The following is a 57671-nucleotide window of genomic DNA, read 5'->3' as shown; positions in this document are numbered from 1 at the left end:
AGTTTCGGTGAGTTATTGGGTTTGAACGGCATTACCTTACAACTGCTGTTCGGTTATCTATTTTCACCACTGGCTTGGTTGATTGGTGTACCAAGCCATGAAGTCTTGATGGCGGGCTCTTACATTGGGCAAAAAGTGGTGATGAACGAATTTGTGGCTTTCATTGATTTTGTTGACCACAAAGCGCTGTTGTCGGAACACACCCAAGTTATCATTACTTTTGCTCTGTGCGGCTTTGCCAATATTGGTTCTATCGCGATCCAATTAGGCTCTATCGGGGTTATCGCTCCTGAACGCCGTGCAGAAGTCGCGAATTTAGGTATTAAAGCGGTGATTGCAGGTACGCTAGCTAACTTAATGAGTGCATGTCTAGCGGGCATTTTCATTCTGCTTTAAACGCCCTGTTTGCTTCTCTCAATGCTCACTGCGGTGGGCATTTTTGATCCCTTTTTTGAATGATTGACACCTCAGTAATTGCTGAAAAGCTGATTTATAGCAAATTCCGTTTCTGATGAGCGCGTAGTATAGCTTGCAATTAACTGCGTATCCCAACATAGGCGATACGCTGACATGCTAACTTATTGAGTGCTTGCTATGGAAAATCTTGTTGAACGCTTTTTGCGTTATGTCTCTTTTGATACTCAATCTCACCCTGCCAGCCGCCGTTGCCCGAGTTCAGTAGGGCAAATGACGTTTGCCCATACACTACATGAAGAATTAATCGTATTAGGCTTAACCGATGCTACGGTTGATGAACACGGCTATGTTATGGCGAAGTTGCAATCGAATGTTGATTACCCTGTTCCTGCGATTGGTTTTATTGCACATATGGATACCGCGCCAGACGCGTCAGGCAAACACGTCAAGCCGCAAATTGTGGAGAATTATCAAGGTGGGGACATTGCTTTAGGTAAAGGAGATGAGGTGCTGTCACCTATTCAATACCCGGATTTGCATCAACTGCATGGTTACAATCTGATCACGACTGACGGCACCACACTGCTTGGTGCCGATAATAAGGCAGGCATCGCTGAAATTATGACGGCCATTGAGAGGTTAATTGCCGACCCAAGCATCGCACATGGTGATATTTGTATCGGTTTCACTCCCGATGAAGAGATCGGCCGGGGCGCGGACTTATTTGATGTAGAGAAGTTTGGCGCACAGTGGGCTTATACCATTGATGGTGGCCCGGTGGGTGAGTTGGAGTATGAGAATTTCAATGCGGCGAGCGCCGATGTTATTTGCTATGGCGTGAATGTTCACCCTGGGACCGCGAAAGATAAAATGGTGAATGCCATCAACATCGCCGCACAATTTCAGCTTATGATGCCAGCCGATCAAACCCCAGAGACCACGCAGGGCTATCAAGGCTTTTACCATTTAAAATCCGCAGAGATGAGTGTGGCTCGCTCAACCTTGGGTTACATTATTAGAGACTTTGAACGAGAAGGCTTGGAAGCTCGTAAAGCGTTTATGCAGCAGCAAGTGGACCAGTTAAATGCCCGTCTTGAGAAAGGACGAGTTGAGTTGGTTGTGACGGACAGCTATTTCAATATGAAAGAGATGGTCGAGCCTCATCCACAAGTCATTGAACTGGCTAAACAAGCCATGATTGCTTGTGATGTTGAACCGCTGATCAAACCTATTCGAGGTGGTACGGATGGTGCGAGGCTCTCATTCATGGGCCTGCCATGCCCTAATATTTTCACTGGCGGTTATAATTTTCATGGTATTCATGAGTTCATTACCATTGAAGGGATGGAACAAGCGGTAAACGTGATTGTAAAACTGGCTGAAAAGACAGCGTTGGCGAATCAACACTGATAATAAACCTTTCCTTTTGCCAATCTGAAGGGGAGTTTCTCTTCCAAAGCTATGACAGGGCGCATAATAATTGCGCCTTATGCCGACGTTAACTATTCACTCAGTTACAATACCTTTCTAAAATTTCTAACACGATCTCAATCTGCTGCTCTCTAGTGGCTTAGATGTGTTGCTGCTCATTATGCATAAAAATAAAAGAAGGGGATTGATATGGAGAAAGTGGTCGCGGTGTGGGACTTTCTTATCACTCATAAATTGGTGTTTAGTATTTTAATCATGACGTTGATTATTTTGACGCGGCGAGTTGTGCTTTCTCAAATTCGTGGCGATGTCGCACTGATTACCGAAAAGCAGCGTAAATGGATGTCACGCACCAAGAATGGCACCTTTGCGTTTACTTTGGTCATCCTCTTCGTATTGTGGCAATCAGAGATCAGCGAATTTGCACTGTCAGTGACTGCGATAGCAGTCGCCATCGTAGTTGCATCAAAAGAGATCATCTTGTGTTTTACGGGTTCAATTCAGCGAGCGAGCTCTCGCTCATTTCGTATCGGGGATTGGATTGAAGTCGGAAAACTGAGCGGTGAAGTGATCGAACACAACTTGATGGCAACCGTGATCCAAGAAATCGACTTGAATCATGGTCAATACCACTACACTGGAAAAACCGCGACCTTGCCAAACAGTATGTTCTTCTCGTTTCCGGTAAAAAACCTTAATTTTATGAAGCGTTATGTGTTTCATAACTTTTCGATAGTAGTGCCTGAATTTGTAAATTTGTATCCTTTATTACCGATTATGCATGAAAAGATTGAGAGCCACTTTGCCCACTTTATTGATGTTGCAAGGCGCTATAACAGCATGATTGAAAAACATGCGGGTGTAGATTTGCCCAGTGCTGAGCCGCACATTCAGATCAGCAGCGCAGCCGCAGGAGAACAGATCGTGCATTTCATGATTTTTTGCCCAACAGAGCGGGCCAACCATTTAGAGCAACTGATCCGCCAAGACTTTATGCAAGCATATGAAAACGCATTTCCACGTGCTTTAGTTGCAACAGAAGTGTTGCCGAGTGAAGTGGGTAGCTAACTGCCGAATAATGAGCGCTCACACAGTATGGTGAGCGTCTTACCTGCAATTACTGTTTGGGTGAGAAAAGATATATTAGTGATGAAAGTGAGATTAACGCTCAATTGCGTGTGTTTTTTTCACCGAAATCCCCAAGCGTTTTGAAAGCCGAGTGAGATTCGCGCGATCCACTTGCAATAATCTTCCCGCTTTTGCCCAATTAAAATCGGATTGGGTCAATGCTTCACTGATCAATTTACGCTGATATTCATCCGTTGCTTCTCGCAGTCCACGTTGCCACACCTTCGCTGTGACCTCTTTGTCGCTCAACGTACTTTGCGTGTTAACCAGAGGTAGGCTGAAATCTAACTCACCTATGTCGTAGCTGTTGACTGTGATCAACGCTTGTAAGCCTTGTCTGGCTCGTGCTTTCAGCGCTGCGCGGTTGATCACGTGTTCTAATTCGCGAACATTACCGGGCCATGAGTAGTTGAGTAACCCAGCCAGTGCGTTGGGATCGATTTTGAGCTGTGTGATGCCGAGCTTGCGACGTGCTTGCTCTAAAAAATAACCTGCCAACAAGGTAACGTCACCATTTCGCTCTCTTAGCGGAGGGATATGAACAGGGTATACGCTGAGTCGATGGTAAAGATCGGCTCGGAATCTTCCCGCTTCCACCTCTTGCTTTAAATCTCGATTTGTCGCTGCCAATATTCGTACATCAATAGTTTGGACATGATCTTGTCCTACGGGCTGAATTTCATTGTTCTGCAATGCACGTAAAATCTTGCTTTGGGCAGCCAGTGGCAGTTCACCGATTTCATCGAGAAATAAGGTTCCACCGTCGGCTAATGCAAACTTGCCTAAGCGATGCCGTTCTGCTCCAGTAAAGGCTCCTTTGACATGGCCAAATAGCTCACTTTCGACCAAGTTTTCTGGAATTGCGGCGCAGTTGACATAAATAAGTGGTTGGCGTTTACGCGCTGATAGTTGGTGCAGTGTTCGTGCGACCAGCTCTTTACCGACACCCGTTTCACCATGGATTAAAATGTTGAAATTAGAAGGGGCGACCACTTCCAAATCGGCTTTCATGGCCAGCATCGACGCACTTGAACCGATGATCTCTCCACCTTCTCTGTCCCATGCTTCTTCATTCAGCTCTTCTAAGCGTTGCTGGGATTGTTTGGCCTGTGCTTCAAGTTGAGAAAAGGTCAGTGCCATTTTCAAGGTAGAGGCCGCGATTGCCGACAACGCTTCTAGGCTGCGTTTGGGAATATGCTCAAACATGTTGGGATTAAGGCTATCAAGCGTCAATATACCGAGCAGTTTATCACCAAATAAAAGGGGTAGGCCCATGCAAGAGTGCATGGGAAGGTCGCCATCATGATCCATTAATAAACCATCGAAAGGATCGGGTAGTGATGAATTCGCATCGAAAATAACCGGCCCATCAGCGTGGCAAATCTCACGAAAGCGGGGATGTTCATCAATTAAAAAACGTCGGCCTAAGGTATCGCGAGTCAAGCCTTGCATCGCAAGGGGGATTAACAAATCACCTTGGCGTGAAAGCAGCATCACACAGTCGCATTGAATGGTTTTACGAATCGCATCAAGCAGGCGATTGAACCTATCTTGATCATTCAAACCACTTGCGAGTCCTATGGTCATTTCAATCAAGGTAGAGATGGAAAAATCTTGCATGGTAAGCACTCTGGTGATGTTTTTGGATATTGTAGTGTCATAATGACATTTTTTGAAGTGTTATTTTGACCTGATTATTTAATGGTTTTTTATTTTTTATTTAAAAATCAATAGATTAATGTTGGTATGCTTTGTGCTATACAAGCTTCAGTATCAGAGCGAATCTAATTCGCCATTTATAAAATCTGAGGAGAAAGCTTAATATGCTCAATAATCAACACATCGCCATTGTCAAAAGTACCATTCCTTTGCTTGAATCTGCTGGACCAGCGCTTACGGCTCATTTCTATCAGAGAATGTTTACCCACAATCCTGAGCTAAAAGATATTTTTAATATGACCCATCAACATACTGGCCGCCAGGGCGTTGCACTGTTTGAGGCGATTGCCGCGTATGCGAAAAATATTGAAAATCTCGCCGCATTAACCAGTGCAGTGGAACGTATTGCCCAAAAGCACACCAGCTTTAACATTCAGCCAGAGCACTATCAAATCGTCGGTCATCACCTTATTGAAACGTTGCGAGAGCTTGCTGCCGATGCCTTTACTCCTGACGTTGAAGCAGCATGGACGGCGGCTTATCTCTTTTTAGCGCAAGTCTTTATTGATAGAGAAGGGGAGTTGTATTTACAGCGTAAGCAGGCGATCGGTGGTTGGGAGAATGCGCGTGAGTTTGTGTTGCAAGATAAAGTGAAAGAGTCTGAATTCGTCACTAGCTTTATCTTTGAGCCTGCTGATGGCAAAGCAGTATTAGATTATCAGGTTGGTCAGTATATTGGGATTGAACTTAAGCCGGAAGGTGCGTCATACAGTGAAATTCGTCAATATTCCTTGTCACAAAAACCCAATGGAAAAAACTACCGCATTTCTGTGAAGCGTGAAGGCGTGGATACTGGACATCCTGGGACAGTCTCTAACTATTTACATGATTACGTTGAAAAAGGCAGTCGAGTGAAACTTTATGCGCCAGCGGGTGATTTTTTCTATGTTGAGAAGCTCGCTCCCGTTGTACTTATCTCTGCAGGTGTCGGGGCAACACCGATGCAAGCCATACTTCAACAGCTTGCGTCAGTAGGAAAAAAAGAGGTGACGTATCTGCATGCTTGCAACAATTTATCACAACACTCCTTTATTGATGAAACCGCGACATTAATGGCGGTGCATCCATCATGGCAGCAAGTGGTCTGGTATCTGGAAAGTGAGCAAACACCAGCCAAGCAAGGTTCTATGATCTTGCATGAAGTTTGTGAGCAACTGCCGCTAACACAGGGGGATTTTTATATCTGTGGCCCCGTTGGTTTTATGCAGTTCATTGTTGAACAGCTTGAATTGCTTGGCGTAGCAAGAGAGCGTATCCATTACGAAGTCTTTGGTCCACACGCCTATTTATAAAGTATAAAGCTCTATCTAAATCTAGGCTCTTTTAAGGGCCTATACCCTTCCCATTTAAAGCTGCAGCGGTGTTGGTTACGTTCGCTTACCCCAATCACATAGTTTATCTATGCTCATGGGGATGAGCTCACTTGCCGTCTACCTGCAACTTCAAGTTGTTTGGGTATAGATACTGAAAAGTGGGCTGGGAATTAATGCTCACTTTTTATTTGTAGTGCTTGCCAAGTAATTTCATCGGAATGGCTATCGCTATCAATAAAAATAGAAGAGCCACTAATCATCACTGAAATATCCATACCTCGGTTCAAGGAAGTAGAGAGTTTTTCAATCGCTGCAGCATCAAAGCGAAATAGATCGACATTGAGGTGAGAGAACTTTCCCTTATTTTGTTCCCACCAAACCTGTGATTTCGTGTTAAAGCTGTAGACTTTCACCTGTTTTGCAAGCCGTGTGGCTTTTTTAATGCGATCAGCATCGGGTTCGCCGACTTCAATCCAGAGCTGAATTTGGTCATCTAATGATTTTAGCCAGAGATCAGGTTCTTCAATGGAAGAAAGTCCTCTAGTAAATGTTAGCTCGGGTGAAGCATTAAGACAAAACGCCAAAATGCGCGCCATCATTCGTTCGTTGCTTTCTGAAGGATGCTGAGCAATGGTGAGATTTAAAGAGTCATAATGATCGCGATTAGTATCCGTCAGCGCAATACGGAACTTATAGATTGTCGGTTTAAGAGCCATTGGAAGAATGCCAAGAGGTAAAAACGAAAATAGCCAGCAAATTGCTGGCTATTAGAATACTTAGTAAAAAATTATACTAGGCGGATGTTTTCAGCTTGAGGGCCTTTTTGACCTTGAGCTACTTCAAACTCTACCTTTTGACCTTCAGCAAGAGTGCGGAAACCGTCACCTTTAATTTGGCTGAAGTGTGCGAATACGTCTGGACCGTTTTCTTGTTGAATGAAACCGAAACCTTTAGTTTCGTTGAACCATTTTACTGTACCAGTAACTGTGTTAGCCATTTTTATACCCAAAATCAAAAAAAATTTTACAGCCGAATACGGCGCGGATAGCGTGGAAAAGTAGATTGCTATTGCGTACGACACGACGGGGGAGTTACAAGTAATCCAACGAGACGTATGTGTATACAAAGAACTGCTTTCTAGCTAGTGCAAAGTCTAGTTCAAACTTTTATCTTGTCAATCATAACTCGATAAAACTCGAAAAACTTTCTTAAAATTGTTAGGTTTTATGCTCTATGTTGCATTTTCTTATGATGAGGCTTGAAATTAACATTACTATTCTATTACCCATTGACATAGTTGAAGTTTTAGCCAGATTTAGTGGTCAGATGAGTTCGATGGTTGAAGCCGTTTATTACTGGCTAACGTTCATTGAGTGAGGAGAAGGGTTAGGTTTACTTTCCTATTTAATGGCTCTCTTTTTTGGCTGAATGATTCTCCTCAAAACTGAGGCAATTTTCCCCTATCAAATAGCATCTTTAAGTTGTTTTGGCGACAACTCGGAACGTTGCGCTGTACACATCACAAATTTGTACTTTCAATGAAATATTTACTCGGTTAAATAATTGTTACAATTAGTTCCATTTTGAAGTGTTTTTTTGGGTAATGCTATGTCCCATCTAATTTTTGGGTTTTCTGTTGTTAACCACTGATTAACAATTGTTTTATTCTAAGCCAATAAGGAAAAATTGCTTATTTTTTGAACTTGAAATTCTTATTTAATGGAGGAAAATGTATGTAAACTGAGTTTTCGAAAATGAATGGATACTTTCTCATAAAAAGAGAGGTTTACAACATGAAACTAATACTGATTTTAATGGCGTCTGTCTCGGCGGGTGTGGCCTCTGCTGATCACTTTCATTCATTTTTGTTTGGGCTTTACATCGCGTCACTCGCAGTAGGCAGCTGTTACTGGTTTGCGTTTCGAAGTACTAAAGTGCCGGAGTTTGCCCTTTTTCTTCTCATCTGTGGGCTTCTTGCTAAATTGACAGTGACCATTATCGGTGTTGCGTGGGGAATATCGGCGCAATTGATCACATCGCCTTTTATCTTTGCTTTGTCGTATCTCTTCTTCTCTATTGTCGTGACATACCTCTGGTTCAGTTATCGAGATAAATTAACCTCTGCAATCTCTAAAACAACGGCGCATCACGCGTAGCGCACTTAATGCATAGCGTCTTTATGCGTAACTTACGCGCAAGATGATTAATGTGATAGTGAACTCAATTATTTCTGTTAATGCAAAAGGGCTTCCTCACTGGGCCCTTTTGGTGCTTTTGCACTTTAGACTTTTGTCCAAGAGTGGCGCTCATCTTTTCGATATACACTGTTGGCTATGATTATTTATCTCCTGAACAAGGAAGTACTATGGGCATTGGATTATTTTGGGCAGAGAAAGTTATCTTAATACTGGGCATCATTTTTATTCTGACGAGTATTGTGCGGTATGGTAAACGTAGCCATGACTGGAAAGGTGTCATCACGATGTTTTATCGTCGCATTCCCATGTCAATTGAGGAATATAAGTGGTACCGCTTGGGAGTGGTATTCATTGTTACCGCTATTGTGTTGCGGATTGCTGTACTGACCTTCTGGCCCTCACTATGAGGTTGAAATGAGCGAGCATTGTTGTTTGCTAACCGATGTTTCGCTTGAGTGTGTAGCCTTTTATAACCCCTAAAACTTTTTAATTAATTTTTTGCGCAACTCGCATCTACGCGAGGTTTAGGTATACACTCTATTTATCGAATTAATAAATAGAAGGTGATTACATGTCTTTCCCCGTACTCATCTGTGATGACTCTGCACTGGCTCGGAAGCAGATGGCTCGTTCACTTCCCGCCTCTCTAAACGCCGATATTACTTTCGCAGTCCATGGTTTAGATGGCATCAAAAATCTTGAAGAGCATGATTTTAAATTAATGTTCCTCGATTTAACTATGCCTGAACTGGACGGCTACGGAACGCTAGAAGAGATGCAACGCAGAGGGATGACAACGCCTGTTGTTGTTGTTTCTGGTGATATACAGCCGAAAGCGAAAGACCGAGTATTGGCGTTAGGGGCGCGTGCTTTTATTCAAAAGCCGATTGATAAGGACGTGTTAAATAGCGTACTACGAGAGTTAGTCGAACCGCCAACACAGCCTCGTATCGTTACGCCTATCTCTGTTGAACTACCTATCTTGAAACGTCGTGACATCTATATGGAAGTTGCGAACGTTTCGATTGGTCGAGCAGCTGATGCTCTGGCGCGACACTTTGATGTATTTGTTCATTTACCGCTACCAAACGTCAATATTTTTGAAGTGAGTGAGCTACATATGGCACTTCGTGACTTGGCGGAAAATGATCAAGTTTCTGGTGTATGTCAAGGCTTTAGCGGTGAAGGCATTGCAGGTGAAGCACTGGTGCTCTTGAGTGATTCCAGTGTTTCTGATCTGAAAAAATTAATGAAAGTGCCAGCAGACAGTGAAGAGCTTGAAGAATTAGAACTGTTAATGGATGTATCAAACATATTAGTTGGTTCTTTTCTGAATGGATTAGGCGAGCAATCGGAGGTGCGTTTTTTTCAAAGCTCTCCAGTATTGCTTGGGCAACACATCTCCATTGACTCTGTGATCAATTCAACCGCTGGATCATTTAAAAAAACGATGACGTTTGAAGTGAGCTACAACATTGATCAAACGACGATCCGCTGTGACTTGCTCTTTATGTTTGTCGATGAGTCTCTTCCGTTGCTAGACAGTAAATTAGCGTACTTGATGGAGGATTTTTAACGATGAATCTCCCTGCAGAATTTGAACAGTTCCACTGGATGGTGGATATGGTGCAGAATGTCGATATGGGGCTGATCGTGATTAATCGTGATTACGAAGTGCAAGTGTGGAATGGATTCATGACACATCACAGTGGTATTCAAGGGCACGATGCGATTGGTAAAACCATTTTTGAACTGTTTCCTGAGATCCCCCAAGAGTGGTTTAAGCTCAAAACTAAACCTGTGTATGACTTAGGTTGTCGTAGTTTTATTACTTGGCAGCAGCGCCCATATCTCTTCAAATGTCGTAATGTTCGCCCTGTCACTCAGCAAGCTGATTATATGTACCAAAGCATTACTTTAAACCCGATGCGAACCACGACGGGTAAAATTAATTCATTGTTTTTATCAATACAGGATGCTACATCTGAAGCGTTAGCCTCTTTACAAATACGTTCATAGAATCAGGGTGTTAATGATTTCGAAGCCTCCTTTTGGTGTTTCATCAAGGAGGCTTCATATTAGTGATGGGTTTAATTAATCAAGCGTTATAAGCTCATTTCCGCAACGTTGATTGTTTGCAAAGGAACGAATGTTATCCAAAGTTGTCTGAGCGATATTGTGTAGTGCATCTTCAGTCAAAAAGGCTTGATGTCCCGTAAATAGTACATTGTGGCAAGCCGATAGGCGTCTGAATACATCATCGACAATCACATCATTCGACTTATCTTGAAAGAAAAGATCCTTTTCATTGTCGTAAACATCTAAACCAAGAGCGCCGATACGACCTTGTTTCAGTGCTTCAATTGCTGCAACTGAATCGAGTAATTCACCTCGGCTGGTGTTTACAATCATCACGCCATCTTTCATTTGGGAAAATGCGTGGCTGTTGAGTAAATGGTAGTTCTCTGGAGACATTGGGCAGTGAAGCGTAATCACATCACTTTGTTGGTAGATTTCCTCAAGGCTGCAGTAAGTTGCACCGAGTTCAATCGCCAGAGAGTTCTGATAAGGGTCGAAGCACAGTACCTTCATTCCCAACCCTTTCAAAATGCGCATTGTGGCAATACCAATTTTTCCTGTGCCAACAACTCCCGCGGTTTTACCGAAGAAGTTAAACCCGACCAACCCCTCTAATGAGAAGTTAGCGTCTCGGGTACGTTGGTACGCCTTGTGAAAGCGGCGATTCAAACACATCATCATTCCTACCGTGTGCTCTGCCACCGATTCTGGTGAATATGCGGGCACTCGCACCACTTGAATACCCAGCTCTTTTGCGGCATCGAGATCGACTTTATCAAATCCAGCACAGCGCATTGCGATAAGCCTCGTCCCATTTTCATACAATTGGCTCAATACTGGGCGACTTAAGTCGTCATTCACAAAGGCACACACCACAGTGCATCCTTGGGCCATTTTAGCTGTGGCTGGGGTGAGTCGAAAATCGTGAAAGTGCAGCGAGAAGATCTTTGTATCACTGACCTCTGAGAAAGAACTCGCGTCATAAGATTTTGCGCTGAAAAATGCAATGTTGATCATGTTCTCTTCCTAATTAGACTTATAATTTTCACTATAAATACGCCTAATATCACAGAAAATAAACCACAAAATAACTATGTCTTTGGGATGGTAGGAGTTGCGGGGGGATGTCACTAAAATCGAAAACGGACGGATTAATGATAAAAATTCACCACAATCTGTAAAAATCGCCGATAGAAATGTCTGAGTCACATCTTCTGTGAGTGTGATTTTTATCACATTTTCGGCGCAATGCTGAACAAGGTAACGTTTGCTTATTGTATGAAAGCTTTCGCTAAAATGATGCGTTCTTTAATAACGTATTGAAAAATAAAAATTTATACGATGAGTATTTGAGAGAGATGAACTTGAGAAGTGTCGGATATGAAAGTTTCGAGATAGTACCACAAAAAAAATGCAAATATCAGACTTGCCGATAAGAAATCCGGGCCTATAATGCTGAAAACCGGAGCGTCTGCCAACGCTCCGGTTTTTTTGTGTCCAAAATGTACTGACGTCTGCCAACGAAGGTACTACGCACTCTGCAAAAGAGACACAAATGGTCAATTAATCAAGGAATTACATAATGCGTATCGAACAAGAACTTAAGTTAGGTTTTAAAGATGTCCTGTTTCGCCCTAAGCGTTCAACACTAAAAAGCCGTTCTCAAGTAAATTTAACCCGCGATTTTACATTCAAGCATAGTGGGCGTCAATGGTCCGGCGTGCCTGTTATTGCGGCGAATATGGACTCGGTAGGCAGTTTTGCTATGGCGAAGTCACTTGCTGAACATGATGTAATGACAGCGGTTCATAAACATTACTCAGTAGCTGATTGGGCTGAGTTTGTTAAAAACGCCGATACATCAACACTTAAGCATGTGATGGTTTCTACTGGTACATCTGATGCTGATTTTCAAAAAACCAAAGACATCATGGCGCTTAGTGACGATCTGATTTTCATCTGTGTTGATATTGCTAACGGCTACTCTGAGCACTTGGTCGATTACGTACAACGCGTGCGTGCACAATTTCCAGATAAAGTGATCTCGGCAGGTAACGTTGTCACCGGTGACATGTGTGAAGAGCTCATCCTTGCGGGTGCGGATATCGTAAAAGTTGGTATCGGCCCAGGTTCGGTTTGCACCACGCGCGTGAAAACAGGTGTTGGTTATCCTCAGCTTTCAGCCATTATTGAATGTGCCGATGCGGCGCACGGATTAGGCGGGTGTATCATTGGTGATGGTGGCTGCACATGCGCAGGTGACGTTTCTAAAGCCTTTGGTGGTGGCGCTGATTTTGTCATGCTTGGTGGCATGCTTGCAGGCCATGAAGAATCTGGCGGCGAAGTGTTTGAAAAAGATGGCGTGAGCTACATGAAGTTCTACGGCATGTCGTCACAGTCTGCAATGGCGAAGCACTCTGGCGGCGTTGCAAAATACCGCGCAGCGGAAGGCAAAACCGTATTGCTACCTTTCCGTGGCAGCGTTCACGACACCATCTCTGACATTCTTGGTGGTGTGCGTTCAACTTGTACTTATGTCGGTGCAGCTAAGTTAAAAGAGCTAACTAAGCGCACTACATTTATCCGCGTACAAGAGCAAGAAAATAACGTGTTTGGCCGCGAGTAAATCAATAGTTTTAACAACCATTGTTGAAACAACCATAAAGTGATATTTACAACCATAATTTGATATTGCCTCTTCATAGTCTAGACTTAGGTAAGTTTACGACAAAATCGTGAAGAGGCAATATTATGTCTGCTCTACCTTCCCCTTCTATTGCCACCCTGATTGCACTTGAAAGTGCATTTGTTACTCCTGCTCGAAACTTAACTAAGCCACGTGGGAAAAACATACACCGTTACGTCAGCGCTAAGATGCGAAAAAGAGTTACAGTAGAATCTTTTTTAGAATGTGCTGCTTGTTATCATTTTGATTTTGAGCCTAGTATCGTACGCTTTTGTTCCCAGCCGATAAGATTTTCATACTGTCTCAATGGTAAGACCCATACCTATGTTCCAGACTTTCTAGTTCAATTTGATACCGGTGAATTTAAGTTGTACGAAGTAAAGTCCGATATGGAAAGCTCAAAAGAGGAATTTCAATGTGAATGGGAAGCAAAAGTTAAAGGTGCGTTTGAGTTAGGTTTGGAGTTAGAGTTGGTTACAGAGGAAGAAATACTGGATGAGGTCATATTTAGCAACCTTAAGCTTTTGCATCGATATGCTTCAAGAGATAACTTGAATCACTTTCATCAAACTCTCCTTGCCACCTTCAAATTGAATGGTACCCAAACCGCAAAAAGTTTAGGACACCATCTTGGCCTAAATGGAAGAAAAATATTACCGTTCCTGTGTGATTTGCTCTCACGAAACTTACTCCAAACAAGCTTAGAGACGCCTCTGTCACTCGAGTCTGAATTTGAATTGGGTTGTTATGCCTAATAAATCATTTTCGAGTTTTCATCGGAAGTCAGCATTTCAGCAAGAAAAACTTGAGCCGAATGATAGGGTTGTTGATGACAACGATGTCGGATAGGCGACACCTGTTACCAAGTGCAGCCCTCCTAAGAATCTAGCCCAGATATAATCTGACAGGCACCGAGTCGAAAAGTGGGTAACTGTCAGATCAGGTCTGAATTAGTACAATTTCAATTTGAGTAAAACCTTTTTATTTAGGACACTATTCTTTAATAGTACTAATTAGGCAACAAAGCATACAAAACTAGCAATTTACAATTTAAAGAAAGCAAGTTGTGCTTTTTGCTTCTCAGCGAGTTGCGAAAGTTCAGCACTCGCGCTGGCACTCTGGCTAATACCAGTTACATTCTGATGCACAAGCTCAGAAATGTTAACTACGTTACGATTAATATCTTGTGTCACTTGTGACTGCTGCTCTGCAGCAGTAGCAACCTGAGTATTAGAATCATTAATATCCGAAACTGATTCTGAGATACCAACCAATGCATCACTCACACGCTGGGACAGTTCACTATTATGAGCCAATATCTCAATCGTAGTTTGCATACTGTCATTTGCTAGAACGGATTGGTTTTGTAAATCCTCAATAATCAAACCAATTTCCTTAGTTGAACTTTCTGTGCGTCCAGCGAGCATTCGTACTTCATCGGCTACCACGGCAAAGCCACGACCCGTTTCACCGGCGCGAGCGGCTTCAATCGCTGCATTCAACGCTAATAAATTGGTTTGTTCAGAGACATTACGAATCACTTCAACAACATCATTAATTTTCTCTGATTGCTCTTTCAAACGCTGTACTAAATTTGCCGCATGATTTAATGCCTCCGACATTTTTACACTCGCTTGAACACTCTCTTGAGAGATCGCCAAACCAGATTTGGCTAGTTCATCAGCCATACGAGCCGTCGAATCAGCAACGGAGGCATTAGCACTAACATTATCTGCCGCACTCGACAACTCATTCACTGCAGAAGCCACTTGTTCAACTTCAGACAGTTCTTGCTGCGCATTTGATTCCGCTTGAGCCATCACCGCTGCCAATTCCGTTGACGCTGATGCAACTTCTTCACTGATTCGATTCAAATGATCAACCATGGTATGTAGCTGGGAAGCCGTTGTATTAACATCCTGACTGAGAATTGAAATTTCGTTTTTCCCCTCAACCATTGCCCGGACTGTTAAATTCCCCTGTGCCAACTCACGCATCACCCCTTGAATATGCTGAATGGGGGCAACAATCATTTTTGAAAGCACCCAAGCAATCATCAACGATATTCCAAGCACAGATAAGACAATAGTCATAGCGACATTCATTTCGTAGCGTTCGTACGCCTTAATCTCAGCATAGGCTCTTGCTTCACGCTCCTTTGCTCTATTACTGACATTGACAACTGTCGCGAGTAAATCTATTGCCTGAGCTCGAAACGAAGTATTCTTCGCAACAAATTCACTCTCAGAAACGGTTCCTTCCTCATACTGTCCTAAAAATGTGAGCATTTGTTTTGAACGATTTAAAAACTCATCAACAAGATTAAGAATATGAGGTACATCGCTTTGGTAATAATCATCTTGCTGTAATATGTTTAAATGAGTACTGATGTCTTTTTGCCTTTGCATTAATTTAGCCATGAGATCTTTTCGAATGGCTGGAGAGATTATAGAATCAGCAACATGAAGACGCATATCGTTAATGTCATCGACAATATTAACGGATAGCGCATCTGATTGATTTTGATATAAAATCCTCATGACTGAAGCGTTTTCTCGTACACTTTCCAGATCATTTTTTATGATCCACAAACTGACTGTTAAAGCTAATGTGGCTACTAAAACTGGAAGCATAATCTGCACCCGAATAGAAAAATTTTTTAATGAAAATTGCATACATGTTGCCCTATAAAATGGAGATGGTTTTCAAGTAAACTAAAGGGGTTTAAAAGGTGAATTAATGTAAATCTTACTATACAAATCCTTCAGGTAAAAAATCATAAAATCTTATGAAATATAAAATCATTTATATAACAAGGATTTTATGTTTATGATTTAAAGTTTTCACAATAAAATTAATAGCGATTACCTACCATTGGTTTTAAATGAACGCATGAAGAAATTATGAAATATTACTTGTTGTTTCGAATCTCGATTCTACATTTTTATGTAGGAGAAAAATGGCTTTGTATGATAAATTCATGAAATCTATTGATAACACCCAATTAAACGCTTCGATAATACGATACCCCTTTCACAATTAAGAGGTTAAGTTATTACCAATATTTTATAACAAACTCACGTGATCTGTTCTAGCCAGAATGGACAGACTTTCATTGCGTAATTCAGTTTAAAGATAGAGTGCGCCGTCTTGTATATTTCTTAGTCAATGCGACAAGTTTCAGCCATACCTAACCCAGTAAGCTTGTTTAACACCTTGATCATGGCGTAAGCCTCGCCAACTTGAGCGTTGTAGTCCCTCAGATTAAGTTTCCCATCTAGTCACTGCTGCACCCGATGCATACGTTTCTGAGAGAGGTAGCGCTTGTGATAGCTATACCGTTGTTTCCAATCTTTATTTGAGCCGAACAACTTCTTGCATGCCAACCCAACCCAATATTTCAGGGATGACCTCTCTCTAGAATGCCGCTCCGTCTTTTGGAGGAATACGGATAGCATCGTAACAATTTTTGATATCGTAAGCCCCTCGCTTATATCTCAACGACCCTTCTGAGGGTTTTCTTGAGCAAGGTTGGTAGTACTTTAGCATCAGTAACGCTCTGCCGCGATGATTTCGTGGATGTCTGTATTAGCGGTAATATGGAGTTTTCGCCCGACTTTACGTTTACCATACGTACCATGTTTTTTGACTTTCCATTCGCCTTCGCCGTAAACCTTGAGTCCCGTTGCATCAATGGTTATGTGTCTTATTACACCAAAAGTGTGAGATTTCAACCTGTTTAGCACGGCGACTGATACAGGTGTAAGACCTTGTTACGTAATAGTGATTTCACTAAGAATCGGCACCTAATTTTAGAATAAAGTTCTGACTCCATTTTGTTCATCGACGAAGCCATAAGGCTTCAGTGAGCATTTACAATGCTAACTAACCGACAATGAAAGTGGATAATTCTTTTACGCAACAAAGCCCAGGTGTAATGTGAACACTGCAACACTGCAACACTGCAACACTGCAACACTGCAACACTGCACGGGCAAGGATAAATATCGAGTTAATGAATCCTTGCAGAGTTCTTAACGGCATTGCGAATATACGTTTCATCATCAACGCGGTCTGTCACGCTGATTTTGTTTGCTTTGTCCCCAGTCTTTTATTGCTTCATCAACCCAGAAGGAGAGAGGGCCGCGGTTGATTAAGGCTTTATTGTACTGTTTCCAGTATATCTCTGAATTAAGCAACAAAGTAGCTTAGGTTTGTCTGTTTTTTCTTATGGGTTTGTAGGAAAATTCTTGTTTTATCTTAATGAATTAATTGTTTATTCTTTTTTTTAAGAAAAACAGCATTTAAGTATAAGTGACTGAGTCTATTGATAATTGATCGAAAATCGGCGTTTTCTCTTTGATTTCAATTGATAGTTATATTTTTATGAGTGTTATTTTTTTTGAATTAAATTAACGAATTAAATTGTTTTTGATTTATCGAAAAAAAATAAATGATGTATAAACTAAAACTTTAGTGTGGTATGTTTTTATTGAACTTTTAAGTTTAAATGGTTTTTTGGTATTAAAGTTATACAGAGTTGTATCTTATCATTATACAATATTTATAATGTTCAAATATCCGTAATGATGTTGCAGCTACCATTTTAAAGAAGATGCATATTATAGAGAGTAGAGAATTTACTATGAAAAAAATAATTAACACTATATTGATTAGTGCCTCATTGTTATCATTACCTTCATTTGCAGGCGTAAGTTTCTATGTGGCCTGTGGTAATATTAGTGGCAACGTGGCCGAACCATTAACTGTAGTTAGGATTAATAGCGTCGACACTTCTCTAGTGTCAAATTACAGCAAAACAGTTTTACTTAAATTTCCTAATACTATCTCGGAAAAATACCATTATTCTATTCATGATAGAAATCCTTTTGTTTATGATCTAGCTAAAACTGCATATTTGACAGGTGCAAAAGTAAAAGTATGTATTAAACCAGCTGGTCAAGGTGTTGATGAGTTGCTAGGTATTGAACTTTTCGTTGAATAAATATCGGTTGATTTATTATGAAGAAAATAACATATGGAACTATCATTAGTAATTTCTATATTTTTTTAATTTTTATGGTTTCATCTGTACACGCAATGCCTGTAAAGATAGTTTATAGAGCAGATTCTCGTCCTCCTCATATGATATTTGAAAAAGGATTTGTTGCGTGGGGAACGAATATAAACTTTAATGCTCATATTGATGGCACTTCAGGAAGGAGGGGGAGCAGAGACTCTGCTTTTATACCTACAACATCAAGATTAGATGCTGCGATGAACTTTGCAACAGATTTACTTAATGTTTCACCTGACAATATATCTTATATATATCAAATTAGAGCAACACATAATTTCTATTCCGCATTGGATACTATATATTACGTTTATGATGCTGCTCATGTGAGAGTCCCTGATACTCACAGAGCTCTGTTAGCAGAAGAACAGGAGTATTCAGCTTACATAAATATTCCTCCGGAGCTAATAGAGTCCGTAACTGTACAAGAAAGAATAAATGGAGAAATTATTACAACTGTAATACCAAATTATAACTATATCGCTGGTGATACTCATTCGAGCGAAGAGCCATTTACTTATTGGAGGCCTGAGAGAATAGATAGTAGGCCAATGTTATATATGGGTCCATCAATGACTAACATTAATAATGAACAACCTGAAGGTGCGGCCGCATTACCATCACCGTCTTTTAGTGCGGGAGGAGTGCTGGGGATTAGTCTATTTCTTCATAATGAGTTGTAATTGACGATTAAATAAAATATGCATGCTAATTAATAACGGTAATAAGAACTCATGAGGAAGATTTTTATGAACCAAAGAACATTGTTATTTTTATACCAATAATGTTTAGTGTGATGTTGTAAATAATATCTTTAATTTCCGTTGATTTTAGCAGAGCATAAATGATATGAACTATTTCTAATAATAGTAAGGAGAAAACTAAACATATACATCAATTACTCGTAACAAGTTCTAACTCCAGGCTTAATAATATGCATATCATTTTTATTTAATGAAATGTTGATAGCGTAATAGAGTTTGAGTTGGCTACTTATGGTGAATTATTTAATCTAATATTGGAGAACTATTATGTCATTCATACCAAAATCAGTTTTTTTAACATTAATCTCAACCAGTTTCTCTTCGATGATATTCGCTGCTGCTCCCCCAGGAGCAGGTATTAATTATTTAGAGGTTAGGACAGCAAATGACGGAGCTCAATCAGGTATTTACGCTAATGGTCAGATGCAGGCCGCACTCAAGATAACTTTCGAACTTGCTGAGGGTTATAATTTTCAAAGTGTGAAGTTAAGAACGCGGGATGATGAGTTAGGTAAACACTGGAAAGTAACGGAAAGTGAAAATGAATTTGAGCATAAAATTTTGAGTCGTGATATTGCTGACTTTAATTATTCAAATAATGATAGCGTTCTTAGTCTTATCGATGAGGATGTGCAACAAATAACCGATGAGGTTAAACTATTGCCATCACTTGAAAACAATCGACAGCGTGTATTCAGATATGTCACTGCATCAATGATGGATGAAGCAAGAGTATGTGTCGAATTGACTGCAAAAAATGCAAATAATGAACCCAGTATAAAGTCAACTTGTGTAGACAATACCACAGCTAGTGGAATGTATGTCCATGTTATTGCTCAACAAGAAAAGAAATACACCATTAATGATTTTAATGTTCATGAGTCAAAATTTGGCTGGCAATCAATATCAGCTGGAAAGGGTAGCTATAACTATGCAATGACCTACACTTATATCATACCTAAATATCAAGGTTTACAATTGCGAAAAATAACAGTAGACGACAAAATTCCTAATGAATACGGGTTCTCCACAACAATCGCGACTCAGACTCCACAATATTACAAAATGTCAGGACAAACCCAATCACAATACATAGATTCAAAGTTAGACTTAATTCCGATTAAACAAGGGAGTAAGAGAGAACATGGTTTTCACTATAAGTACTCTATAAATGAGCCAGTAGGCACCACAAGCGTTTATTCTAACTATGGTAACGATGATAACTTGATTACTTTGTTAACTTTATATGGTTCAAGCTGGGGAAGTAGGGGTGGATACGCCAAACTACCGGGACAAACTAGAATAGAGCCAAAGAGTGTCAAATTTTACGACATCTATGGAAATAATGGAGAGATTAAAGTTAGACGTGTTAGCGCTTGGGATGGATCTCCTAATGATAGAGGATATGAAGTATATTAACATTTGGCAATGTTATAACTGACGTGCCTTTTATCTCAGCGGCCTAAAAATAGTCTATTAGGCCGCAACACCAATACTGAAATTTTTCATTTAATCTGGTAGATATTTATGTATTCAATTGTTAGTAATGCATCTAATTTTATAGAAAATATATTTTCAGGAGTTGACCCTCGTACAGGGGATTACAGTTTATCGGTAAATATAGGAAATTTTTTATCTCACAAAACCTCAGGGTCAACATTGTCTCTGAGCTTGAGGTATAGCATCCACAATAAATTCGATATAGGTTTTGGCCAAGGATGGAGTATAGCGTTGAGCAGTTTCGATAAGGATCGAAATTACTTATATCTTTCAAGCGGGCAAAGTTTTGAAATAAAATTCAATACAGATAAAGGTGAATACGACATCCCCTATCGCAAACTAAAAGATTTACGTGTTTTTTATCTCAACTCAACGCAAGAAATAAAAGTCGTACATAAGGATGGTACACTAGAGTTCATTGATTACCAGAAGGGAACCCTGACACGAGTAGTGTCTAATCATGGTCTAGATATAAATTTTCAGTACGACTTCCCTCAGAATTATCCCGTTTTGAAACGAATTTTCGACAATACAGGGCGAGAGCTTCTGATAGATAGAAACGATAAATTGAAAACAAAAATAGCACATCAATTTAATGGCAACACTTATCAGAATATAGTTTTTGAAAAATATGGTCTTGGCGGAATTGAAAGGTTGTCACGCATTATCTTCCTTGACGATAATCAAGAAACTTCAATAGAGTATAATGTTGCTATTGGTGAGCACTATGATGTGATCGCTAGAGTAACTCATGCCTCTGGTATGATAGAAGAGATAACATATAATAATTATGGTCATCAACTTCCACTAGGCGCTCCAGTAGGGACTTGCCCCTATGTGGTCGAATATCGAATGATACCAGGTGATAACCAAGATGTTTTAACTATTCAGTATTCATTTTCTACTAAAAACTACCTTGGTTATGGTAGTGACCAGTCTTGGGTTGAGGGACAGGATACCTTATTCAAGGTACAAAATGATTACAAGTTCGTCAGTGCTGAGATCATCAATGGACAGCAGAAAATTGTTCGAACCTATAACAAATATCATTTATTGGAGAAGGCTGAGTATATCCAGAATGGCACCACCTATAAACTGGAAGAAAATAACTATTACGCAGAACTGGATAAGGGCATAGATCAGCAGCCAGCTCAATACAGTCTGCTCAAGGCCCAACATATTACCTATTACCATAATAGTGATAGCCGTCGTCAGAGTACCACCTATAGTTATGATGAGTATACGAATCCCTTATCCCAGATAGAGCCTGATGGTTCGCGAACAGTGTGGCAGTACTATCCAGCTAAAGGTGAAAATGATGCGTGTCCACCCGAGCCTAATGGTATGGTGTCTTTACTCAAAAGTGAGACTCATTATCCCAGCAACACAACCCATAGCGAGCAGCCTCGTCAAACCCTGCAGCGTTATATTAAACTATCAAAATTGAATCGTTCCAGCGCTTATGCTGAAGCCGATTATTTTGTGCTGCTTAGTGAACAGCAACTTCCAGATAAAAAAGTACATTTTAGCTACCATAATGACGTTAAAAAACCACTACACTATGGCCGCATCAAACAGGAACTGCAGGAAGTTAATGGCTACCAACGCTCTACTGAGCTGAGCTATGAATTTGGTGACACAACACTGATGACCTCGAGTACCTTAACCACCCATGATGGTTTGACACTCAGCGCCAGCGAGACGATTCGTTATCAGGATGGCCAAGTAATCGAAAAAATAAATGCCGAGGGCGTTGTATCCAGAGCTAATTACGATGAGTTAGGACGAGTCATTCAAGATATTTTTGCGCCTAATACTGAGTATGAAGCTATTACCCGATATAAGTATAGTGTTAATTCAGGTAATAATAGCATCACAACTATTGACCCTAAAGGAAATAAGCAGACCCAACATTTTAACAATGCCGGTAAATTGATCCGCCTCGAAATGAGTGATGTACAAAGTGCTCTCAGGATAGTCAAGCGCTGTGAGTATGATTCCTTTGGTCTACTAGTCACTCAACATGAAACGGATTATTTACACGATAGTGTCCCTTTAACTTTGACTACAAAGTTTGAATACGATATGCACGGTGAGGTCAGCAAGATTGTTCACCCCGATGGACGAATTGAGTTAATCGAGCAGGATCTAGTCAAGCTCATAACTTACTACCGCGTACCCGGACTGATGAGCACAGTTACCCGCTACAACCTTAGCGGCCAAGAGGTATACAAGGAAACTCAGGATGCTGATGACTATACACTGGCTCTGACAAAATACGCATATGACGGCTTCGGTAATCTGCTAAGCACCGAAGATACCAAAGGGCGTGTCACTCGCATGAGCTATGACAAGAGTGACCGTCTGTTAAGGATAGATAAAACCATCGCTGGTGAATTAGTATCCCAACAGATGTACTATGCCAACTTTACTACAGATACCTTAGTCACCAAGATGCAGGTAAATGGTATCGAGCTTGGCAGACGTGAGTATGATGGCCTAGCCCGCCTCACTCACGAACAATCTAGTGCTGCAGGGACGCAGCGTTTCAGTTATCCCCAGCATTCCCTCATGCCGACTCAAACAACAACCGCCTTGGGTAATAACATAACCATGGTGAATAATGCCTATCTACAGGTGATGACACAACGCGCAGGGCAGGAAGAGACCACTGGTAGCCATTACACCTATGATAAGCTCACGGGCCAACTATTAGAGGATGCTAATCAGTACACTCAACGGGCTTGCCAATATAATTGTCTGGGGCAATTGATTCTCGAGAGCGTGCAATATATCGATGGTACAAAGCAGAAAGCGAATTACAGCTATTCATTACAGGGTCAGCTCTTAAGTAAAACAGACTTTTTCGGTGTAGAAACAACTTATCATTATGATGAGTTTGGGCGGATACAACATGTGGTGACTGGGAGGAGCGAAACAGTTTTGAGTTATGACGCCTTTAGTCGTCCAATTAAGTTTGAGACTGGAGACGGAAGCAATAAGGTTGAAATTATGCTTACGCTCAATGCTCTGGGCTTGGAAGGATTTAGACGTGTACTGCTCAACGATACCGAGGCTTTTACCCTAGAGCAAGTGTTTAATCAAGACCTAAAAATAGTCGAAAAAATACACCAAGAGCAAGGACAAACTACTATAGAGACTATGACTTACGATGATCTGCATCGCTTGGTAGAATACCGCTGTGATGGGCCCAATCATCCTAATGATGAACTGGGACATAGCATATTGGCCCAGCACTTTAGCTATGATCTGTTTGGTAATATTACTGAAGTTAACAGCGAGTTAGTCGATAAGGAAGGAAATCCGGGTATTAATCGAGCACAACATATATACGATAAAAATAGTCCAGTTAGATTACTTACTATCACCAATACTCACCCTAATTATCCCCCAAAGCTGGTATTTAACTATGATACCGCTGGTAACCTATTGCTAGACGATCAAGGACGCGAATATCGCTACAATGAACTAGGACAAATAGCCCAAGTTGCAAAAGACGGCGAGATTATATCTGAGTACTACTATAACTCCATTGATGAGGTAGTTTGTCAACGCAATGAAACGGCACTAATTCATCTCTATTACCAAGGTGATGCCTTAGTTAATGAATTGTGCAATGGTATGAGCAGCCACTATCACAGTGTTGCTGGGGCGGCAACCTCTCGCACTGTGCACAATCAATATGAAGATATCCAGACGAAGCAAATGCTAATACACAATGCCCAAGGCAGTGTGCTTGCCAGCGTGACAGCAAATGCTGAAAGTACCAGCGACTATGCCACGCGCCAATATACCGCTTATGGACAAGGATAATTCGATGAAACCAGTCGTATTTAAATTACCCACAAAACTCTATCGCCCTACCATACTGGGCCAGCAACCCAATCTTTCCAGACGACAATTCGTACTGGGTTCCTCAGCCTTAGCTGTTAGTGTAGGTATGTCTCTGCCCCTGTTCTCGCCTCTGCTGCAAGCGGCGCAGGAGGGGAGAGCATCACATGGAGCCACCAACCCTTTATTAGCCAACTCCCTTGGTTTTAACGGTGAGCGAAAAGACCCACTTACCGGATTGTACCATCTGGGCAAAGGCTATCGAGCCTATAATCCAGTACTGATGAGGTTTCATGCCTGCGACAACATGAGTCCTTTTGGCAAAGGCGGTATCAATAGCTACGCCTATTGCTTAGGTGATCCAATCAATCTTAAGGACCCTAGCGGACACTTTGCTCTTATGTCACTGTTAATGGGAGCGATTGTCGGAGCTGCTGTAGGGGCCGCAATTTCGGCAACAGCAGAGGGCATCCGAGCAGGGGTGACCAATACCGGGTTTGATTGGAAACAGGTGGGTATTGGGGCTGCTCTGGGGGCGATTAGTGGTGGATTTGGCGCAGCTGCTCAGGGAATGAAGACGGGAATTCAGGCTGGTTTGGCCGTGGCAGACTCAATAGTGTCGGGTGCGGTTGACTTTGGTCTAAATATGGCTGCGGGAAGCAGTACCAAAGACGCGGGCATCAATGCAGGAATTGGGGCAGTGATAGGTTTAGTTACATTTGGTATAAGTCTGAGTTATACAAGTAAAGCAGCCACATATAGAAGTAGAAGTCTCTACGGCCGTGATAAAGTAAACACCAAAAAACTGCATAGTCGAGAATATCAGAGAAGAAGGTTGTACGGTGAACACTGGCATCAGGTAAATATAGATAACCGTAGGATTTTATGGGGGGCGGATACGGTGACTAGTCATGGCGATGTTACTCGGAATCCCATACAGCAAATTGCACGCCGTAATTCTAGATCAGATGTACATATTTACACTGGGGCACATGGTGTGGATGATGGTGAAAATTGGATGTGGCAGTTAAGGTGGCCAGATTTAGATGAGTTACATTTCTATATAGAGGATACAGTCTTCAAGTCGCGTTCTTCATCATACATGCCGCGTAGACGAGTGTATCTACATGATATGGCTGGCATCAATAAACATGAGTTTACTGCTCACTTATCTCGTCAAGGGCATCATGTTCAAGCTTATTGCTTCGGTCGTAACGATAGTTGTCTGCTTGAGTATTTTAATTTAGAACCTGTTACGAGTTTTATGCGCTCGTAGGGAGTGAATCTATGGTGACTTCGACCGGTTGAATACACAAATCCTGTTATCACCTGACATCGGCCTAAAGTCGGTGTCTTTTAGGTTGTATTATTAAAGTGATAAAGATATAACAAAAGGCTTTCTTGATAGATCAAGATCTAAATAGTTGATCCTAATTATACTTCACTTTCTGTACTCCGTGTCCACAGCTAGGAAAGGGTGAGACATTATCGGCTTTGTTACTTATGAGGTGATGATATCACCCCTAACTAAGTGACCAAATTCACTATCCCACTACAGTCTGTCGCGAAATATTGGTGTGGCATGTCAGAAGTTGTATGGCTCAAATCAACAGTGGAAACAGCGATATGGTTATCACTAGCGTTTTCTCTCAGAAACGGCTATGTATCTGGTAAAGTAGTTGCTAGGGGCGTTGTTGCCTAAATCAGTTGAACCTTTTCCAAGTCCTGCGATCTGATCCTTTGTGATGGTAAGAGCGGTGGTGACATGGGGAAAACGAAAAAGAAGATAACTAACTGGGTGGAGTACAATAAGGCTCTGTGCAAGCGTGGTTCGGTTACGTCCTGGATAGACGACTGCATGGCAATGCAAAACCCACCATGGTAAGCGTGGTAGAGGCTTCCAGTACTCAGATACAGCGATTGAAACTGCTTTGATGATTAAGGGCATCTTCTCTCTGCCATTACTTGCACTTCAAGGCTTTATCGATTCGATCTTTGAACTATTGGATGTACCGCTGACGTCCCCTGACTACACCTGTATCAGTAAAGAGGGGCTATTCGCCATATTGCCATTGACTCAACTGGCCTCAAAGTCTTTGGTAAGGGTGAATGGAAAGTGAAAAAGCATGGTGCAGATAAACGCAGAACATGGCGCAAACTACACTTAGCTGTTGATTAGATACTCACGAGGTGATTAGTGCGGAAGTCAGCCTCGTCAATGTTGGCGATAGTGAAGTGCTACCTACGTTGCTCAACCCACTACGCAGAAAGGTCACTGCTGCATCTGCCGATGGAGCATATGACACCAAAAATTGCCACGAGACTTTGAAAAAGAAAGGTTGTACCCCGTCGATAGCGCCTCGAAAGAATGCAGCACTTTGGGAAGATGGGCATCCCAGAAACGGAGCAGTAACCGCTCTGAAAAATGGAACAATAGCGGAGTGGAAAGCCCAATCTGGTTATCACTATCGCTGAATATCTGAGACTGCAATGTCCCGATATAAAGGACTAACAAGCGGTAGACTGAGCTTGAGATGTTACAACGCTCAAGTGGGCGAAATCATGGCGAATGTTAAAGCTATAAACAAAGTCATAGGACTAGGTATGCCCGTCAGAAGCTAACGGCTAGTCATATATAGTGTTATTGTTCTTCAAGCTGATTTGATCAACAACGCCACTCGGAATCATCAATGCAAAGAAATGTGGCAACTATTAAAACGGGTTCGAAATTTTATGGATAACGTTTCACCGTTTCCCGGCGGTGGTCATGGACTACAAAAAGTGAAGCATAATTAGGATCAGTTATTTAGGTCTTTTTACTTAACAGTAAAACATATGGAGAGGGGAGTACTTATCTGCAGAGTTTTTCTTCTTTTAATTCAGATGAATACCATTACTAGTACGTCATTCAATCGAAGTCTATGTCAGAAATAGATTACGATTATTGCCGAAGAGTTCTCATTTTTATCCTTGGTTAGTTTTGTTTTAATAATCACGTCCTCAAAGAGAGGAACCAAAACACTAATTATTAAGGTAACAAAAATGAACTTTAAAAAAGCAGCTATCATCGCAGCGTTTGCGATCTCATCTAACGCTATGGCAAATCCATCAGTAACAGCAATTTGGGCTGGTGTAGTTCCTGGCAGTTCTACAGGCGATGTAATCAAAATTACTGGTCTAAATGGTAGTGCTGTCGAGCAAGGTGAGTTATATGTCAATGCAGACGGTACTTTTGCTTCTAGCCAAGTTAGACTTGAGGCTCGTAAGATTGACACTAACGAGTTGCATGCCGCACAGTGGACAGTTACTAACACTACTGTTGCATATTCTACCTCAGGTGCGACTGGAGCAAATCTGGATATTTATTTAGATGGTACAAGCTGGATTGATGGCCCTGTGAATGCTGCATCGTTTGATCTCACTTTAGTTCAAACTAAGGCACTTGATGTTGTGCCTGGTGAAGCCGTTAATGCTCAAGTAACTCTTGTGGCTTCTGCTGTTCTATAATAAACGATGGTTTTTCTATAAGCAGCTCGTTTGAGCTGCTTTTATTGTTGGAAGCATTATGTTTCGTATGATTTTTTTAGCTAGAACATTACCTTTATTTGTCCTATGTATAACTTTTTTTTCTACTGTTAATGCAGCAGTGATAACTAAGCAACTGCACGTATCTACTGTAATAGACAAAAAAAAATTCCATTCACAAAATTTTACCAAATTGGAGTTTTTTCCGAATAATTTAACTGCTTTTTATAATAAAGGAATAGATACTTTCCATCCGTTACAGACGTCACTATATATAGAAACGGATATCCCTGATAACCAAGTCAATACTAGTTATCAGATCATTCTTACTGATAATCAGTCACAATGTCATACTGCGGCTGAGAGTGTTTTAGAGTTATCCGATAAGTTTGTTGATGTAGAGATTGATGGTAAAAATCTAGCTATTAATGAAGGTATTCAAGTTGGTGATTTTAAATCCAGCAAGAATGATTTTAAACACTCTATTCATGATTTTAAATTACTTTTCGCACCTTTGCCGGAAGTAACGCAGTTCGATGATTATTTATTACGTTGTAGTGGGAGCATTTCAGTTAGACTGGAATTTACAATATGAAAAAGAAACCATTAGCACTTATTATTTCAGCGCTTGTTGTATCTTCACTACCAGTGCAAGCGAATATTCCTGAATCTTTCAAAAGCTTATATTCTTTTAAAGACAAAAAAGTCCGATTTAGTACGCTTAATGATAGAGAAGATAGTTATATTCTACTTGCGACTAACTATGATTCAGTAAGATTACCTGATCAAAGTAAAGATGATGCTAAACATCAATTAAAGTTCTACTTAGAGGAAAGTAATATCAAACCAGAAGTAATTACCATGCTCATCAAAGATCTTGAGCAAGGTGTTAGTTCTGATAAATCTTGCCGCGGAAAACTCTCTGAGTGTGTTGTGGTGCCGGAAGTTTACTCTTTCGTGTATGACTATGATGAGAACTACCTGCGACTATTTGTTAATGCTAAACTTTTTAATAACAATAAGAATAATGTTGAAAAGGATTATGCGACTGCAAAAAATGAATCTAATGCACTGATTAACAGCAATGATATCTATTTTAGTCACTATAATGATCAAGATACTAACTACACGATCAATAACAGATCTTTATTAGGTTTGCCTTTAGGTCATGTAACGGCTGATCTTTCCTATTCGAATAGTCAGTCATCTAAAGGCATGGAAATCAAAGAGCTGTCATATGATGCGAGCATAGAAGATGTACGCTTATACTTGGGTAAATTTAAAAATGGTGTTAGGTTTAATGCGACTGACTTTTTGTCGACGAATACTCGTTATCAGCAGACATCGGCTAACTTTGGTAGTTCAAAAAACCTCTTGATTGGTGACCGTGGTGCTTATGAACAGTTGTTTTATTATGCGCCAGCAAGTGGTGAGTTAGTCATCTATCGTGATGATCGTATTATTAAGCAGCTTAATATTAGCGAAGGGCAAGGCTCTATCAGCTATAGTGATTTACCATCAGGGCGTTATCAAGTTCGTGTCGATGTTGTTGTTGCTGGGCAGGTGATTTCATCAGAAGTAGTGCAAATATACAATAGCTCTCGAGACACATTAGCGGTGGGTGATATTGATTACCTAATTAGTGCGGGCGTATTTGATGGTAACAGTTATGGCCAATCTAGTTATGCTGACCATTTTGAAAATAAAGGTTTTACTAAAGGTTTAGTTGCTGCTCGCTTACTCAATCCATTGGTGATCGGTGTAGGTGGTTTATACTCTGATAGTGAATGGGCGGCCACAGTCGGTACACAATTTTATCTACCGTATCAGTTTACTTTAGATATGAAACTAAATTATTTTAACCATGGAAGCCATCATTTTGACAGCAGCATTGGTAATGGTTTTCTGTCACTAAGACATGAAGATTTTTCTATTGGCAGTGATGAAGGCAAACTTGCTCAGTTTATTTATGCAGATGGTGAATACAGTCGTACTAGCTTAAGTGGCAACTACCGTTTTAGTAACGGCATTTATGCGTACTCGATCCTCTCAAAAGGTAAGCAGACGATGTTGGATAGCATTGGTATGAGCCAAGATAGCTACTCCTACTGGTCAGCAACATCAGGAGTGAGTATCCCACTGAAACATGGTCTAAACTTAAGTTTGTCAGTGAATTATCAAGACAGTAATAACAACTTTAACACCTCCATGAACTTATCTGTACCTCTTGGATCTGGTTATTCATCAAACAGTATGTTGGCACTCAATAATGATAATCTGAATCAGGTTAGAAATAGCTTGAATAAAACCGATGTTTTTAAGAGTAAAGAAATCAATTCTGACCTTTCTGTTTCACAAAACTATTACGCGAGAGAAAAAGATAAAAATACAATTGATGCCGCATTATCTGCAAACACTAAACAAGATCATTGGCAAGGTAGTGTTCACGCTTACGCAGATTCGACAGGACAAAGAAGAGGGGTATCAGGACGTTTATCCAGTAACCAAGTTTTCGATGGTAACTCAATAGCATTTACCTCGAATAAAGCGGATGCGTATGGTGCTATTGAACTTAATAGTTCCTTAGCCGAGCAAGATACTTATGGTTACGTTACTGTACGTAAAAATGGTAAGTTACAAAATAAATCGTTTATTTATGATGATAAAACCTTGTATCCACTCAATAGTTATAACGAATATGACATTAATATTGATACAGAAAGTGTCTCACTTATCAACCTTGGTGATAAAAGAATAAATGAATTTGTCAAACCAGGCAGTGTTGTAAAATTAAAACCTAACTTAAGAAACATATTTTCTTTTGTTAGCTCATTTGAAGATGTTATGGGTAACAAAGTTAAAGATCTCGTTTGCAAAGGCTCTGGCTGTCATCAAATACAAAAAATCACCGATGGTGTATTTCAAGTGTCTTTGATGGACGGTTTAGATTTTGAATTATATTCAGGAGATAACACCTGTATTATTCCAGAAAGTAAAGTCTCACATGATGTACTTAACTTTGGTCGAAATCATTGTGTACCAAATATAAAATCTATGGAATATATATTAGTTAATATTGATGATAAGGAAAAAGCATTATACTTTATTGGTTTATTCGATACTAAATTTAGTATCGATGAAATCTCTAGCGCAATGAAGAAAAATAGTATGACTTCGATTGTTAAAAATATTGGTAAATACAAAGCTGTTTACGTCCTTGCGGGAGAGTCTGGACTAGACTACGCTAAACTTGGTCTTGATAATGACGTGTTAGATATTGTAAACGTTAAAGATATCCAAGCACTATCAATTAGAGAACTTAGTCTATCTGCAATTAGGAGTAGTAACTAATGATGAAAAAAATAATCTTAGCCAGTGTTTTACTGTTTAGCTCATTGGCTAATGCTTTAACGATTGATACAATGTATTTAGTTTCTGATAGCCGTGGAAATGGTGTGATTTCATTAACTAACGACCTTGAACAAACTAACTTTGTTAATACTTATGTCTATGAGTTAATGACGGATGAACAAGGTAATATTGTTAGAACTCAGTATGCTGAAGAGAATATTGATGATTGGAAACTCATCACCACGGCACCAAAACTGATCATTGAGCCTGGGGTTAGTAAGGATATCGGTATCCGAGCGTTGTGTGACCCTGAAAGGTGTGCCCGTGATAAAGACCTTATGTTCTCTATTGCTTTTGAACCATCACCTTATTTTGAGGAGGGGGAATCACAGCAATCGTTCGTCACTATTAACTATGGTTATGCTTCGTTATTTGTTATCCCTACGACTCAACCTAAGATCAGTTACACATTAACTAATCAAGGTGATTACTTACTCGCTAAAAATACTGGGAATACGATATTAAATCTAGTGATTGATCAGTGCACTTCTACGGTAAAAAATAATTGTCGTATAACAGAGCGTCTAGTGGCTGGAAGAGAACGACAAATTAAATTGCCTGATCATTTTAAACGCAATGTTGTTGATGTTAATATTTATAACCATGATGAATCTTATAAAAATAAGCAATCATTGAGCTTAACTAAATAAATAAGTTAGTTTAGGAAATATTATGAAAATTTATCGGAACATCATTTTATTGTCGTTTATTTGTTTGCCTTTCTTTACTCAGGCGGCATCGATGAGAGGCACAATAACTGACAATAAACTGGATTGGATTGGTGCTATGAAAATATCCGGTGGCAACTTTTATACTCCAACCGATTGGGATATTATTCATAACCTTGAAGGTACCCAACGCTGGACACCTGCTACTCATGCTGCGGCTACACCCGGACAGTTGAACCTGTCCGGCCCCAGCGGTTCTGTATCTGCAGCCATAAAAGTAGTCGGTCTTGAATATAATATGGGTGATTTAAAGCCTAATCAAAGTGGTAATGTAGGCAGTTGTGAAGTTTTGAGTATGAGTAACTCAACGGTGGCATTATTGGGTGAAAACTGCCGTTCAAACCTCGATTTTACTTATCCATCGAGAGTAAATCCCTTCTATTTCACTCGTCCAATCGTTGAGGTTAATGAAGCTGAGCTACTGAGCGGATTTGAAGGAATGGAAATGGGAAAATATATCGGCAGCGTATCTTTGGTTGCTCGTTATGAGTACTATACCAGCTCCGGTGCATTAACTTACAGTAACGTTCCTTATACCTTTGAAGTAGAGTTAGACTATCACCCCAGTTATTTAACCGCTGTTACTGTTTTAGGTAATGGGATAATTGAACCAGTATATAATACTCAAAAGAATACGATCTCTGGCTCAACAAGCTTTAATATCAATGCTAGTGGTTATTTCAATAACGGTATAAAATTATATTTTATAAATCGCGATTATACTCTAAATGGGCCAAATAAAATACCCTATTCGATACAGTGTCAAGGTGCTTGCTCGGCGAGTGATATTGTTAAAGAGGGTGTTTTACTCCACGAGCTGATTATTGTTTCAGAAGGGCAACGCAATATGACTAATATTAATTTTCTTCTAGACGTTGGTTACGAAAATATCCATAAAGATCAAGTGGAAGCGGGCAGTTACAATGACACTATTAGCATTGTGTTTGAGGAGAATCTATGAAATTTAAGCATTTGTTGATGATTAATATAATCTCCCTCATTGTATTGACTTTAGCTGCCTTTCATTTAAGAGCCGAAAGCCAAAGCAATCATTTTTACGCTGGATCGTCGATTCATTATAATGTGAATGATAAAGACCATGATTTGACTGAGAAACTTGGGGCAAGTATAAGAGCGGGTTACTTATTTACCCCGAATTGGAGCATAGAAAGTAGCTATAGTAGCTATGGTCGAAATGTAGATGGTGACAATGTGTATGCTTATCAACTTAAAGGGCTTTATCTACATCAGCTTGATTCCGATTTTACCTTATATACAGGTATTGGCGGTTATGTCTATGATTCTAAAATCAATCCTAGCGCCGTGATTGGTGTTAAAAAACAATTAGACAAAAAACTTAGTGCTCAGTTTAGTTACGAATACCTGTATAAAGGCCATGGTGATGATGATATCTACTCATTATCAGTGGGCATGAATTTTTATTTTTAATATCAATAATATTGACGATTTTAAGGAAAATTATGTTAAAAAAATTTTGGCTTCCTATTCTTTTAGGAACAATGTCACCAAATGTTTTTGCTAGTGAAGCACCTCAACCTTCTGGTTATGCAAAAGGTTTTTGGTTAGGTATTGGTAGTGGTGTTGTGATTCGAGAAAACAGCCCAGAGCTAGCCAATGAAAATCATTATGGCCCAACAGGTAAAATAGAATTTGGTTACCAGTTCCATGATAATGCATCATTATATTCTAGCTATGATTATATGGATGTAGTAAGTGAAAACAAAATACACATCGGCGTATTAGGACTAAAAGCGAACTATTTTTTAACGGATAATCTATCCGCTTTCGCCAATGTCGGTATGAGTCATTATCTTGCCGATGATCATAATGAATTGCATGAATCTTATAGTTATGGTGGCGTGGTTGGTGCTGGCCTTGAATACACCATATCGAAACGCTTCGCGACCAAAGTGGGTTATAACTATTATGACAATATTAAACTTGCTTCAGGTAATGATACACACTTACATCAAGTCTATTTAGGTATCGCTTACAAGTTTGGTCAACAAGATCAGATAGCCGTTCAAGAAGTGATTGTGCCGCAAATAGAATATATTGAGAAAATTAAAACCGAAGAGGTCGTACAATTAGTAAGAACAAATTATGTGATTACCTTCCCCCTAGGTCAATCTAGGGTTGTTCATAACAGTGCAGCAGAGTTCCACCTACAAGAAGTAGCTGAGTTAATGAAGACGATGCCTGAACTTAAAGCAGAGTTGACGGGCCGCGCCGATAAAACCGGTGGATATGCCATTAATGAACGTATCTCCGCTGAACGTGCGAAAAATATCTACCACTATTTAGTAAGTCAAGACATTGATCCTGAAAGATTATTTTGGTCAGCGGTTTCTTATCATAATCCGATTACTGAAGGCAATAATGCAGTAGAACGCTCGGTAGAAATTCAACTTAAATAAACGTCTTATCTAGATAAAGCCTATGGAATTGATTTTCATAGGCTTTCATTGTTATCCCTAAACCACCGCCTTGGGCGGTGGTGATTGAACTTTGGGGCTATTGCCCGAAGAAGTGCCCATGTTAGAAGTAAACCTCTTATTCACCACAAGTAAGAGGAAACAAAAAACATGGGCGACTACAGAAGTTCATCACATGTCCATTGGCGTTGTAAATACCACATAGTTTGGACGCCGAAATACAGATTCAAGATCTTGCAAGGTAATGTAGGTAAGGAGCTTTATCGCTTAATCTATATTTTATGCAATATGAAAGATTGTGATGTTTTGGAACTAAATGTTCAACATGGATCATGCTCATCACGATTGTAAGAGCCTCGAAGTGTTTTGCCATCAATTGCAATAACTTGACCTTCAGTAAGGGTGTGTATTGATGATATCCAGTTAATGAAGCACTCATGAAACTGCTCGGGTTCAATCGTAGATATTATTCGAGCAATCGTGTCATCAGCAGGTACACCATGCAAAACAGGTCATTGCGCTGAAACCAATCATGATGACCGAGAATGTATTCACGGATATCAAACCAGCCTTTCGCACCAGCAATCACCGCACATAGCGAGCCCAAAAGGACTTCGAGCAGGCAATAAGTGACCTTTGGGCTTTGGCGTTGATCGTTTGAAAATGTTCTTTGAAGTGGTCGATGTGCATAATGCTTTCCCTAAAAAGAGAGTATAAGATCACAGCTAAATGTGATCGTTAAATCGATCATTAATTTGATTAAAAAACGTTCGCGATGTCCCCTGGGGGTATAACCAGCTTTTTTGGCTTGATCATCCCATACTCGGCTGTGTCCAAATGGGCCACTAGTATAGATATCGTTTGGCATGCTACTTAGATTAAGCATTTTCTTAACTCTCGGATAGTAAATGCTATTCATTTCGTCATAATCGACACTACCTTTAAAAATATCATCAAAATACAGCCTCTCTGGTTGGATCATGACTCCAGTAAAAATTACCGAGCCACCGCCTACACAGGCTCCACGCCATATAGTGATGTTTTTATACTCAGTTGCATCAAGTACGCCGCCAAATGAATCCATATAAGCAGTGTGGCCTGGTATCATTTTCACTTTATTTTTAAACCAAAAAGCCCGCCCATCGGGGGTCATATCATCCGAAAATATTCCTCTAGTATCGGAATTTGGCCATTGAAACCTGCGTTCCAAAAGCGTGACCTCTTCACCCGCTTGGCTAAGTCTTAGTGCTGATATTGCACCGCCAAAACCAGAGCCAATAACCACGTTCTTCGAGTGTTGAGGTGGGATTGGTCGAGTATAAAATAGTTCCGGCACCATTAATTTGTACTTTGTATTTTTAAAAATAAAAGTGTGTGCAGGGTTTGATAGCAAGCTGCTGGTTGCGATAGTTCCGCTACCGAGCAAAAAAATATGACGACGAGAAATTTTTTTCATAAATATCGACCTTTTTATTGTGAATGATTTTAGCCAGAGTTTCCTTTGTCGTTAAGTAAATGAAAAAACAGCGAAAACTGAAATTGGCGAAGGCAAGTTAGGGTAAAGCGACAATTCAATCAGTGATAAAGGGTTTAAAAATAAGATTTCAGATATTTCTTATATAAAATAGTGAGTTATAGAAAATTCAGATTTTTTGTGGGGGAGGCTGTGTGGGCTTGTAGGTTTTTTCTTATTTTTTTTGTGAATTATTGACAGAAAATGGATGTCATACCATTCTCAAAGTGGGTAGGAAAAATGAAGAGGGATTAGTGATGGGTATTAAGCTTAATAGCAAATGGATGGTTTTAATCGCTACTTGTGGTCTGATTATCGCTTATATGCCTTTTGGGCATAGTCGTAGTCACACTTCTGCTACCGTTAGTTTCACTGGCGTGGTTCCAGATATAAAGTGCGATGGTATAAAAAAATTATTACCAACATTTACGGTATTGGATACAAACAATGACGGTCGATTGACGGCAAGTGAGTTAACGGTGATTAAAAATCATGAGTTTTCGTCCGTTGATTTTGATGCAAGCGGATACATAAGCCCGATAGAGCTTAGCGTTTATAAAAAAAGAAATTGTTTGATGTAAGGCATTTATATCCAAACGATAGGTATTTCGATTTTTTCATACTCTCTGTTTTGATGAGAATATTTACCTAACTTGATGGCTTTGATGATCAACTTAGTATTGTTATGAATAACGATGTCATCTGTAAGTATATCGATTAAAGATATACTTACAGAGGTGACAGAGTTTGGGTTTAATCTTAGTGCGGGTTTAGATATGAGTAGGCTTTGGTACTTTTGTTTATATTTATTATCACAATGGTACTCTATGTTAATGAGATAATCGTTCATTGAAAAATTTGCAATAGATAGAAAGTTATCTTTATTAACATTTGATAAGCTTATCGAGCTTTTGTCGATTTTTATAGGTTTTCTATATGTATCAAAGTGTTTATTGTTAGTGTGCTCATAGCAATCCATTAAAAAACAAGATGCGATAATAATAATAGAGCTGAATAGATACTGCATGTTTACCTATCTTATATGTAACAACTTAATACATATGTATATCTACACAAGGTCTGCTAATTACTATACATTTACTTTACGCAGCAATCACATTGATAGATAAGTTTATTGATTTAAATATCCTTGAAGTATAATCTTGCTTGGTTTTTATAAAAACGAGATGTTTCCTCACATCCTGTAGGTTGAGGTTGCGATGCAATGAGAGAATTTTCTTACAGAGAGATGCTATGAAAAATATTATTCTAGTTGATGATCATCCGGTTGTTTTAGCGACGGTTAAAGGTATTGTTGAGAAAGAAGGTTACAAAATTGTTGATCAATTCAGTGATGGCCAAGCTGTACTCAAGAAGTTAAGAAATATAGATTATAAAGTTGATGCTATTATTTTAGATATCAGCTTGCCAGGTATGGATGGGTTAGAATTAACCCAAAAAATAAAGAACTATCTCCCTGAGGCAAAAATATTAATATTTACATCACAAAATTCAATCTATTTTGCACGTCGCTGTATGGAAGCCGGAGCAAATGGTTTTGTCTCGAAAAGTCAAGATGTTAAAGAAATTGGATTGGCTTTAAATACAGTGTTAAGAGGGTATAATTTTTTCCCAGATGGAGCATTAAGTACATTATCGAATAAAAAAATGGGTGATGATCCTTTGAGTATGTTATCTAAAAGGGAGTTTTTAGTTATGAAATTTTTAATCAATGGCAGTAATAATAATGAGATAGCAAGAGAGTTATCATTGAGTGAAAAAACCATTAGTACTTATAAAAAGAGAATATTCGATAAACTGGGTGTCAATCACGTTCTTGAACTGGCAGATTTTGCGAAGAGAAATGACGTATCATGAAAGAAGGCTTGTTAGCTGGCTTATTATTTTTATTAGCTTCTTTCTCATTAGAAAGTAATGGGAAAGTAATTCAACCTAATAAAGTAGAGGTAAGAAACACGAATGTGTTTCTTACTCAAAATGAAAAATATTATTTATCAAATAAAAAAACGTTAAGAGTTGGAGTCAACCTTCCTTCATTTATACCCTTTGATATCGTTGAGGAGGGGCAAGATAATATTTTGTATTCTGGTATAAGTTCAGAGGTTATTGCTATTATCTCTGATATTCTAGATATTGAGCTTGATTTTTATTTTTTTAAGACAAGGAATGAAGCAATAGCTGCTATCTTGAAAAATGAGATAGATTTAATTACATCATCGAATGGGTACGAATTACAGTTTGGGTTGATTTTATCAGAGATTTATTTCCCTGATAGACCGATTTTATTTCGGTCATCAAAAATTAATGAGATAAAAACCGTATCCGTTGCTTATGAGTATCTTGATTCTGAACGTCTTAGAAGTGTATTTCCTCATATAGAATTTTTTTTCTATCCATCAAGAGAAGAAGCGATAGCTGCTGCAGTTTTTGGAGAGGTAGATGCAGTTATCAATGATCTTCTCTCATTAAATCATTCATATAACAACCATTATATTGGTGACTTAAAATATCAAGAAGTGATCCAAGAGGTTGATAGCAAAGGTTTTGCCTTTTCTTTTGATGCAAATAATACAATGTTAAGAAATATATTTAATAAAGTTATCGCAAGTATTGATACTAACACTTTACAACTGATTGTGCATCGATGGAATGGCGGAGGAATTACTCCTCCAACTTTGAATGAGTTAGCTTATATCAAAGAAAATGTAGTAAATAAGTTTGGTCAAGATGAGATATCAGTTGTTGTGATGCCACATCAGGCACCTTTTAGTTATTTGGATGAATTTGACAATCCGCAGGGTATTCTCGTGGAGTTGTTAAACCTGTTTAACATATATACAGGTGTTAAAATAAATTTAATTGTTGAAAAAGAGTTGGATAATGCATTTTCTCTATTAAAAAATGGTCAAGTTGATTTGGTTGCTATCAATGAATCAAAATCTCGTCGAGAGCATTTTTTGATATCAGATGTTATATTGCGTAATCCTTTTGTTTATGTTACCCATAAGAATGTTATGTTACATGATATTGAAAGTGTAGTTACAACAAAAAATAGTATAATAAAAGAGATGATGGATTTATCTAATTACAAAAACATTCAAACAGATGGTTATTTAAGTGCTTTGACTAAAGTGGTCTCAGATAAAAAATCTACAGCGATCATGCCGATTTCTATTGCTAATTTTTATATTTATCAATACTTTTTTGAAGATTTAGAGGTTAACGGGATTAATTATGAACTACCAAATGCAAAAGTGGCTTTTGCTGCGTTAAACGACAATAAAGAGTTAATGGATTTTGTTAATGGACTATTAAGAGAGATACCTAAAGGGCAAATCGAAGTTATTGCAAATATGTGGAGAAAGAATGCAGTAGTTGCCAATAATACATGGAAAGATTATAAGTATACTGTATATACATTATCAATAAGTATGATTATTATACTGTTTTTAGTTATTATATATATTGTTCTAGCTCGGAAAGCTTTAAAGATTGAGCGTAACTTAAAAAATCAAAACTCAGAACAGTTGAATTTCCTTCAGGATATTGTTGATTCTATACCACATCCAATCTATTTTATGTCTGAAAATTTTAAAATAAAAGTATCTAATGAAGCATTTAAATCAATATTTAACTATCAGAATAGCCACTCCTTTTATTTTTTGAAAAGGTTAGGTTATCCCCAGTACTTAAAGTTAATAAGAAGGCATAAGGAAGTTATTCAATTAAATGAAAGTAGTGTAGAGGATTATACACTTTATATAGATAATCAAAAATATGTCATTTATCACTGGTTGAGAGCATACTCGGACATTAATGGTCATACATCTGGTGTGATTGGCGGTTGGCTAGATATCTCAGAAAGGGCTAAATTATTAGATGAGATTGAGGATGCTAAAATTGAAGCTGAATCAGCAAACTCAGCGAAGAGTTTATTCTTAGCAACGATGAGCCATGAAATAAGAACACCTATGAATGTGATTATAGGTGCACTAGATTTAGTTATTAATTATGACTATAGTTCAGATGAAAAAAATAAACATTTAAACATAGCATATGATTCAGCTAAAGATTTATTATCATTAATTGGCGACATACTTGATCTTAGTAAGATTGAGGCTAATGAGCTCAATATTATTCCTAAAGATGCAAATTTTAAAGATACGATAAGCTCTATTTTTAATATGTTCTATGGCTTAGCTAAACAGAAAAATGTCCGTCTAATAAAAAGCTATGATGATACTATTGAACCGTTTTTAATGTTTGATGATTTAAGGTTAAAACAAATTTTACTTAATGTCCTTAGTAATGCAGTTAAGTTTACTGATGAAGGCTCAATACAAATAAAATTTGTTAATCTTGGTGTTTTTGATAACCACCAAGAAATAAAAATAGTTATTAAAGATACAGGGATAGGTATTAAACAAGAGGAAGTTGATAAATTATTCAAAACTTTTTCTCAAACATCAAGTTCTTATAATAGAGGTGGAACTGGCCTTGGTTTAATGATTACTAAAAATCTATGTGAGTTAATGTCAGGTAAGATGGATTTAAGTAGTCAAGCTGACATTGGTACTACGGTATCAATGATATTTAAATTTCCGATTGTTGAAAATATAACCTTACTTTATAAAAATTCAGTCGAAGACAAGGATAAAGAAGAGCCGTTTGAAAAAAAGAAAATCTTACTTGTTGATGATCACCCAAGTAATCGTATCATTTTATCTAAACAAATCGAGCAGTTAGGGCATGAAGTATTAACTGCTTGTGATGGTTATGATGCTTTATCCGTGCTTGACAAAAATGTAGATATTAACGTTGTTATTACTGATTGTCATATGCCTGAAATGGATGGATATGAATTGACTCGAAATATTAGAGATCGATTTTTTTCTCGTAATAATCTAATTATTTTAGGCTTAACAGCCAATGCACAAGCTGATATTAAGGAAAAATGTCTTCTTGCTGGTATGGATGATTGTTTGTTTAAACCTTTAGATATTAAAGAGTTAGAAAGTCGAATTCATGTTAAATATAATGATAATGCCAATGCCAAAAAAGTTAAAGTATCTAAACCTAATCTGGTAATCAATAAGGATGTTCTGATTTATTTGATGAATGCAGGCGTTGATTTAACAGTAGTATTCGACGAGTTTGTGAAAACGACAAGTGTAGATTTGTCAAAATTATCTCAGTCAAATATATTAGAAGATCAAATGGAGCTTATACATCGTATAAAAAGTGCTTCGAATATGCTCGGCTTTCAAGGTATTATAAAAATTTGTTTATCGATAGAAAGCAAATATAAGTTAGAAGATAAAGACATCGAACATCTTCAATCTGAATTCAATGACGTTATTGTAGCGATGGGTGATTTTCTATCTTAGTCATAATTATAGTAAATTAAAAAGGACTAGAATGTTATTCTCAGTCCTTTTTCTATGTTAATTAATTATACCTAATCTGTATCTATTTTTTACTTTTAAACCTAATCAGGGATTTGTTGCGTAATTCAGACTAGAAACCAAAACGCCTAAAGTTGAGCAACTTTTATACAACATACTGAGTTTCAGGCATACCAAGTCCTGTAAGCTTGTTCAGCGCTTTAATCATTGCGTAAGTCTCACCAACCTGAGCGTTGTAATTTCGGAGGCTGAGTTTTCCACCCAACAACTGTTTCACTCGATACATTGCTGTCTCTGATAGCGAGCGTTTATGATAGCCATACCGCTTTTTCCACATATTGTTCGAGCCGTAAATCTTCTGACAACCTACCGCTAAATTGCGAGAATGCCCATGTTCCCAGAAGGCCGCCCCTTCTCGTGGCGGGATGAGTGGAACCGCTCGTTTGATTCGTATAGCATCATAGCAAACCTTTGTGTCATAAGCACCATCACCTGATATCTCAATGATTTTACGACGTGTCTGCTTTAGCAGTTCGCGGTATCAAATGAATCTGTGCTTAAGACTATTGCTAGCCTAACCTCAATATTCGTCGGGATTAGATTAGGTTCGTTTGTTCTTGGCTTGTTTTGGTCAAAAGCGAACGAGACAGGCGTGATTGTAGGAAGCATCACAAGTGTAGTCGCTGTTTTCATCGCGAGATATATGGATGTAGCTTGGCCTTGGTTTGCGCCGATAGGAACCTTCGTATTCTTAGTCTTTGGAGTGCTCGTCAGTTATCGGTGGGGTTTCGTTACTGAGGAACAGCAAACCTTTATTAGTAATCAAAAACATCTATTCGCTAAGCCAACGGCTAGCCATTATGGGTTGTTGGGGTTCGCTGCTGCGACCATTGCTGCTTGTACGGTTTTGCCTGATTGGCTTTATGCTGCATTGTCGTAACGGGTAAATTTATGCTGTCTATCTTTGATATTTATAAGATTGGTGTCGGGCCTTCGAGTTCCCATACCAATGGTCCTATGATTGCGGGTTACCATTTCACTCGCTTGATTAAATCTAATCTGGAAAAAGTTGTTCGTATTCAGGTGGATCTCTACGGTTCTCTGTCACTGACAGGCATTGGTCACCATACTGACCGTGCGACGATCCTGGGGTTGTTAGGTAATAAGCCAGACACTCTTAAAATCGCTTCTGCGAACCGAGCAATGCGTAAAGCAATTGATGAAGGCTTGTTATCTGTTGATGATCGTCATGAGATCAAGTTTAACTACCAGACAGATATGCTTTTTCATGGCGATAACTTACCATTGCATGAGAACGGTATGACGATCACTGCATTTGATGCTCAAGGTAAGCAGCTTGGGTTCGAAACATACTACTCCATTGGTGGTGGTTTTATTGCGACTGCTGATGAACTGCAAAATGGCAATCCTACAACTCCGGTTGAAGTAGAGTATCCGTTTGCAAGTGCTGATGAAATGTTGGCTCAGGCGGAGAAACATGGCATTAGCCTTGGCGGTATGATTCTTAGCAATGAGCAAGCGTTCCAAGATATGCCGGACATCGATAAGCGTGCCGACCAAATCTGGAGAGTGATGATCAGTTGTATGGAGCGTGGTTTCGAAACTGAAGGGATTTTGGAAGGTGGCTTGAACGTGACTCTTCGCGCCCCAAATCTACTGAAAAAGCTAGAAGCCAATACAGCGGTAGAGAACGATCCGATGGAAATCATGGATTGGATTAACCTGTTTGCCTTTGCGGTAAGTGAGGAGAATGCTGCGGGTGGCCAGGTCGTTACATCGCCAACTAATGGTGCGGCAGGCGTCATTCCTGCAGTACTGATGTACTACCATCGCTTTATTAAGTCACTTGATACCAAGCAATTGAAAGATTTCCTCGCCGTGTCAGGCGCTATTGGAATCCTGTATAAAACCAACGCATCGATTTCAGGTGCCGAAGTTGGATGTCAGGGTGAAGTCGGAGTTTCATCATCAATGGCGGCGGCAGGTCTGACAGCACTTCGAGGTGGTAGTAATGAACAGATTTGTATTGCTGCTGAGATTGCAATGGAGCACTCATTAGGTATGACATGTGACCCAATTGGTGGCTTGGTACAAGTGCCTTGTATCGAGCGCAATGCGATGGGAGCGATCAACGCCTCTCGTATGGCACTAAAACGCAATAGCAAATGTCTAATATCTTTAGATAAAGTCATTGAAACCATGTACCAAACCGGCAAAGACATGAATAGGAAGTATCGGGAAACATCATTAGGGGGGTTAGCACTAATTCATCTGTCTCCCCCTTGTAATTAAGGTGTAATGCTTGTCTGACATCTAAAAATTATAGTGGTGTGATCTGTACCGGAAAAACAGGACACTTAACTAACGGCTAAGCGACTTTCCCATACCTAAAGTTACCCGCGCTTTCCTAATTTAAGTGAACACTCTAAGTAACTTTTGTCCAGAAACGTGTTTCAGCGGATGGTCAAGTCTTTGTGATCATCGAGCGGTTCTGTCGTACCTTAATTACCAAGCGACTTTGTCATATGTTAACTCGCTACTGAATTTGTCGATGAGGTGAGGGGAGTTACGGGTCGTTTTTTCTGTAAGAAAGTTTCCTACAAAAAATTTAACTCCCAAATCCAATTATCACAAAAATATCAACTTATGGTTGCATTCGGCGATATCAACATATGGTTGTATTTTTTATAACTATCTGAAATATTGTAAAATATTAATATCAATTTATGGTTGTTGATACAACCATAATTAATCAGAGCCGCTTTTGCGGCTCTGATTAATTATGCCCCTCACTACGAAGAGTGTATCGCGCTGTTAAAAAGAAAATAATTGCCTAGCAAGAAAAAAGCCGCCAAAAATAGGCGGCTAAAAGTGTGCAAGCAAAGGTGTTGTTTAAGTCGAACCTGTCTTTCGCTACAAACAATAGACTGAAAAGGTGAGGTGCTCAACCCTGTCGTTCATGAAATGAGATTTGAAACAAGGTGCATATGTAATTATTGCATGTATAACTTGCATGGGTTCATTAGATATTCAGCTAGAACCACTTGGGGTCTCTGAGGTCAAGGCTTGGCGAGTGTAGGTAGTAGACGGTTTATAATAGATTATGCGGTTTTAAAATGTCAGCCAGCACCGAAATGGTTTTGGTACTGGCTGAGTTTTATCTAGATGTTGGTATCTTCAATCACGTCAAATAACCGTTCCACTCTTTGCTGTATGAGCATTGGGTACAACGTCTCTATTTAACCAATGGCTGATTACTTGCTGTAACGCATTTAATGACGTCGGTTTCTCTAAACGACCGTCCATCAGCTTGCTAATCATTTCTAGCTCACGTTCGCCAGATTCACCTGACAGCGCAATGATCGGAACCTGCGGAGAATGCGCCTTAATGATTTGGCTGGCTTCAAAACCATTCATAACTGGCATTTGAATATCCATCAAAATCAAATCGATGGAATTCGCTTTAAAGATTTCTACTGCATTTTCACCGTTGTTTGCCTGCAAGTTGTTAACACCAAGTTGGTTCAGATACATTTGAACTAGTGAGCGTTGTACTTCTTTATCGTCAACGATGAGCACCGTGGGTGCTTTGTTATTGGTTAGAAATGGCTTATCGATTGGTTGTATATCGTCAACGGTTCTTTGCTCGGTATTCGGTTTAGGTTGTTGCCAACTTTTGAAATCAGGAGTACGAAGCGAGTCGGCTTGGGGAGCATTGGGTACCATAGGAAAGTATAAGTGGAATTCCGTAAACTCCCCCAGTTTCGATTTGCATTCAACTCGGCCGCCAAAAGAGCGCATGACACGCTGGCAATAGCCGAGCCCCAGACCGCTGCCTCCGCTTTTTTGATAAGAGAAAAAGTCATCGAAAATCTTATAAGAAATGGCGTCGTCAATCCCCGGGCCTGTATCTCTGAAGATTAAAATATTTTCATAAGTACCGATTTGAGTTGTGATCTCAATTTGGCTATTTGGGTAGGAATCAAAATAATAAATTGCGTTACGAATCAAGTTGAAAATAACAAAGTTGAATAAGGTTTCATTAAGTTTTGCTACGAAGTCATCTTGTTGTGGTAAGTGAATTCGCTCAATTACTTTCTCGTTCTCAAAGCCATATTGACTGACCGCCTGATCAACGGCTTTGTGGATCGACGTCATCGTAATCGGTTCGTGTTCAGGTGAACTATCGCTGACCTCGCGCAAGATAATATCAATCAACTGCCGCCCACGTTGAATAGCCGCTTGGCCGTTCTCAATATCCTGTTTAATTTGTTGTGCGGGCGCTTGACTATCAATATGTTGCTTTAAAATTTCAAAATGCAATTGTACTTGAGCGAGCGGGTTACGCATTTCATGCGCAATTGAATTCGCTAATGCACGACTTTGGCAGACACGTCTATCCGCTTCAATAATACTTTGTATTCGGGTTAGCAAGGTTTGAAGTGCAGCGATTTCTTCATTAGAAAACATCTGATTATTGATTTTGTGTGGTGAGATTAATAAATGTGTGACCAATTTGCTGTGGCCAAACAGTGGCATAACCAACGCAGTATTGTTTGAGCTCATTTTGTCATAAAGGGCTTTGATCGAGTTTTTTGCCGCGGTTTTGTTGTCTAATTTTTCAAACAATTCATCAAACACTAGTGCGGTTTGTTTGGATGAAAGGTAACGTTCGTAGACGGTTTCGTTATAGTTACTATTAACGAACTGCAGCTTATCATCGGCGATGTATAATAACTGGCCTAAACGGCGCATCGCATCATCAATTGACCGCTTGAAATCGTCTTCCAAAGCGAGAATTTGCTCTACAGGAGTCTGCTGATTGCCGTAAATGAGTAAAGAGGCGTAACGGCTCAAGCGTTTGTAGAGTGGATTCCAAGTAATACCAATAAGTGCACAGAGTGGTATTGCAATCAGCCATTGGTTGCTGTCGGTGAGAGGGATGAAGATTGTGCCGAGCGGTATGAATAAAACCCCACATACTAACGCAGTATTGAGACACAGGTAAGCAAGGTATTTCACACTGTAGAAGCGTGAAGTGATAAGAGCATAGCCAACAAACATCATTTCGCTGATGGAGAGTGCCGGAGGTAGCCAAGAGAGTGAGAAATCTTGAAAGAAAAAGGTGATTCCTATGTGGATAACTAGTGTTGAAAGCATGTATACCAATATACCTGCAATAATATAATTGGTTTTGGCCAGTGCTAACTTACTACTATTGGTTCGCATTACGACCAAGTTAAATAACGTCAGTATCACTGAACATAGCATGGCATTAAAGAAGTAAGGTGTATGGGGCCCAAATTCAATGACAAACTCGCTCGGTCCGACAATATCAACATGTTTCACTGTGAGGTTAGATTGCAAGTTAATAAGTACGGAGTAGGCCGCTATAGTAATAAATATCAGCCGTTGCCAAAGGTGTACTTTGCCTTTTCTTTGTTCGGCAGAGAGCTGACATGAGAAATAGTAAGCAAAAACAAATGCAAGGGATGCAGAAATATTGGCAATTTCTGCCATAAAGATTGCTCTATTTACACCAAGCTCAACTAGCCAATCAGTATGGAAATATGCATTACTTCCTATCCAAGCGATGATACACGAGGAATAAGCGATGTAGGAGGCGTGGTGTGTGCCAAAAATCACTTCATTTTTTTGTTTAAGACGATAGCAATAGTAAGTTAACCAAACGAGCACCATGGCTACTGCTGCGATAAGCGTTATCGCTTTGGGATAGAGAATTGGATCTAAGTTGAGGTTAAGCATACTCTTTCTCTTTCCTTTTGGTTAAATCGTACTTCCTACGCTGAGAAACTGCATGTCGATAGTCACGAAAATTGGTATCACTGAAAACCTTATCCATCCTTTCAATCATCCAGAATCCACGATAACTTTGTTTTCCGTTATTATTTAAGTCGTTATATCCAGAACGGAAATACGATTTTGGTTCGATAGTTTGATAAAAATTGAGTATGAAAGGTTGTTCGATAATGGTGAAACCAATTTTATACCCCATTTGATTTAGTATTTGGATGAGCTTTTTTTGAGCAAGGTAGAGAAAATAGAGCTTTTGTTGAGCGTTACCACTGACGGTTAAACGCAGCACTTCACAGACCGCTTGCGTACCAGTCAATTGTCGCCGAAATTGATGATCGAATTCTGGGAGAGAGTCGCATTTCGACAGTGCTGGTTTGAAAAGCTGTAATTCCATCAAAACATCGTAACTATGATCGGGTAAACAGAATTGCCACTGTTCGTTACTGAATTGCTGTGCGTAACTAAGCCAAGTCTGATTTACTGACCAATCTTGTACCAACATTGAAGCGACCAGTGTGGGAGATGCTTCGTTATTAGGATGCTTGAGTAAAACAAAGTGCTTCCCTTTTTGTGATAAGGACAATAAAGGCAGCATCTCGTACCACTTTTCGCCTTTAATAAATAGCTCAAGATTGCTCAAGGTGATCGCATCTTTGATGGGCATTTTTTGCGGGTGACTGGGCGTTGTGACCCAAAGTTCAGAATCCTCTATCTGGTCGATCAAAAAACCACGGTAGGCACAGTCTTTAAGTGGCAGTTCGATACGATGAGGAGCATCCGCTTCGATAGGGAATAGTGTTTTTATAGCCGCAATTTCGCATTCACACCAGAAATCTAGCCAATGCGAATAACACTCGCTGACGGCTTGCTCAAGATGTGCTATCTCTTCACCGAATGTATTCGGATAGCGCCGGATGAGCTCTCGGTAGTCCATCAATTCAAACAGTATTGAGAAGCTTTTATTGTGATGTTCAGGAAATAGGTTGAGTAATTGGTTTTTGCGGTGCTCTGTAAGGGCGCGGAAAAGATCAGCTCGTTGCTGTGGTTGATAAGTATTGATGACGAACTCTACCAGAGCCCGCTGTTTTTTTTCAATAGGCAGACTGTTTGTCAGCCGTGAGCCTAAAGATGATATTATTTTCATAGAGTTAACCTAGCCTAGGTTTATTTAATTATTTAATTATTTAATTATTTAATTATTTTTTATTAGTTTTATTAGATAGGCTCCAGTAAATGAGATTTTGATTTAGGAGGGTATTTGGCGTCACGTCAGTCAGTACCAGTAACCGCGATTTTATTTGTACCTAACATTCTAAGTACCAGTTGCATATCCGCAGCAAGTTTACTACTTGCACTTACCCTCCACAACAGCGTTTTATAATAAAAGCCTTCCGAAGAAGGCTTTATCTATATGGTTAATTTATCAATTATTATCGTATCAATAGCATCGGTACGCTTGATTCGGCTAAGAGCCGAGTGGTGTTACTGCCAACAAAAAACTGACGAAGTTTAGAGTGTCCAAACGCGCCCATGACGATCATGCCAAGTTGGTTTTGTTGTTGGTACTGAAGAATCGCCTTATGAACTTCGCCAGATAAGCACGCTTCCACAACGTGAATACCGTTCGCACATAATTTCTCGGCGGCAGCTTTAAACGCGCTCGCTTTATCGTGGTTATCTTCCACCATCACCAAATGGCACTCCAGCCCTTTTAGCAGCGGTGTTTTAATCGCTTTATCCACTAATTTCTGGCTAATTTCACTGCCATCAAAGGCTAATAGATAGCTTTGTGGTGGCGTAAAATCACCCGTTGCCACTAAGGTGTGCGACTTCATTGTACGCACGATACTCTCTAATTGAGATCCAACAGCCATGGCGTCGTTTTGGTGCACTTCACCTGATTTACCGACCACCAATACACGAATTTCGTTTTCAAGATCAAGCAAAGTTTCTAACAGGTTGCCGTGCTTTTGCAGTTTACGCACATCTTGTAAACCTTGTTCATGAGCTTTGGTTTCTAGCTCATTGAGTAACGCTTTACCGTGCCTTAAGGCCAGTTTAGAACGCTTTTCGTCTAGTTCAATAAGCTCTTTCAATAGCTGTTCTCGGCTGCCTAAACCGATGTTACCAGATAACTCACTTTCGGTTTGATTGGCCGCTTTATCAAGTACGTGCAGTAAGGTTAACGGTGCTTGTAAGCTTTTGGCGGCCCACACGCTTAAATTGGCGACCGACTGTGAATAAATCGATCCATCGATGCAAGCAATAATATTGGTCATAATCTGTTCCTTAATGTCCGCCCATCAGCTTTTCAACTTCTTCTGGCTTACCATGCACGCCGAATTTATCGACAATCGTTGCTGTTGCTTCATTCATACCGATGATGTTTACATCGGTCCCTTCGCGTCGGAATTTGATAACAGCACGATCTAGCGAAGAAACCGAAGTAATATCCCAAAAGTGCGCTGCAGAGAGGTCGATAGTGACACGCTCTAAGACCTCTTTGAAGTCAAACGCGTTCATAAATTGATCTGACGAAGCAAAGAAGACTTGCCCAACAACACGATAGGTACGCTCTTCTCCATTTTCAGAGAGTTCACTTTTAACCACCATGAAGCGGCCAATTTTGTTAGCAAAGAAGAGAGAAGCAAGCAGCACGCCGACACCGACACCGATCGCTAAGTTATGGGTTGCAACCACAACAACGACGGTCGCGATCATCACGATGCTGGTAGAAAGTGGGTGAGTTTTGAGATCCTTTACCGAACTCCAAGAGAAGGTCCCAATGGAAACCATGATCATTACCGCGACTAAAGCCGCCATCGGGATGAGCTTGAGCCAATCACTTAAAAACACCACCATGATGATCAGTAGAATACCGGCGCAAAAAGTAGAGAGCCTGCCGCGTCCGCCGGATTTAATGTTGATGATCGATTGACCAATCATCGCACAACCGGCCATGCCGCCAAGAAAGCCAGTGGCAATATTGGCGATACCTTGGCCTTTACATTCGCGATTTTTATCACTGCTGGTATCGGTTAAATCGTCAACAATGGTTGCTGTCATCATTGATTCTAATAAACCGACAACGGCCAATCCGGCTGAATAAGGAAATATAATCCATAAGGTTTCAAGGTTGAGCGGAACATCTGGCCATAAAAATATCGGTAAAGTATCTGGTAATTCACCCATATCGCCCACAGTGCGAATATCAATGCCAAAGCTGATAGCAATCAGAGTTAAGGCGATAATGCACACTAATGGCGAAGGTAGCAATTTGCCAATCACAGGAACGTAGGGGAATAGGTAGATAATCGCCAGCCCACCGAGTGTCATGGCGTAAACGTGCCATGTTACATTGGTCAGCTCTGGTAATTGCGCCATAAAAATCAGAATCGCCAGCGCGTTAACAAACCCCGTCACGACCGAACGTGATACAAAACGCATCAAATCGCCCAGTTTGAGGTAACCGGCCAGTATTTGTAGAACCCCGGTCAAAACAGTGGCTGCCAGTAGATATTGTAAGCCATGCTCTTTGACTAAAGTGACCATCAATAACGCCATTGCTCCAGTGGCTGCTGAGATCATGCCGGGTCGTCCACCGACAATTGAAATGATCACGGCAATACTGAATGAAGCGTAAAGGCCGATTTTAGGGTCTACACCTGCGATGATAGAAAAGGCTATTGCCTCAGGAACTAATGCTAACGCAACGACAGTGCCAGCTAGAACATCCCCTCGCACATTGGAAAACCAATCGCGCTTAATATTTTGTAGCATACTTGATCTCTAAAAAATGAAATAAAAAGGTGAGTTGTGAGAGGTAAAGATCAATCTAGGGCGGCGTAAGCAGCATTCGCAACGTCTCTTAGTTGATTTTTAAAATGTGATCCTAATCATTGATGTGGTATAGGTCAACCAAACGATCGTTATTTGTATTGCAGTAATCATTTCTCCCGTTATCACGCTGCTTTTCAAGCGTCGCCCGTTGTGCGCGAGGGTAGTTCTGGTGTTTGACTTCCACTCTTTTGATCCTTACACTAAAACACATTCGATATTCCATATGTATTGTTTATGTGCCGCAGTTTATCTTTTTATAAATCCTTGTCTGAAGAAACGAGGCTCAAATCCTTGCTGCTGATGAAGCACAAAGGGCTGTTGTGTGTGTGTGATTTAATGAATGCGTTGCAATTAAGTCAGCCAAAAGTGTCTCGTCATTTAGCTGAACTGAGAAAAAATGAGCTAGTGATTGATGAACGGCGCGGTAAGTGGGTGTACTACCAAATCAATCCTGAGCTGGAAAGTTGGATGGTGCAGATATTGGACATCACGCTGAGCCACAATACCGCATTGATTGCGCAAGAGCTAACGCGCATTGCTCACCCATCTTGTCAAAATGAATGAAATTTTAGCGTTGCTATTTCGCCATGGCTGTAAGTAGAAAGTTGTGTGCGGCTCCCTTTTTAGACTGACCGAGAGATGTGATGTATGAGTGAATTACCTGTCTGCGCAGAAGCCTCTGCAGCCGAAAAAATGAGTTTTCTCGATCGCTATCTAACCTTGTGGATTTTCCTTGCTATGGGGCTCGGGGTAGCGATCGGTGTCTTCTTTCCGCAAGTGGCGCAGTGGAATGAGAGCATGTCGGTCGGTTCGACCAATATTCCGCTGGCGATCGGTTTGATTTTGATGATGTATCCACCGCTGGCAAAAGTGAATTACGGCCTACTAGGTGAAGTGACTCGTGATAAACGCGCCATCACACTCTCTTTAGTGATGAACTGGATTATCGGGCCTATCTTGATGTTTGCATTGGCGATCATTTTCTTACGCGATTATCCCGGTTATATGGTCGGACTGATCTTAATTGGTCTGGCGCGTTGCATCGCGATGGTATTGGTGTGGAATGATATCAGCGGTGGGAACAAAGAGTACGGCGCAGCGTTGGTGGCGCTCAACAGTGCATTTCAAATTGTCACTTACAGTTTTATGGCGTGGCTATTTATTACTGTTTTGCCGCCGTATTTTGGGCTCGAGAGCTTTGTGGTTGATATTACCATTCTCGATATCGCAGAAAGTGTGCTGATTTATCTCGGTATCCCATTTTTAGCTGGCTTTTTAAGTCGCAAATGGTTGGTGGCCGCGAAAGGTGAGCAATGGTACAACGAGGAGTTTATTCCGCGTATTTCACCGATTACGCTGGTGGCACTACTAGCGACGATAGTTTTGATGTTCAGCCTGAAAGGCGAGATGATCATTGAGCTGCCGATGGATGTAATACGCGTTGCCATCCCTTTAGTGATTTATTTCTTAGTGATGTTTTTTGTCAGCTTTTTCATTGGTAAAAAACTGGGCATTCCTTACGATCAAAATGCCTCAATTGCTTTTACCTCATCAGGCAACAACTTTGAACTGGCGATTGCGGTCTCCATTGCCGTGTTCGGTTTAAATTCCGATCAAGCATTTGCGGGTGTGATTGGGCCCTTGGTTGAAGTGCCGGTGTTGATTGCTTTGGTCAACGTCGCGCTGCGTATGAAAAAGAAATACTAGCGCTCTCTGAGTCCGAACTTCAGGATATTTTTCTCATTAAATTTCATAACCGTAGACTGTTTTGAAAATGTGAAATGTTTGTGAATGAGTTAGAAACGTCATCTATGTTCTGCTACGCACGAACTCTTGATCCCAATGTTGTGATGCATCGGGGTATGATGGACGTATCAAAAATAGATCTATTGGGAAATCGATTGTAATCAAAATGCCACAAAAGCCCTGCAACATACCATCAGCTATTTTACTGCTCGCTTTAGCATTGTTCTCTAAAGTCAGCGGTAACTTTTATTTAGCGGTAGCTTTTCTATTGACAGCGATTTCTTTTTATATAATACATGTGCATATCCGCATATGCAGAGATAAGTAAAATGCTACCTCATCAGTTTTTTAAATTGCTGTCCGATGAAACGCGGGTGCGCTGTTTACTCATGATTGCACGTGAGCAACGAGTGTGTGTCGGCGAGTTGACACAAGCGTTAAATGAGAGCCAACCGAAAATTTCTCGCCATCTGGCTCTACTTCGTTCCAGTGGCGTGGTGGTTGATACAAGGCAAGGCCAATGGGTGTTTTATCGATTATCGGACCAACTACCCGGATGGATGAAAAAACAAATTCAAGGGCTGGTGGAATCCAACTGCCTGAAAAAAGAATACCAACAAGATATGCAAAGGCTGGCAGAGATGGAATCTCGCCCAGAATGCTGTGTTTAGAAGGGATAAAAGGAAATAAAGATGTCGATTAAAGTCGGAATTAACGGATTTGGCCGCATTGGTCGTTTAGCATTAAGGGCGTCATTTGATTGGCCAGAGATCGAATTTGTGCAAATTAACGACGTTGCGGGTGACGCGGCGACCTTGGCTCATTTACTCGAATTTGATTCAATACAAGGCCGTTGGCATCACGAAGTGAGTGCCAATGAGCAAGCGATGGTCATTACTGGCAAAGCGATTCGCACTTCACAACAAAAGGCGATCAGTGATGTCGATTGGTCTGGTTGTGATGTGGTCATCGAAGCCACGGGAAAACACCGCAAGTCTGAGCTTTTGAATCAGTATTTAGCACAAGGTGTCAAACGCGTGGTGGTATCGGCTCCGGTAAAAGAAGCGGGGATTGCCAATATCGTGGTTGGGGTCAATGACCACATCTTTGATCCACAAATACATCAGATTGTTACGGCCGCTTCTTGCACCACCAACTGCATTGCGCCTATCGTCAAAGTGATTCATGAGCAACTGGGTATTGAACACTCATCGTTTACGACCATTCACGACTTGACCAACACGCAAACCATTTTGGATGCACCGCATAAAGATCTACGCCGCGCTCGCGCGTGTGGTATGAGCCTTATCCCGACCACAACCGGTTCTGCGACAGCGATTGTGGAAATCTTCCCCGATCTGAAAGACAAAATTAACGGTCACGCGGTGCGTGTGCCGCTAGCCAATGCCTCGTTAACCGACATTATTTTTGATGTGAAACGCGATACCAGCGCGGAAGAAGTCAACGCGCTACTGAAAGCCGCTTCAGAAAATGAGCTCAAAGGCATTCTCGGTTTTGAAGCGCGCCCACTAGTGTCGATTGATTACAAAGGCGATCAACGCTCAACGATTGTCGACGCACTCTCGACCATGGTGGTGGGCAAGCGCATGGTGAAAATTTACGCTTGGTATGATAACGAAATGGGTTACGCAACGCGTACCGCAGAATTAGTACGCAAAGTCGGTTTGGCATAAAGGAGCAAAGAAATGACACATCCTACATGGGAACTGCCTGTTGCAGAAAACAGCGCTGGTTTGGTATTGACGCCTTGCCCGGGGACAAAAGATCTTCCTCTGGTTGAGAGTATTGAACAACTGAGATCTCAAGGTGTTACCGTTGTGGTGACGGCTCTAAGTCACGAAGAGATGCAAGAGAAAGGCGTTGGCGACTTGCCTAAAGTGGTTGAGCAAGCGGGGCTGCAATGGTTTCACGCCCCAATTGAAGATGATTGCGCGCCCGACCATCAGTTTCAAACGCATTGGCAAAGTATCTCCCCGTCACTTCATCAGGCGCTTGCCAAGGGAGATAAGATTGCCATGCATTGCATGGGTGGATCGGGTCGTACTGGTTTACTTGCTGCTCATTTATTGCTGGAGAAAGGTTGGGAACTGCAAAACATTATTACTCAAGTTCAATCATTAAGGCCGGGTGCGTTTACCAAAGATGTACAAGTTGAGTACATCAAACAATTTGTTAATCAATAACAGTCCCAAAGAGCTGCCTTAGGCGGCTCTTTTGCAAAGAGAGTGATTATGCTGTCTCAGCTCAACCAAAACGTTCGCCAGTACATGCTAGTGACTTTTAATTATTGGAATTTTACCGTCACTGACGGCGCGCTGCGCATGTTGGTGGTGTTGTATTTTTATGATTTGGGTTATTCGACCTTAGCGATTGCGTCTTTGTTTCTCTTTTATGAATTTTTTGGCGTGGTCACTAACCTGATTGGCGGTTGGCTTGGTGCGCGTTTAGGGCTGAATCGCACCATGAATATTGGCCTTGGCATGCAAATATTCGCGCTCTTGATGCTTGCTGTACCTGCTGCATGGTTAACCATTCCTTGGGTGATGGCGGCGCAGGCGTTATCGGGCATCGCCAAAGATCTCAATAAAATGAGTGCAAAAAGTGCGATCAAAACATTAGTCCCTGAAAATGCACAAGGGGCACTCTACAAGTGGATAGCCATTCTTACGGGTTCAAAAAACGCTCTAAAAGGGGCCGGCTTTTTTCTCGGTGGCGTCTTGCTCTCTTGGATCGGCTTTCAATATGCGGTAGCGGCTATGGCGGCGGTATTGCTGTTGGTTTTTATCGGCAGTTTGCTTAGCTTGCAAGCCGATATTGGCAAAGCCAAAACCAAACCGAAATTTTCAGAGATTTTCTCCAAATCGCGCAGCGTGAATATTTTATCGGCGGCTCGCCTATTTTTATTTGGCGCGCGAGACGTTTGGTTTGTGATTGCCTTACCCATTTATCTGGGCAGCGTTTTTGGTTGGGATCACAGTGCCGTGGGCGGCTTTTTAGCCTTATGGGTGATTGGCTACGGCGTGATCCAAGGGTTTGCTCCTAAAATAACGGGCAGTGCTTCAGACCAAGTGCCAGATGGGCACTCTGCGCTCGGTTGGGCGGCGCTATTGGCGCTGATTACCGGTTTGATCGCCTACAGCATTCAAGCGCAGTGGCATCCGGAAGTCGTGATCATCGCGGGGTTACTGCTTTTCGGCGCGGTCTTTGCGATTAACTCATCGCTGCATTCCTATTTGATCGTGAGCTATGCCAAGGGGGATGGTGTATCGCTTGATGTTGGTTTTTACTACATGGCAAACGCGATGGGGCGTTTAATCGGTACCGTGCTTTCCGGGTGGGTTTTCCAACTTTGGGGATTAGCGGCGTGTTTGTGGGTTTCGTTTGGTTTTCTGCTGCTGACCACTCTCATTTCATTGGGGCTCCCGAAAAGCAAAGCTGTGTTGACGAGCGAACCGTAGCTTCACCAGCAGATCACTATTCCAGTAGATGGAGATTGTGATAGAGTCCGTGCTTTATTGAATGAATTGAGTCAGTCACATGAGAGCTTTTGTTGTAAGGGCCCGCGCCGCTTCCACGGATAAACAGACTTTTTTAGCCTCTGTTGGGCAAGAAGCCCACACCGAAATTTTGGCCCACGTACTCATGAACGCTATTTTTACTGCGCAGTCGCATCGTGATGACGTGGTGGTCTACTTAGTGCTGGAAAGTACGCAAGATTTCTCGCGGACTTTATGCTTTGAGTCGAGCCAGTTGCACAATATCGGTGGCTTTCACGAGCAAGCCTTGCTGACCAAAATAGGCCTCGCTTTAGATGTTTCTGTGGGTATGGGCAAAGAGCAAACCCGAGAGGCCGAGCAAGGGCTCACGGTTGAAACGATCAGTTTTGAAAAGTTGGTGCAGCGCCTTTCGGATAGTTACCATTTGTATTTACTGGATAAAAAAGGCGAAAGTGTCCGTGAGCATCAATTTTCTGACGACAGCTGCTTTTTACTTACTGACCACATCCCGATGCCGAAAAAAAGTTGGAACAGTTTAAAGCGCCTTAATACACAGAAAATCAGCCTTGGGCCTCGAATGCTGTTTGCCTCGCAGTGCATTGTGCTGATCCAGAATGAGTTAGATATTCGCGGTCTTTAAAAAGTCTTCTTCAAACTCATTTTTACTTTTTTTATCTGTGCTTCTTTATCAATTGGGCTGTGCTGATCGGAGTGTAAAAACCGATCCGCATAGTCTTGATAAATCTCTTTTTCTAAAAAGAGTAAGTAAAGCTTCGGATCAATATGGCCTGTGGTGGCCATGGTGGTCATGATCGCGATCGATTCGCTGAGCGTTTTGGCCTTTTTATAGGGGCGATCGCTAGAGGTCAGTGCTTCAAACACATCGGCTATTGCCATCACTCGAGCGGGGATGGAAAGCTGCTCTTCATTTAAACCTCTTGGATAACCCGCGCCATCCATTCGTTCATGGTGGCTTCCCGCAATATCAGGAACGTTTTTCATATGTTCAGGATAAGGTAGCCGCTTGAGCATCATGATGGTTTGCACAATGTGATCATTAATCATGAAGCGTTCTTCGTTAGTGAGCGTGCCACGGCGAATGGACAAATTATAGAGCTCACCTCGGTTATAGCGCAGTTCTCCCGGTTGTAAAATAAAGTTTTCTTGCCACAGATCTTGTGGACGGCAACCGTTCACCCAGTGCAACTGATGTACGGGTTTATCATCAAGCAAGCGCTCCATAGTGGGCAATGGTTTTGACTCTCCTGCACGTTGGTTCTCTATCCAAGAAGTACCGAGTTGATCATCTAAGGTCCGTTTCCACTCTCTTTGCGCAATTCGCTCTAAGCGGGAAAGGTCATCATCGCTCATAAACTCACTGCCAATATTACACTGCGCGACGAAAGCAAATTCCTCATCGAGGATTTGTTGGTTCGTCAGCAACTGCTGCTTGAGATCTGGCTCGTTCTTGCCCTGCGCAACACCTTGCCAGTAGTCCGTTTCAGC

Annotated in this window: 45 protein-coding genes and 8 pseudogenes (2 of these 53 cut by a window edge); 37 read left to right on the top strand and 16 right to left on the bottom strand. The window is 40.6% G+C overall.

The genetic code is table 11. From position 1 onward, the window contains the following. The 3 genes from AACV20_RS15005 to AACV20_RS14995 form a co-directional block, all read left to right on the top strand. Window positions 1-396: the final stretch of a NupC/NupG family nucleoside CNT transporter gene (locus AACV20_RS15005; protein ID WP_013868046.1), read on the top strand. 813 nt of this gene lie to the left of the window's left edge; only the last 396 of its 1209 coding nucleotides appear in the window; its start codon lies beyond the left edge, outside the window; its stop codon occupies window positions 394-396. 198 nt (window positions 397-594) lie between these two features. Then, complete coding sequence (gene pepT / locus AACV20_RS15000) at window positions 595-1827, top strand: peptidase T (RefSeq protein WP_170907565.1); 1233 nt, start codon at window positions 595-597, stop codon at window positions 1825-1827. Window positions 1828-2037: 210 nt separating this feature from the next. Further along, on the top strand, window positions 2038-2916 hold the full coding sequence (locus AACV20_RS14995) for a mechanosensitive ion channel family protein (protein ID WP_170907564.1): 879 nt from the start codon (window positions 2038-2040) through the stop codon (window positions 2914-2916). Window positions 2917-3009: 93 nt separating this feature from the next. On the opposite strand, the gene norR is transcribed toward AACV20_RS14995, so the two are convergent. After that, the gene (norR, locus tag AACV20_RS14990; RefSeq protein WP_170907563.1) at window positions 3010-4596 is read right to left on the bottom strand and encodes a nitric oxide reductase transcriptional regulator NorR; all 1587 of its coding nucleotides are present in this window, start codon (window positions 4594-4596) and stop codon (window positions 3010-3012) included. A 203-nt stretch (window positions 4597-4799) separates the two neighbouring features. Between norR and hmpA the strand changes: the two genes are divergently transcribed. Continuing rightward, window positions 4800-5987 carry an NO-inducible flavohemoprotein gene (hmpA, locus tag AACV20_RS14985; protein ID WP_094163977.1) on the top strand — a complete coding sequence of 396 codons (1188 nt, stop codon included), beginning with the start codon at window positions 4800-4802 and terminating at the stop codon, window positions 5985-5987. A 191-nt stretch (window positions 5988-6178) separates the two neighbouring features. Here the strand turns inward: hmpA and AACV20_RS14980 are convergent, their stop codons facing one another. Both AACV20_RS14980 and AACV20_RS14975 read right to left on the bottom strand, forming a co-directional pair. Further along, window positions 6179-6724, bottom strand: coding sequence for a YaeQ family protein (locus AACV20_RS14980; RefSeq protein WP_013868041.1), 546 nt, complete (start codon window positions 6722-6724; stop codon window positions 6179-6181). Window positions 6725-6795: 71 nt separating this feature from the next. After that, window positions 6796-7005 (bottom strand): cold-shock protein, encoded by a 210-nt coding sequence (locus AACV20_RS14975; protein WP_010318975.1) that lies wholly within the window; start codon window positions 7003-7005, stop codon window positions 6796-6798. A 796-nt stretch (window positions 7006-7801) separates the two neighbouring features. Between AACV20_RS14975 and AACV20_RS14970 the strand changes: the two genes are divergently transcribed. From AACV20_RS14970 to AACV20_RS14955, 4 genes are all read left to right on the top strand, one after another. Then, window positions 7802-8164, top strand: a complete 363-nt coding sequence (locus tag AACV20_RS14970; RefSeq protein WP_026028668.1) for a hypothetical protein — start codon at window positions 7802-7804, stop codon at window positions 8162-8164. A 209-nt stretch (window positions 8165-8373) separates the two neighbouring features. After that, window positions 8374-8613, top strand: coding sequence for a hypothetical protein (locus tag AACV20_RS14965; RefSeq protein ID WP_017050321.1), 240 nt, complete (start codon window positions 8374-8376; stop codon window positions 8611-8613). A 164-nt stretch (window positions 8614-8777) separates the two neighbouring features. Then, window positions 8778-9782 carry a response regulator gene (locus AACV20_RS14960; RefSeq protein ID WP_013868037.1) on the top strand — a complete coding sequence of 335 codons (1005 nt, stop codon included), beginning with the start codon at window positions 8778-8780 and terminating at the stop codon, window positions 9780-9782. Window positions 9783-9784: 2 nt separating this feature from the next. Continuing rightward, window positions 9785-10225 (top strand): PAS domain-containing protein, encoded by a 441-nt coding sequence (locus tag AACV20_RS14955; RefSeq protein WP_017047143.1) that lies wholly within the window; start codon window positions 9785-9787, stop codon window positions 10223-10225. 75 nt (window positions 10226-10300) lie between these two features. On the opposite strand, the gene AACV20_RS14950 is transcribed toward AACV20_RS14955, so the two are convergent. Then, the gene (locus tag AACV20_RS14950; RefSeq protein ID WP_017050322.1) at window positions 10301-11302 is read right to left on the bottom strand and encodes a 2-hydroxyacid dehydrogenase; all 1002 of its coding nucleotides are present in this window, start codon (window positions 11300-11302) and stop codon (window positions 10301-10303) included. A 565-nt stretch (window positions 11303-11867) separates the two neighbouring features. Here AACV20_RS14950 and AACV20_RS14945 point away from each other — a divergent pair. Continuing rightward, entirely contained in the window at window positions 11868-12911 is a 1044-nt protein-coding gene (locus AACV20_RS14945) for a GMP reductase (RefSeq protein WP_017046019.1), read from the top strand. A gap of 125 nt (window positions 12912-13036) precedes the next feature. Beyond that, window positions 13037-13726 (top strand): TnsA endonuclease N-terminal domain-containing protein, encoded by a 690-nt coding sequence (locus AACV20_RS14940; protein WP_017050323.1) that lies wholly within the window; start codon window positions 13037-13039, stop codon window positions 13724-13726. A 288-nt stretch (window positions 13727-14014) separates the two neighbouring features. Here the strand turns inward: AACV20_RS14940 and AACV20_RS14935 are convergent, their stop codons facing one another. From AACV20_RS14935 to AACV20_RS14925, 3 genes and pseudogenes are all read right to left on the bottom strand, one after another. After that, complete coding sequence (locus AACV20_RS14935; protein ID WP_170895634.1) at window positions 14015-15646, bottom strand: methyl-accepting chemotaxis protein; 1632 nt, start codon at window positions 15644-15646, stop codon at window positions 14015-14017. A gap of 486 nt (window positions 15647-16132) precedes the next feature. Next, window positions 16133-16736, bottom strand: a pseudogene (locus AACV20_RS14930) (transposase); the annotation flags it as partial. Window positions 16737-16902: 166 nt separating this feature from the next. Continuing rightward, window positions 16903-17173: pseudogene (locus tag AACV20_RS14925) on the bottom strand (transposase); the annotation flags it as partial. A 443-nt stretch (window positions 17174-17616) separates the two neighbouring features. Here AACV20_RS14925 and AACV20_RS14920 point away from each other — a divergent pair. The 15 genes and pseudogenes from AACV20_RS14920 to AACV20_RS14850 all read left to right on the top strand — a co-directional run. Next, complete coding sequence (locus AACV20_RS14920) at window positions 17617-17976, top strand: hypothetical protein (protein WP_170907562.1); 360 nt, start codon at window positions 17617-17619, stop codon at window positions 17974-17976. A 17-nt stretch (window positions 17977-17993) separates the two neighbouring features. After that, window positions 17994-18731: a scabin-related ADP-ribosyltransferase gene (locus AACV20_RS14915; RefSeq protein ID WP_170907561.1), complete on the top strand. Its 738-nt coding sequence runs from the start codon at window positions 17994-17996 to the stop codon at window positions 18729-18731. A gap of 348 nt (window positions 18732-19079) precedes the next feature. Beyond that, window positions 19080-20231 carry a hypothetical protein gene (locus tag AACV20_RS14910; protein ID WP_170907560.1) on the top strand — a complete coding sequence of 384 codons (1152 nt, stop codon included), beginning with the start codon at window positions 19080-19082 and terminating at the stop codon, window positions 20229-20231. A 108-nt stretch (window positions 20232-20339) separates the two neighbouring features. Further along, the gene (locus tag AACV20_RS14905) at window positions 20340-24146 is read left to right on the top strand and encodes an RHS repeat protein (protein WP_249929761.1); all 3807 of its coding nucleotides are present in this window, start codon (window positions 20340-20342) and stop codon (window positions 24144-24146) included. Window positions 24147-24150: 4 nt separating this feature from the next. Next, window positions 24151-25440 carry an RHS repeat-associated core domain-containing protein gene (locus tag AACV20_RS14900; protein ID WP_170895637.1) on the top strand — a complete coding sequence of 430 codons (1290 nt, stop codon included), beginning with the start codon at window positions 24151-24153 and terminating at the stop codon, window positions 25438-25440. A 489-nt stretch (window positions 25441-25929) separates the two neighbouring features. Next, window positions 25930-26786: pseudogene (locus AACV20_RS14895) on the top strand (IS5 family transposase). A gap of 54 nt (window positions 26787-26840) precedes the next feature. Beyond that, a pseudogene (locus AACV20_RS14890) lies at window positions 26841-26960 on the top strand (IS630 family transposase); the annotation flags it as partial. Window positions 26961-27206: 246 nt separating this feature from the next. After that, window positions 27207-27671: a hypothetical protein gene (locus AACV20_RS14885; protein WP_170895638.1), complete on the top strand. Its 465-nt coding sequence runs from the start codon at window positions 27207-27209 to the stop codon at window positions 27669-27671. Between the two features lie 58 nt (window positions 27672-27729). Beyond that, window positions 27730-28284 carry a hypothetical protein gene (locus tag AACV20_RS14880; RefSeq protein WP_170895639.1) on the top strand — a complete coding sequence of 185 codons (555 nt, stop codon included), beginning with the start codon at window positions 27730-27732 and terminating at the stop codon, window positions 28282-28284. Continuing rightward, the gene (locus AACV20_RS14875; RefSeq protein ID WP_170907559.1) at window positions 28281-31040 is read left to right on the top strand and encodes a TcfC E-set like domain-containing protein; all 2760 of its coding nucleotides are present in this window, start codon (window positions 28281-28283) and stop codon (window positions 31038-31040) included. Before AACV20_RS14880 ends, AACV20_RS14875 begins: the two co-directional genes overlap by 4 nt. Further along, a complete protein-coding gene (locus AACV20_RS14870; RefSeq protein WP_170895641.1) occupies window positions 31040-31750 on the top strand; it encodes a hypothetical protein in 711 nt (236 codons plus the stop codon). Before AACV20_RS14875 ends, AACV20_RS14870 begins: the two co-directional genes overlap by 1 nt. Window positions 31751-31772: 22 nt before the next feature. After that, entirely contained in the window at window positions 31773-32789 is a 1017-nt protein-coding gene (locus AACV20_RS14865) for a hypothetical protein (protein WP_170895642.1), read from the top strand. Next, window positions 32786-33277, top strand: coding sequence for an outer membrane beta-barrel protein (locus AACV20_RS14860; protein WP_170895643.1), 492 nt, complete (start codon window positions 32786-32788; stop codon window positions 33275-33277). Before AACV20_RS14865 ends, AACV20_RS14860 begins: the two co-directional genes overlap by 4 nt. Window positions 33278-33309: 32 nt before the next feature. Continuing rightward, window positions 33310-34266 (top strand): OmpA family protein, encoded by a 957-nt coding sequence (locus AACV20_RS14855; RefSeq protein ID WP_170895644.1) that lies wholly within the window; start codon window positions 33310-33312, stop codon window positions 34264-34266. Window positions 34267-34434: 168 nt separating this feature from the next. Further along, a pseudogene (locus AACV20_RS14850) lies at window positions 34435-34608 on the top strand (transposase); the annotation flags it as partial. Between the two features lie 11 nt (window positions 34609-34619). Here the strand turns inward: AACV20_RS14850 and AACV20_RS14845 are convergent. Beyond that, window positions 34620-34974: pseudogene (locus AACV20_RS14845) on the bottom strand (ISAs1 family transposase); the annotation flags it as partial. 10 nt (window positions 34975-34984) lie between these two features. Further along, window positions 34985-35740, bottom strand: a complete 756-nt coding sequence (locus AACV20_RS14840; protein ID WP_170895645.1) for a GMC family oxidoreductase — start codon at window positions 35738-35740, stop codon at window positions 34985-34987. A 314-nt stretch (window positions 35741-36054) separates the two neighbouring features. Here AACV20_RS14840 and AACV20_RS14835 point away from each other — a divergent pair, with 314 nt between their 5' ends. The 3 genes from AACV20_RS14835 (at window position 36055) to AACV20_RS14825 (ending at window position 41205) form a co-directional block, all read left to right on the top strand. Beyond that, entirely contained in the window at window positions 36055-36378 is a 324-nt protein-coding gene (locus AACV20_RS14835; RefSeq protein WP_170895646.1) for a hypothetical protein, read from the top strand. 673 nt (window positions 36379-37051) lie between these two features. Beyond that, entirely contained in the window at window positions 37052-37675 is a 624-nt protein-coding gene (locus AACV20_RS14830; protein ID WP_170895647.1) for a response regulator transcription factor, read from the top strand. Beyond that, complete coding sequence (locus tag AACV20_RS14825) at window positions 37672-41205, top strand: response regulator (protein ID WP_170907558.1); 3534 nt, start codon at window positions 37672-37674, stop codon at window positions 41203-41205. The genes AACV20_RS14830 and AACV20_RS14825 overlap by 4 nt, the downstream gene beginning before the upstream one ends. A gap of 163 nt (window positions 41206-41368) precedes the next feature. Here the strand turns inward: AACV20_RS14825 and AACV20_RS14820 are convergent. Further along, window positions 41369-41755 (bottom strand): annotated as a pseudogene (locus AACV20_RS14820) (transposase); the annotation flags it as partial. 3 nt (window positions 41756-41758) lie between these two features. Between AACV20_RS14820 and AACV20_RS14815 the strand changes: the two are divergent. Both AACV20_RS14815 and AACV20_RS14810 read left to right on the top strand, forming a co-directional pair. Then, window positions 41759-42163 (top strand): annotated as a pseudogene (locus tag AACV20_RS14815) (sodium:solute symporter); the annotation flags it as partial. A gap of 11 nt (window positions 42164-42174) precedes the next feature. Continuing rightward, the gene (locus AACV20_RS14810; protein WP_170907557.1) at window positions 42175-43536 is read left to right on the top strand and encodes an L-serine ammonia-lyase; all 1362 of its coding nucleotides are present in this window, start codon (window positions 42175-42177) and stop codon (window positions 43534-43536) included. A gap of 894 nt (window positions 43537-44430) precedes the next feature. Here AACV20_RS14810 and luxN read toward each other — a convergent pair. From luxN to AACV20_RS14785, 5 genes are all read right to left on the bottom strand, one after another. After that, a complete protein-coding gene (gene luxN / locus AACV20_RS14805) occupies window positions 44431-47010 on the bottom strand; it encodes a quorum-sensing autoinducer 1 sensor kinase/phosphatase LuxN (RefSeq protein WP_170907556.1) in 2580 nt (859 codons plus the stop codon). Continuing rightward, window positions 47003-48205, bottom strand: a complete 1203-nt coding sequence (vanM, locus tag AACV20_RS14800; RefSeq protein ID WP_013868032.1) for an acyl-homoserine-lactone synthase VanM — start codon at window positions 48203-48205, stop codon at window positions 47003-47005. The genes luxN and vanM overlap by 8 nt, the downstream gene beginning before the upstream one ends. Window positions 48206-48491: 286 nt before the next feature. Then, a complete protein-coding gene (locus AACV20_RS14795; protein ID WP_088733490.1) occupies window positions 48492-49340 on the bottom strand; it encodes a universal stress protein in 849 nt (282 codons plus the stop codon). A gap of 10 nt (window positions 49341-49350) precedes the next feature. Further along, window positions 49351-50841 (bottom strand): SulP family inorganic anion transporter, encoded by a 1491-nt coding sequence (locus AACV20_RS14790; protein ID WP_013868030.1) that lies wholly within the window; start codon window positions 50839-50841, stop codon window positions 49351-49353. Between the two features lie 112 nt (window positions 50842-50953). After that, on the bottom strand, window positions 50954-51085 hold the full coding sequence (locus tag AACV20_RS14785; protein ID WP_272870258.1) for a hypothetical protein: 132 nt from the start codon (window positions 51083-51085) through the stop codon (window positions 50954-50956). Between the two features lie 50 nt (window positions 51086-51135). On the opposite strand from AACV20_RS14785, the gene AACV20_RS14780 reads away from it, so the two are divergent. From AACV20_RS14780 to trmY, 7 genes are all read left to right on the top strand, one after another. Continuing rightward, on the top strand, window positions 51136-51465 hold the full coding sequence (locus tag AACV20_RS14780) for a metalloregulator ArsR/SmtB family transcription factor (RefSeq protein WP_170907555.1): 330 nt from the start codon (window positions 51136-51138) through the stop codon (window positions 51463-51465). An 84-nt stretch (window positions 51466-51549) separates the two neighbouring features. Beyond that, the gene (arsB, locus tag AACV20_RS14775) at window positions 51550-52608 is read left to right on the top strand and encodes an ACR3 family arsenite efflux transporter (protein ID WP_170907554.1); all 1059 of its coding nucleotides are present in this window, start codon (window positions 51550-51552) and stop codon (window positions 52606-52608) included. Window positions 52609-52976: 368 nt separating this feature from the next. Beyond that, window positions 52977-53318 (top strand): metalloregulator ArsR/SmtB family transcription factor, encoded by a 342-nt coding sequence (locus tag AACV20_RS14770; protein WP_013868027.1) that lies wholly within the window; start codon window positions 52977-52979, stop codon window positions 53316-53318. A 21-nt stretch (window positions 53319-53339) separates the two neighbouring features. Beyond that, on the top strand, window positions 53340-54341 hold the full coding sequence (locus AACV20_RS14765) for an ArsJ-associated glyceraldehyde-3-phosphate dehydrogenase (RefSeq protein ID WP_170907553.1): 1002 nt from the start codon (window positions 53340-53342) through the stop codon (window positions 54339-54341). Between the two features lie 12 nt (window positions 54342-54353). Next, a complete protein-coding gene (locus tag AACV20_RS14760; protein ID WP_094147403.1) occupies window positions 54354-54851 on the top strand; it encodes a cyclin-dependent kinase inhibitor 3 family protein in 498 nt (165 codons plus the stop codon). Window positions 54852-54893: 42 nt separating this feature from the next. Further along, on the top strand, window positions 54894-56126 hold the full coding sequence (gene arsJ / locus AACV20_RS14755) for an organoarsenical effux MFS transporter ArsJ (RefSeq protein ID WP_170900310.1): 1233 nt from the start codon (window positions 54894-54896) through the stop codon (window positions 56124-56126). A 79-nt stretch (window positions 56127-56205) separates the two neighbouring features. After that, window positions 56206-56805 carry a tRNA (pseudouridine(54)-N(1))-methyltransferase TrmY gene (gene trmY / locus AACV20_RS14750; RefSeq protein WP_170907552.1) on the top strand — a complete coding sequence of 200 codons (600 nt, stop codon included), beginning with the start codon at window positions 56206-56208 and terminating at the stop codon, window positions 56803-56805. On the opposite strand, the gene AACV20_RS14745 is transcribed toward trmY, so the two are convergent. Continuing rightward, on the bottom strand, window positions 56802-57671 hold the 3' portion of the coding sequence (locus AACV20_RS14745; protein WP_306685490.1) for an HD domain-containing phosphohydrolase. The gene runs 2007 nt beyond the window's last position; the window shows 870 of its 2877 coding nt (coding positions 2008-2877); the start codon falls outside the window, past its right edge; it ends in the stop codon at window positions 56802-56804. The genes trmY and AACV20_RS14745 overlap by 4 nt on opposite strands.

The organism is Vibrio sp. B4-6 (assembly GCF_963888245.1).
In the GTDB taxonomy this organism is placed as follows: domain Bacteria; phylum Pseudomonadota; class Gammaproteobacteria; order Enterobacterales; family Vibrionaceae; genus Vibrio; species Vibrio anguillarum.
Note: the sequence above shows the minus strand (reverse complement) of the source record. Positions and strands in the feature narration are given on the sequence as shown.

Coding starts and splice junctions, on each gene's coding strand:
- AACV20_RS14810 (WP_170907557.1), top strand. CDS start 42,175: ATGCTGTCTATCTTTGATATTTATAAGATTGGTGTCGGGCCTTCGAGT.
- AACV20_RS14980 (WP_013868041.1), bottom strand. CDS start 6,724: ATGGCTCTTAAACCGACAATCTATAAGTTCCGTATTGCGCTGACGGAT.
- AACV20_RS14765 (WP_170907553.1), top strand. CDS start 53,340: ATGTCGATTAAAGTCGGAATTAACGGATTTGGCCGCATTGGTCGTTTA.
- AACV20_RS14790 (WP_013868030.1), bottom strand. CDS start 50,841: ATGCTACAAAATATTAAGCGCGATTGGTTTTCCAATGTGCGAGGGGAT.
- hmpA (WP_094163977.1), top strand. CDS start 4,800: ATGCTCAATAATCAACACATCGCCATTGTCAAAAGTACCATTCCTTTG.
- AACV20_RS14945 (WP_017046019.1), top strand. CDS start 11,868: ATGCGTATCGAACAAGAACTTAAGTTAGGTTTTAAAGATGTCCTGTTT.
- AACV20_RS14855 (WP_170895644.1), top strand. CDS start 33,310: ATGTTAAAAAAATTTTGGCTTCCTATTCTTTTAGGAACAATGTCACCA.
- luxN (WP_170907556.1), bottom strand. CDS start 47,010: ATGCTTAACCTCAACTTAGATCCAATTCTCTATCCCAAAGCGATAACG.
- AACV20_RS14920 (WP_170907562.1), top strand. CDS start 17,617: ATGAAAAAAATAATTAACACTATATTGATTAGTGCCTCATTGTTATCA.
- AACV20_RS14840 (WP_170895645.1), bottom strand. CDS start 35,740: ATGAAAAAAATTTCTCGTCGTCATATTTTTTTGCTCGGTAGCGGAACT.
- AACV20_RS14955 (WP_017047143.1), top strand. CDS start 9,785: ATGAATCTCCCTGCAGAATTTGAACAGTTCCACTGGATGGTGGATATG.
- AACV20_RS14865 (WP_170895642.1), top strand. CDS start 31,773: ATGAAAATTTATCGGAACATCATTTTATTGTCGTTTATTTGTTTGCCT.
- AACV20_RS14760 (WP_094147403.1), top strand. CDS start 54,354: ATGACACATCCTACATGGGAACTGCCTGTTGCAGAAAACAGCGCTGGT.
- pepT (WP_170907565.1), top strand. CDS start 595: ATGGAAAATCTTGTTGAACGCTTTTTGCGTTATGTCTCTTTTGATACT.
- AACV20_RS14905 (WP_249929761.1), top strand. CDS start 20,340: ATGTATTCAATTGTTAGTAATGCATCTAATTTTATAGAAAATATATTT.
- norR (WP_170907563.1), bottom strand. CDS start 4,596: ATGCAAGATTTTTCCATCTCTACCTTGATTGAAATGACCATAGGACTC.
- AACV20_RS14900 (WP_170895637.1), top strand. CDS start 24,151: ATGAAACCAGTCGTATTTAAATTACCCACAAAACTCTATCGCCCTACC.
- AACV20_RS14915 (WP_170907561.1), top strand. CDS start 17,994: ATGAAGAAAATAACATATGGAACTATCATTAGTAATTTCTATATTTTT.
- AACV20_RS14975 (WP_010318975.1), bottom strand. CDS start 7,005: ATGGCTAACACAGTTACTGGTACAGTAAAATGGTTCAACGAAACTAAA.
- AACV20_RS14885 (WP_170895638.1), top strand. CDS start 27,207: ATGAACTTTAAAAAAGCAGCTATCATCGCAGCGTTTGCGATCTCATCT.
- AACV20_RS14970 (WP_026028668.1), top strand. CDS start 7,802: ATGAAACTAATACTGATTTTAATGGCGTCTGTCTCGGCGGGTGTGGCC.
- AACV20_RS14830 (WP_170895647.1), top strand. CDS start 37,052: ATGAAAAATATTATTCTAGTTGATGATCATCCGGTTGTTTTAGCGACG.
- AACV20_RS14935 (WP_170895634.1), bottom strand. CDS start 15,646: ATGCAATTTTCATTAAAAAATTTTTCTATTCGGGTGCAGATTATGCTT.
- AACV20_RS14795 (WP_088733490.1), bottom strand. CDS start 49,340: ATGACCAATATTATTGCTTGCATCGATGGATCGATTTATTCACAGTCG.
- vanM (WP_013868032.1), bottom strand. CDS start 48,205: ATGAAAATAATATCATCTTTAGGCTCACGGCTGACAAACAGTCTGCCT.
- AACV20_RS14780 (WP_170907555.1), top strand. CDS start 51,136: ATGTGCCGCAGTTTATCTTTTTATAAATCCTTGTCTGAAGAAACGAGG.
- AACV20_RS14960 (WP_013868037.1), top strand. CDS start 8,778: ATGTCTTTCCCCGTACTCATCTGTGATGACTCTGCACTGGCTCGGAAG.
- AACV20_RS14940 (WP_017050323.1), top strand. CDS start 13,037: ATGTCTGCTCTACCTTCCCCTTCTATTGCCACCCTGATTGCACTTGAA.
- AACV20_RS14875 (WP_170907559.1), top strand. CDS start 28,281: ATGAAAAAGAAACCATTAGCACTTATTATTTCAGCGCTTGTTGTATCT.
- AACV20_RS14880 (WP_170895639.1), top strand. CDS start 27,730: ATGTTTCGTATGATTTTTTTAGCTAGAACATTACCTTTATTTGTCCTA.
- AACV20_RS14835 (WP_170895646.1), top strand. CDS start 36,055: ATGGGTATTAAGCTTAATAGCAAATGGATGGTTTTAATCGCTACTTGT.
- AACV20_RS14860 (WP_170895643.1), top strand. CDS start 32,786: ATGAAATTTAAGCATTTGTTGATGATTAATATAATCTCCCTCATTGTA.
- AACV20_RS14950 (WP_017050322.1), bottom strand. CDS start 11,302: ATGATCAACATTGCATTTTTCAGCGCAAAATCTTATGACGCGAGTTCT.
- AACV20_RS14995 (WP_170907564.1), top strand. CDS start 2,038: ATGGAGAAAGTGGTCGCGGTGTGGGACTTTCTTATCACTCATAAATTG.
- AACV20_RS14910 (WP_170907560.1), top strand. CDS start 19,080: ATGTCATTCATACCAAAATCAGTTTTTTTAACATTAATCTCAACCAGT.
- arsB (WP_170907554.1), top strand. CDS start 51,550: ATGAGTGAATTACCTGTCTGCGCAGAAGCCTCTGCAGCCGAAAAAATG.
- AACV20_RS14870 (WP_170895641.1), top strand. CDS start 31,040: ATGATGAAAAAAATAATCTTAGCCAGTGTTTTACTGTTTAGCTCATTG.
- AACV20_RS14965 (WP_017050321.1), top strand. CDS start 8,374: ATGGGCATTGGATTATTTTGGGCAGAGAAAGTTATCTTAATACTGGGC.
- AACV20_RS14770 (WP_013868027.1), top strand. CDS start 52,977: ATGCTACCTCATCAGTTTTTTAAATTGCTGTCCGATGAAACGCGGGTG.
- AACV20_RS14825 (WP_170907558.1), top strand. CDS start 37,672: ATGAAAGAAGGCTTGTTAGCTGGCTTATTATTTTTATTAGCTTCTTTC.
- trmY (WP_170907552.1), top strand. CDS start 56,206: ATGAGAGCTTTTGTTGTAAGGGCCCGCGCCGCTTCCACGGATAAACAG.